At 49.6% G+C, this 56447-nt stretch carries 60 protein-coding genes (2 of these 60 running past the window's edge); 17 read left to right on the top strand and 43 right to left on the bottom strand.

Annotated elements, in window-relative coordinates:
- Positions 1 to 168 carry the 5' end (the start) of a CRISPR-associated endoribonuclease Cas6 gene (cas6, locus tag BQ7489_RS04360; RefSeq protein ID WP_072530088.1) on the bottom strand. The gene continues 498 nt to the left of window position 1, outside the view, so the window shows 168 of its 666 coding nt (coding positions 1-168); the start codon lies at positions 166 to 168; its stop codon lies beyond the left edge, outside the window.
- A gap of 227 nt (positions 169 to 395) precedes the next feature.
- On the opposite strand from cas6, the gene BQ7489_RS04365 reads away from it, so the two are divergent.
- The 4 genes from BQ7489_RS04365 (at position 396) to BQ7489_RS04380 (ending at position 6000) form a co-directional block, all read left to right on the top strand.
- Positions 396 to 1772 (top strand): MATE family efflux transporter, encoded by a 1377-nt coding sequence (locus BQ7489_RS04365; protein ID WP_072530089.1) that lies wholly within the window; start codon positions 396 to 398, stop codon positions 1770 to 1772.
- 66 nt (positions 1773 to 1838) lie between these two features.
- Positions 1839 to 3746, top strand: coding sequence for an NADH-ubiquinone oxidoreductase-F iron-sulfur binding region domain-containing protein (locus BQ7489_RS04370; protein WP_072530090.1), 1908 nt, complete (start codon positions 1839 to 1841; stop codon positions 3744 to 3746).
- Between the two features lie 3 nt (positions 3747 to 3749).
- Positions 3750 to 5519 carry an NADH-dependent [FeFe] hydrogenase, group A6 gene (locus tag BQ7489_RS04375; protein ID WP_072530091.1) on the top strand — a complete coding sequence of 590 codons (1770 nt, stop codon included), beginning with the start codon at positions 3750 to 3752 and terminating at the stop codon, positions 5517 to 5519.
- A 4-nt stretch (positions 5520 to 5523) separates the two neighbouring features.
- Positions 5524 to 6000, top strand: coding sequence for an NADH-quinone oxidoreductase subunit NuoE family protein (locus BQ7489_RS04380; RefSeq protein ID WP_072530092.1), 477 nt, complete (start codon positions 5524 to 5526; stop codon positions 5998 to 6000).
- Positions 6001 to 6083: 83 nt separating this feature from the next.
- On the opposite strand, the gene BQ7489_RS04385 is transcribed toward BQ7489_RS04380, so the two are convergent.
- Positions 6084 to 6500 (bottom strand): NifB/NifX family molybdenum-iron cluster-binding protein, encoded by a 417-nt coding sequence (locus BQ7489_RS04385; protein ID WP_072530093.1) that lies wholly within the window; start codon positions 6498 to 6500, stop codon positions 6084 to 6086.
- A gap of 158 nt (positions 6501 to 6658) precedes the next feature.
- Here BQ7489_RS04385 and BQ7489_RS04390 point away from each other — a divergent pair, with 158 nt between their 5' ends.
- The gene (locus BQ7489_RS04390) at positions 6659 to 7663 is read left to right on the top strand and encodes an aldo/keto reductase (protein ID WP_072530094.1); all 1005 of its coding nucleotides are present in this window, start codon (positions 6659 to 6661) and stop codon (positions 7661 to 7663) included.
- 4 nt (positions 7664 to 7667) lie between these two features.
- Here the strand turns inward: BQ7489_RS04390 and BQ7489_RS04395 are convergent, their stop codons facing one another.
- The 3 genes from BQ7489_RS04395 to BQ7489_RS04405 are packed head-to-tail and all read right to left on the bottom strand — an operon-like array spanning position 7668 to position 11602.
- Positions 7668 to 8768 (bottom strand): SGNH/GDSL hydrolase family protein, encoded by a 1101-nt coding sequence (locus BQ7489_RS04395; protein WP_072530095.1) that lies wholly within the window; start codon positions 8766 to 8768, stop codon positions 7668 to 7670.
- Positions 8769 to 8784: 16 nt separating this feature from the next.
- Positions 8785 to 9963, bottom strand: coding sequence for a C1 family peptidase (locus tag BQ7489_RS04400; RefSeq protein ID WP_072530096.1), 1179 nt, complete (start codon positions 9961 to 9963; stop codon positions 8785 to 8787).
- Between the two features lie 40 nt (positions 9964 to 10003).
- Positions 10004 to 11602, bottom strand: a complete 1599-nt coding sequence (locus BQ7489_RS04405) for a dipeptidase (RefSeq protein WP_072530097.1) — start codon at positions 11600 to 11602, stop codon at positions 10004 to 10006.
- A 209-nt stretch (positions 11603 to 11811) separates the two neighbouring features.
- On the opposite strand from BQ7489_RS04405, the gene ric reads away from it, so the two are divergent.
- Positions 11812 to 12546, top strand: coding sequence for an iron-sulfur cluster repair di-iron protein (gene ric, locus BQ7489_RS04410; RefSeq protein WP_072532024.1), 735 nt, complete (start codon positions 11812 to 11814; stop codon positions 12544 to 12546).
- A 103-nt stretch (positions 12547 to 12649) separates the two neighbouring features.
- On the opposite strand, the gene BQ7489_RS04415 is transcribed toward ric, so the two are convergent.
- Entirely contained in the window at positions 12650 to 14224 is a 1575-nt protein-coding gene (locus BQ7489_RS04415) for an Rne/Rng family ribonuclease (RefSeq protein WP_072530098.1), read from the bottom strand.
- Positions 14225 to 14545: 321 nt separating this feature from the next.
- Positions 14546 to 14821: an HU family DNA-binding protein gene (locus BQ7489_RS04420; RefSeq protein WP_072530099.1), complete on the bottom strand. Its 276-nt coding sequence runs from the start codon at positions 14819 to 14821 to the stop codon at positions 14546 to 14548.
- A gap of 182 nt (positions 14822 to 15003) precedes the next feature.
- Between BQ7489_RS04420 and mutY the strand changes: the two genes are divergently transcribed.
- Genes mutY through BQ7489_RS04440 form a run of 4 tightly spaced genes read left to right on the top strand, consistent with a single transcriptional unit; the run spans position 15004 to position 18528 of the window.
- A complete protein-coding gene (gene mutY, locus BQ7489_RS04425) occupies positions 15004 to 16062 on the top strand; it encodes an A/G-specific adenine glycosylase (protein ID WP_072530100.1) in 1059 nt (352 codons plus the stop codon).
- A gap of 13 nt (positions 16063 to 16075) precedes the next feature.
- Positions 16076 to 16516, top strand: coding sequence for a single-stranded DNA-binding protein (locus BQ7489_RS04430; protein ID WP_072530101.1), 441 nt, complete (start codon positions 16076 to 16078; stop codon positions 16514 to 16516).
- Between the two features lie 31 nt (positions 16517 to 16547).
- Entirely contained in the window at positions 16548 to 17903 is a 1356-nt protein-coding gene (gene gldE / locus BQ7489_RS04435; protein WP_072530102.1) for a gliding motility-associated protein GldE, read from the top strand.
- A gap of 1 nt (position 17904) precedes the next feature.
- The gene (locus tag BQ7489_RS04440) at positions 17905 to 18528 is read left to right on the top strand and encodes a 4'-phosphopantetheinyl transferase family protein (RefSeq protein ID WP_072530103.1); all 624 of its coding nucleotides are present in this window, start codon (positions 17905 to 17907) and stop codon (positions 18526 to 18528) included.
- Here the strand turns inward: BQ7489_RS04440 and BQ7489_RS04445 are convergent.
- The 11 genes from BQ7489_RS04445 to pelA all read right to left on the bottom strand — a co-directional run bounded on the left by BQ7489_RS04445 (position 18525) and on the right by pelA (position 30127).
- On the bottom strand, positions 18525 to 20312 hold the full coding sequence (locus BQ7489_RS04445) for a sensor histidine kinase (protein ID WP_072530104.1): 1788 nt from the start codon (positions 20310 to 20312) through the stop codon (positions 18525 to 18527). The two genes, BQ7489_RS04440 and BQ7489_RS04445, sit on opposite strands and share 4 nt — an antisense overlap.
- Positions 20313 to 20329: 17 nt before the next feature.
- Positions 20330 to 21016, bottom strand: a complete 687-nt coding sequence (locus BQ7489_RS04450) for a response regulator transcription factor (RefSeq protein WP_072530105.1) — start codon at positions 21014 to 21016, stop codon at positions 20330 to 20332.
- 76 nt (positions 21017 to 21092) lie between these two features.
- Positions 21093 to 22148, bottom strand: a complete 1056-nt coding sequence (locus BQ7489_RS04455; protein ID WP_374044795.1) for an asparaginase — start codon at positions 22146 to 22148, stop codon at positions 21093 to 21095.
- A 183-nt stretch (positions 22149 to 22331) separates the two neighbouring features.
- The gene (gene trpA, locus BQ7489_RS04460; protein WP_072530106.1) at positions 22332 to 23108 is read right to left on the bottom strand and encodes a tryptophan synthase subunit alpha; all 777 of its coding nucleotides are present in this window, start codon (positions 23106 to 23108) and stop codon (positions 22332 to 22334) included.
- Positions 23105 to 23722 carry a phosphoribosylanthranilate isomerase gene (locus BQ7489_RS04465; RefSeq protein WP_072530107.1) on the bottom strand — a complete coding sequence of 206 codons (618 nt, stop codon included), beginning with the start codon at positions 23720 to 23722 and terminating at the stop codon, positions 23105 to 23107. The genes trpA and BQ7489_RS04465 overlap by 4 nt, the downstream gene beginning before the upstream one ends.
- Positions 23716 to 24510 carry an indole-3-glycerol phosphate synthase TrpC gene (gene trpC / locus BQ7489_RS04470; RefSeq protein ID WP_072530108.1) on the bottom strand — a complete coding sequence of 265 codons (795 nt, stop codon included), beginning with the start codon at positions 24508 to 24510 and terminating at the stop codon, positions 23716 to 23718. Before trpC ends, BQ7489_RS04465 begins: the two co-directional genes overlap by 7 nt.
- A gap of 28 nt (positions 24511 to 24538) precedes the next feature.
- On the bottom strand, positions 24539 to 25534 hold the full coding sequence (trpD, locus tag BQ7489_RS04475) for an anthranilate phosphoribosyltransferase (protein ID WP_072530109.1): 996 nt from the start codon (positions 25532 to 25534) through the stop codon (positions 24539 to 24541).
- Positions 25535 to 25548: 14 nt separating this feature from the next.
- Positions 25549 to 26112 (bottom strand): anthranilate synthase component II, encoded by a 564-nt coding sequence (locus BQ7489_RS04480; RefSeq protein WP_072530110.1) that lies wholly within the window; start codon positions 26110 to 26112, stop codon positions 25549 to 25551.
- Positions 26113 to 26136: 24 nt separating this feature from the next.
- Positions 26137 to 27537 (bottom strand): anthranilate synthase component I family protein, encoded by a 1401-nt coding sequence (locus BQ7489_RS04485; RefSeq protein ID WP_072532026.1) that lies wholly within the window; start codon positions 27535 to 27537, stop codon positions 26137 to 26139.
- An 8-nt stretch (positions 27538 to 27545) separates the two neighbouring features.
- Entirely contained in the window at positions 27546 to 28727 is a 1182-nt protein-coding gene (trpB, locus tag BQ7489_RS04490; protein WP_072530111.1) for a tryptophan synthase subunit beta, read from the bottom strand.
- A gap of 305 nt (positions 28728 to 29032) precedes the next feature.
- Positions 29033 to 30127: a pectate lyase gene (gene pelA / locus BQ7489_RS04495; RefSeq protein WP_072530112.1), complete on the bottom strand. Its 1095-nt coding sequence runs from the start codon at positions 30125 to 30127 to the stop codon at positions 29033 to 29035.
- Positions 30128 to 30403: 276 nt separating this feature from the next.
- Here pelA and BQ7489_RS04505 point away from each other — a divergent pair, with 276 nt between their 5' ends.
- Positions 30404 to 30967 (top strand): HdeD family acid-resistance protein, encoded by a 564-nt coding sequence (locus BQ7489_RS04505; protein WP_072530114.1) that lies wholly within the window; start codon positions 30404 to 30406, stop codon positions 30965 to 30967.
- Between the two features lie 13 nt (positions 30968 to 30980).
- Here BQ7489_RS04505 and BQ7489_RS04510 read toward each other — a convergent pair whose 3' ends face one another.
- From BQ7489_RS04510 to BQ7489_RS04625, 25 genes are all read right to left on the bottom strand, one after another.
- Positions 30981 to 31835, bottom strand: coding sequence for a helix-turn-helix domain-containing protein (locus tag BQ7489_RS04510; protein ID WP_239496920.1), 855 nt, complete (start codon positions 31833 to 31835; stop codon positions 30981 to 30983).
- 283 nt (positions 31836 to 32118) lie between these two features.
- Positions 32119 to 32976 carry a DNA adenine methylase gene (locus tag BQ7489_RS04515; protein WP_072530115.1) on the bottom strand — a complete coding sequence of 286 codons (858 nt, stop codon included), beginning with the start codon at positions 32974 to 32976 and terminating at the stop codon, positions 32119 to 32121.
- Positions 32977 to 33074: 98 nt separating this feature from the next.
- Positions 33075 to 33713: a thymidylate synthase gene (locus tag BQ7489_RS04520; protein WP_072530116.1), complete on the bottom strand. Its 639-nt coding sequence runs from the start codon at positions 33711 to 33713 to the stop codon at positions 33075 to 33077.
- Positions 33714 to 33783: 70 nt separating this feature from the next.
- On the bottom strand, positions 33784 to 34026 hold the full coding sequence (locus BQ7489_RS04525) for a hypothetical protein (RefSeq protein WP_072530117.1): 243 nt from the start codon (positions 34024 to 34026) through the stop codon (positions 33784 to 33786).
- 198 nt (positions 34027 to 34224) lie between these two features.
- Positions 34225 to 35514, bottom strand: coding sequence for a reverse transcriptase domain-containing protein (locus BQ7489_RS04530; RefSeq protein WP_072530118.1), 1290 nt, complete (start codon positions 35512 to 35514; stop codon positions 34225 to 34227).
- 425 nt (positions 35515 to 35939) lie between these two features.
- On the bottom strand, positions 35940 to 38039 hold the full coding sequence (locus tag BQ7489_RS04535; protein WP_072530119.1) for a hypothetical protein: 2100 nt from the start codon (positions 38037 to 38039) through the stop codon (positions 35940 to 35942).
- Positions 38036 to 38815, bottom strand: coding sequence for a hypothetical protein (locus BQ7489_RS04540; protein WP_072530120.1), 780 nt, complete (start codon positions 38813 to 38815; stop codon positions 38036 to 38038). Before BQ7489_RS04540 ends, BQ7489_RS04535 begins: the two co-directional genes overlap by 4 nt.
- Positions 38812 to 39267, bottom strand: coding sequence for a hypothetical protein (locus tag BQ7489_RS04545; RefSeq protein ID WP_072530121.1), 456 nt, complete (start codon positions 39265 to 39267; stop codon positions 38812 to 38814). The genes BQ7489_RS04540 and BQ7489_RS04545 overlap by 4 nt, the downstream gene beginning before the upstream one ends.
- Positions 39268 to 39269: 2 nt before the next feature.
- On the bottom strand, positions 39270 to 40070 hold the full coding sequence (locus BQ7489_RS04550) for a hypothetical protein (RefSeq protein WP_072530122.1): 801 nt from the start codon (positions 40068 to 40070) through the stop codon (positions 39270 to 39272).
- Positions 40046 to 40348 carry a hypothetical protein gene (locus BQ7489_RS04555; RefSeq protein WP_072530123.1) on the bottom strand — a complete coding sequence of 101 codons (303 nt, stop codon included), beginning with the start codon at positions 40346 to 40348 and terminating at the stop codon, positions 40046 to 40048. The genes BQ7489_RS04550 and BQ7489_RS04555 overlap by 25 nt, the downstream gene beginning before the upstream one ends.
- The gene (locus BQ7489_RS04560; protein ID WP_072530124.1) at positions 40335 to 40631 is read right to left on the bottom strand and encodes a hypothetical protein; all 297 of its coding nucleotides are present in this window, start codon (positions 40629 to 40631) and stop codon (positions 40335 to 40337) included. The genes BQ7489_RS04555 and BQ7489_RS04560 overlap by 14 nt, the downstream gene beginning before the upstream one ends.
- Positions 40632 to 40634: 3 nt before the next feature.
- On the bottom strand, positions 40635 to 40856 hold the full coding sequence (locus BQ7489_RS04565; RefSeq protein WP_072530125.1) for a hypothetical protein: 222 nt from the start codon (positions 40854 to 40856) through the stop codon (positions 40635 to 40637).
- 3 nt (positions 40857 to 40859) lie between these two features.
- On the bottom strand, positions 40860 to 41507 hold the full coding sequence (locus BQ7489_RS04570) for a hypothetical protein (RefSeq protein ID WP_072530126.1): 648 nt from the start codon (positions 41505 to 41507) through the stop codon (positions 40860 to 40862).
- On the bottom strand, positions 41504 to 42013 hold the full coding sequence (locus BQ7489_RS17730; RefSeq protein WP_239496921.1) for a hypothetical protein: 510 nt from the start codon (positions 42011 to 42013) through the stop codon (positions 41504 to 41506). The genes BQ7489_RS04570 and BQ7489_RS17730 overlap by 4 nt, the downstream gene beginning before the upstream one ends.
- The gene (locus BQ7489_RS17735; protein ID WP_239496922.1) at positions 42014 to 42466 is read right to left on the bottom strand and encodes a hypothetical protein; all 453 of its coding nucleotides are present in this window, start codon (positions 42464 to 42466) and stop codon (positions 42014 to 42016) included.
- A gap of 1 nt (position 42467) precedes the next feature.
- On the bottom strand, positions 42468 to 43112 hold the full coding sequence (locus tag BQ7489_RS04580; RefSeq protein WP_072530127.1) for a DUF6046 domain-containing protein: 645 nt from the start codon (positions 43110 to 43112) through the stop codon (positions 42468 to 42470).
- Positions 43113 to 43115: 3 nt separating this feature from the next.
- Positions 43116 to 45755, bottom strand: coding sequence for a phage tail tape measure protein (locus tag BQ7489_RS04585; protein WP_072530128.1), 2640 nt, complete (start codon positions 45753 to 45755; stop codon positions 43116 to 43118).
- Positions 45756 to 45921: 166 nt separating this feature from the next.
- Positions 45922 to 46233: a hypothetical protein gene (locus tag BQ7489_RS04590; protein ID WP_072532028.1), complete on the bottom strand. Its 312-nt coding sequence runs from the start codon at positions 46231 to 46233 to the stop codon at positions 45922 to 45924.
- A 20-nt stretch (positions 46234 to 46253) separates the two neighbouring features.
- On the bottom strand, positions 46254 to 46679 hold the full coding sequence (locus tag BQ7489_RS04595; protein ID WP_072530129.1) for a hypothetical protein: 426 nt from the start codon (positions 46677 to 46679) through the stop codon (positions 46254 to 46256).
- Positions 46679 to 47872: a DUF2586 family protein gene (locus BQ7489_RS04600; RefSeq protein ID WP_072530130.1), complete on the bottom strand. Its 1194-nt coding sequence runs from the start codon at positions 47870 to 47872 to the stop codon at positions 46679 to 46681. The genes BQ7489_RS04595 and BQ7489_RS04600 overlap by 1 nt, the downstream gene beginning before the upstream one ends.
- A 1-nt stretch (position 47873) precedes the next feature.
- Complete coding sequence (locus BQ7489_RS04605; RefSeq protein ID WP_162617775.1) at positions 47874 to 48287, bottom strand: hypothetical protein; 414 nt, start codon at positions 48285 to 48287, stop codon at positions 47874 to 47876.
- Positions 48250 to 48633 (bottom strand): hypothetical protein, encoded by a 384-nt coding sequence (locus tag BQ7489_RS04610; RefSeq protein WP_072530132.1) that lies wholly within the window; start codon positions 48631 to 48633, stop codon positions 48250 to 48252. The genes BQ7489_RS04605 and BQ7489_RS04610 overlap by 38 nt, the downstream gene beginning before the upstream one ends.
- A 22-nt stretch (positions 48634 to 48655) precedes the next feature.
- Positions 48656 to 49072, bottom strand: coding sequence for a structural protein P5 (locus BQ7489_RS04615; RefSeq protein WP_072530133.1), 417 nt, complete (start codon positions 49070 to 49072; stop codon positions 48656 to 48658).
- On the bottom strand, positions 49072 to 50136 hold the full coding sequence (locus tag BQ7489_RS04620) for a phage major capsid protein (protein ID WP_072530134.1): 1065 nt from the start codon (positions 50134 to 50136) through the stop codon (positions 49072 to 49074). Before BQ7489_RS04620 ends, BQ7489_RS04615 begins: the two co-directional genes overlap by 1 nt.
- A gap of 21 nt (positions 50137 to 50157) precedes the next feature.
- The gene (locus BQ7489_RS04625; protein WP_072530135.1) at positions 50158 to 51105 is read right to left on the bottom strand and encodes a hypothetical protein; all 948 of its coding nucleotides are present in this window, start codon (positions 51103 to 51105) and stop codon (positions 50158 to 50160) included.
- Between the two features lie 174 nt (positions 51106 to 51279).
- Between BQ7489_RS04625 and BQ7489_RS04635 the strand changes: the two genes are divergently transcribed.
- The 6 genes from BQ7489_RS04635 to BQ7489_RS04660 all read left to right on the top strand — a co-directional run.
- The gene (locus BQ7489_RS04635) at positions 51280 to 51735 is read left to right on the top strand and encodes a COG3415 family protein (protein WP_072530137.1); all 456 of its coding nucleotides are present in this window, start codon (positions 51280 to 51282) and stop codon (positions 51733 to 51735) included.
- Positions 51736 to 51747: 12 nt separating this feature from the next.
- Positions 51748 to 53286: a hypothetical protein gene (locus tag BQ7489_RS04640; protein WP_072532029.1), complete on the top strand. Its 1539-nt coding sequence runs from the start codon at positions 51748 to 51750 to the stop codon at positions 53284 to 53286.
- The gene (locus tag BQ7489_RS04645) at positions 53286 to 53516 is read left to right on the top strand and encodes a hypothetical protein (protein ID WP_072530138.1); all 231 of its coding nucleotides are present in this window, start codon (positions 53286 to 53288) and stop codon (positions 53514 to 53516) included. The genes BQ7489_RS04640 and BQ7489_RS04645 overlap by 1 nt, the downstream gene beginning before the upstream one ends.
- Positions 53517 to 53520: 4 nt before the next feature.
- Positions 53521 to 53940 carry a phage protein Gp36 family protein gene (locus BQ7489_RS04650; protein WP_072530139.1) on the top strand — a complete coding sequence of 140 codons (420 nt, stop codon included), beginning with the start codon at positions 53521 to 53523 and terminating at the stop codon, positions 53938 to 53940.
- Positions 53941 to 53943: 3 nt separating this feature from the next.
- On the top strand, positions 53944 to 55182 hold the full coding sequence (locus BQ7489_RS04655) for a phage portal protein family protein (protein ID WP_072530140.1): 1239 nt from the start codon (positions 53944 to 53946) through the stop codon (positions 55180 to 55182).
- Positions 55183 to 55344: 162 nt separating this feature from the next.
- A protein-coding gene (locus tag BQ7489_RS04660) for a phage head morphogenesis protein (RefSeq protein ID WP_072530141.1) crosses the window boundary here: on the top strand, positions 55345 to 56447 show its 5' portion. It continues 49 nt past the right edge of the window; only the first 1103 of its 1152 coding nucleotides appear in the window; it begins with the start codon at positions 55345 to 55347; its stop codon lies beyond the right edge, outside the window.

Below are 56447 nucleotides of genomic sequence, written 5' to 3' on the forward strand. Positions count from 1 at the left end.
TCCTTTTTCAATTTGTTTACCATTATGTAGCCATGAAAAAGAATACAAAGACATGATATCATGCAGCTCGTTTTTTCCTAACCATTTATGTATTGTTCCGACTAATTTTTGTTGATAATTAAAAGGTACAATTTGAGTATTTGCTGTGGTTCGTAAATGTATTCTCATTTGTTTCAGTTTTTTTATGTCTAAATTATATAATTTTTTTGATATTCAAGGCTATTTTTTATAAACTTTGTCATTATATCAGGAAAAATAAAATCTTGATATTTATAATAATTAGCGGGATATTGGATAATTTATCTTTGAAATTAAGGTGATTATTTCGGTTCCTTGGGCAGACAGGTTATGTTTTTTTGCTGTAACTTTGCCGCGATTTTGATAAAGGTAAAGAGATGGATAACAACAATGTGAGCAGTAAACGTGCCGGTAGTAATGAGATAGATATGCTGAACGGACCGTTGTTCAGGAAAATCCTGCTGTTTGCCCTGCCGTTGGCGGCCAGCAGTCTGTTGCAGGAACTTTTCAATTCGGTTGATGTGGCGGTAGTGGGTCACTTTGTAGGAAGCGAGGCCCTTGCGGCTGTAGGAAGTAACGCGCCGGTCATAGGGCTGCTTATCAATCTGTTCATGGGTATTTCCATGGGTGCCTGTGCCATTATCTCCAACCACATAGGCCAGCATGACGACAGGAGCATACGTAACGCCATCAACACGGTGCAGCTGGTGTCTGTTATCAGCGGATTCTTCTTGCTGGTGCTGGGGCAGGTGGCGGCCCGTCCGATACTGGACTGGATGGGTACTCCTCCCGATGTGCTGGACGAGGCGGTGGTTTACCTGCGCATCTATTTCCTGGGGATGCCTTTTATCATGGCGTATAATTTCGGGGCCGCCATATTGCGTAGCATGGGCGATACGCGGCGTCCGCTGTATATACTGGTGGCGGCGGGTATAGTCAATACGCTGCTCAACCTGCTGTTTGTAATCTGTTTCCAGATGGGTGTGGCCGGTGTGGCGGTGGCCACGGGAATAGCCAACGCCGTGAGCGCTACCCTGATTATCCGGTTGCTGCGCAAGGAGAAGGAACCGTTCCGGCTGCATTTCGACCGGATGAAGATCCACCGGGTGGAACTGAACCGTATGCTGCGTATCGGGGTGCCGGCCGGCATACAGGGCATGATCTTCTCCATCTCGAATGTGGTGGTGCAGTCGTCTATCAACAGTTACGGGGCCGATGCGATAGCCGGTTCGGCGGCGGCTGTCAACTTTGAATATTACTGTTATTTCATTATCCAGGGCTTCAACGGGGCGGCCATCAGCTTCATTGCCCAGAACTATGGGGCGGGAAAGATGGACCGTGTGCACCGTATATTCTGGATCTGTATGGGGGCCAGCCTGGCTTTCAGCGCGTTTTTCAACTGGCTGTTTGCCCTGGAGGCCGATTTCTTCCTGGGTTTCTTTTCCAGTATGCCGATGGTACACCATTACGGTGCTATCCGTATGCACATTGTGCTGGCCTTGCAGTTCATTGCCTGCAGCTACGAGATTGCGGGTTCTTCCATGCGGGGAATGGGGAAATCGCTTACTCCCGCCTTGCTTACGGTGTTCGGTACCTGCCTGTTGCGTATCGTGTGGGTATACGGGGTATCGTCCGTATGGCGCGGATATGATGTGCTGATGACGGTCTATCCGGTATCATGGATTGTGACGGGTATTCTGGTGGTCACGGCCTACTGGATGGCAGTACGGAAAAAACCGGTACGGATAGGGTGATCGGTATTGCTTTTTCCGAATATTTTTTGTATCTTTAGTGAAAGATACAATTTATCTCTGTTACCTATGAAAAGTATCACTGTCTCCGATCTGGAATTGCTCCGCAGGAAGGCGGGGCAGGAGTTGGACCTGAGAGAAAGAAGCGACACGCTGGCAGGCGGGGCGTGCTGCGGGCTTTCTGTGGGAACTGAAAAGATACAGCTGCTGGTGTGCGGCGGGACGGGCTGCAAGGCTTCGTCGGGCGCACTCATAGCGGAGCGGCTGGAAGAGAAAATCTGCAAGGAGGGTATCTCCGCCCGTGTGGAGGTCATCACCACGGGATGTTTCGGGTTCTGTGAAAAGGGCCCTGTCGTTAAGGTTATTCCCGACAATACGTTTTATGTGCATGTCACTCCCGATGACGCGGACGAGATTATCGGCGTCCATGTGATGGGAGGAAGGCGGGTGGAGAGGCTGCTGTATGTCGACCCGCGTACCGGACATACGGTCAGTGATTCGAAGCACATCGAGTTTTACCGCAAGCAGATGCGCATTGCGCTGCGTAACTGTGGGTTCATTGATCCGGAAAGGATTGAGGAGTACATTGCACGCGACGGTTACAGGCCGCTGGCGCATGCGCTTACGGAAGGTTCGCCGGAGGAGGTCATCGATGTGGTGAAACGCTCCGGGCTGCGGGGACGCGGAGGGGGAGGTTTCCCCACCGGACTGAAGTGGGAGCTGACCGCCAGGCAGCGGGCCGGGCGGAAGTATGTGGTGTGCAATGCCGACGAGGGCGACCCCGGGGCGTTGATGGACCGTTCCATCATGGAGGGCGACCCTCACTCCATTGTGGAGGCCATGGCGCTGTGCGGTTATGCCATAGGGGCCTCGGAAGGGCTGGTGTATATCCGTGCCGAATATCCGCTGGCTATCCGGCGTCTGCGGGTGGCCATAGCGCAGGCCAGGGAGTACGGGCTGCTGGGTGAGCATATTCTGGGTACGGACTTCAGTTTCGACATCAGCATCAGGTACGGGGCGGGAGCCTTCGTGTGCGGTGAAGAGACGGCGCTGATCCATTCCATGGAGGGGAAGCGCGGCGAGCCTACCCTGAAGCCTCCTTATCCGGCGGAGGCGGGCTACAGGGGGATGCCTACGAATGTGAACAACGTGGAGACGCTGGCCAATGTGCCCGCCATCCTGAACAGGGGGGCGGAATGGTTTGCGGGCATCGGTACGGAACGGTCGAAGGGTACGAAGGTGTTCGCGCTGGCCGGGAAGATCAATAACGTGGGACTGATAGAGGTGCCTATGGGGACTACGCTGCGGGAGGTGATATTCGACATCGGCGGCGGAATCAAGAACGGGAAGAAGTTCAAGGCGGTGCAGACGGGAGGCCCCTCGGGAGGCTGCCTTACGGAGAAGCACCTGGATATCCCGATCGATTTCGACAATCTGCTGGCGGCAGGCTCCATGATGGGTTCGGGCGGCATGATCGTGATGGACGAAGACGACTGTATGGTGTCGGTGGCCCGGTTCTACCTCGACTTTACGGTAGAGGAGTCGTGCGGCAAGTGTACGCCGTGCCGTATCGGGAACAAGCGCCTGCTGGAGATATTGAACCGGATTACGGAGGGGAAGGGAAACCTGGACGACCTGAAGATGCTGGAAACGCTGGGGAAGGTCATCAAGGATACGGCCCTGTGCGGACTGGGGCAGACTTCGCCCAACCCGGTGCTTTCTACGCTGGAGAATTTCCGCGACGAATATGTGGCGCACGTTACCCGGAAGGTGTGTCCGGCCAAGCAGTGCAAGGCCCTGCTTACCTATGCCGTAAACCCGATGAAGTGTATGGGCTGCGGACTGTGCGCGAAGAACTGTCCTGCCGGAGCCATTGTGGGCACGGTGAGGAAACCTCATGTGATACATCCGGAAAAGTGCATCCGCTGCGGGATGTGTATTTCACGCTGTAAGTTTGACGCAATTGTAATCTGCTGAGTTATGGAAGAGAAGAAGATGGTAGGCCTGAAGATTGACAGGCACGACATTTCGGTGCCCGAAGGGACTACGGTGCTGGAGGCGGCGAGGCTGCTGGGGATAGACATTCCTACGCTGTGCCATGTGGACCTGAAAGGGACCTGTATAAAGAGTACGCCGGCTTCCTGCCGCATCTGTGTGGTGGAGGTGGAGGGACGGAAGAACCTGGCGCCTGCCTGCTCTACGGAGTGCAGGGAGGGGATGGTGGTGAGGACCAGTACGCTGCGGGTGATGAACGCCCGGAAGGTGGTGACGGAACTGATTCTCTCGGACCACCCGAACGAGTGCCTTACCTGCCCGAAGTCGGGCGACTGCGAGCTGCAGAACCTGGCCCTGCGGTTCAATATACGTGAGATGCCTTTCAACGGAGGGGAGCTTTCGCCCCGCAAGCGGGAGGTTACGGCTTCCATTGTGCGCAACATGGACAAGTGTATCTTCTGCCGCCGGTGTGAGACGGTGTGCAACGAGGTGCAGACGGTAGGGGCGCTGGGAGCGGTGAGAAGGGGGTTCAATACCACGATTGCCCCGGCGTTCGACAGGATGATGTCGGAAAGCGAGTGTACGTACTGCGGGCAGTGCGTGGCGGTCTGTCCGGTAGGGGCGCTTACGGAAAGGGACCATACCAACCGGCTGATGGAGGACCTGAGCGACCCGGACAAGGTTGTGGTGGTGCAGACGGCTCCGGCGGTACGCGCCGCACTGGGGGAGGAGTTCGGCATGCCTGCCGGTACGCTGGTTACGGGTAAGATGGTCACGGCCCTGCGGGAACTGGGCTTCGACTATGTGTTCGATACCGATTTTGCCGCCGACCTGACGGTGATGGAGGAGGGGAGTGAGATTCTGGAGAGGCTGGAAAACCACCTGCACGGCGACGCGACGAGCAAGCTGCCTATCCTTACTTCCTGCTGTCCGGCATGGGTGAATTTCTTCGAGCATTATTTCCCCGATATGCTGGATATCCCGTCGACCGCCCGTTCGCCGCAGCAGATGTTCGGGGCGGTGGCCAAGCATTACTGGGCAGGGAAGATGGGTATTCCCAGGGAGAAGCTGGTGGTGGTTTCCGTCATGCCCTGCCTGGCGAAGAAGTACGAGTGCGACCGTCCGGAGTTCCGGAGTGGGGGGATTCCTGATGTGGACTATTCGCTGTCTACACGTGAGCTGGCCCGGCTCATCAGGCGGTCGAACATTTCGCTGGAGAACATGCCCGACGGGGAATTCGATTCTCCGATGGGGGAATCGACCGGTGCAGGAGTGATATTCGGCACTACCGGAGGGGTGATGGAGGCTGCCCTGCGCTCGGTCTATGAAATCTATACGGGAAAGGTGCTGGAGGAACTGGAGTTCCGGCAGGTAAGGGGGATGGAAGGTATCCGCGAGGCGGAGGTGGATCTGGACGGCTTTAGCCTGAAGGTGGGCATCGCCCACGGACTGGGTAACGCCCGGAAACTGCTTGACGATATCCGTGCCGGAAGGAACCATTACCATGTAATCGAGATCATGGCTTGCCCGGGTGGCTGTGTGGGAGGAGGCGGACAGCCAATCCACCACGGCAATTCGGACATCCTGAGAGCCAGGGCGGAGGCGCTTTACCGGGAAGACCGGCAGAAGCTTTTGCGCAAGTCGCATGAAAACCCGTTCATCACCCGGCTTTACGAGGAGTTTCTGGGAAGGCCTCTGGGCGCAAGGTCGCATGAACTGCTGCATACACATTATTTCAACAGACGGAAGGACTGAAGGTATGGCTGAAACAAGACTAGCCTGCAACATCGTCTCCCAGGTGGAGGCGATCTGCGACAGACATCGTAACGACTCCGGGGAACTGATCAACATCCTGCATGAGGCGCAGGGGTTGCAGGGGTATCTGCCGGAAGAGATGCAACGCGTCATTGCCCGGAAGCTGGACATTCCGGTTTCGAGGGTGTACGGGGTGGTGACTTTCTATACGTTCTTTACCATGACTCCGAAGGGGAAGTACCCTATTTCGGTGTGTATGGGTACGGCCTGTTACGTGAGGGGCGGCGAGAAGCTGCTGGAGGAGCTGAAGAGGAGGCTGGGGATTGATGTGGGGGAGACTACCCCCGACGGGAAATTCTCGCTCGACTGCCTGCGCTGTGTGGGGGCCTGCGGACTGGCTCCGGTGATGATGGTGGGCGAAAAGGTGTACGGACGCCTACAGGCGGCGGATATCAAGGCTATCCTTGACGGACTGGAATGAGGCTGTGTGCCGGCCGTATAAAATTTCAGGCGCTCCGGAGGTATGTTACCGGAACGCCTGGAAGCTGCTATGGCTGTTTTCTGTTATTTGAGCAGCGTGTATTTCTTTACTGCCTGTATGGTCTTTTTGAGGATGCTTTCATTCTCGTGGTGGTGGCAGTCGTGATGGTCGCACACCTGTGCGTTGTCTACCAACTTTCCGTCGAGGTAGGCCTGGGCCACTTCCTTTATTTCACCTTTGCATCCGCGTATTACCGTAATCCCGTTTTCGGACAGCTTGTTTACCGCACCCTGGCCTATGTTTCCTGCCAGCATGACGGTCACTCCCATCTCGCGCAAGGTGGATGCGATGTTCGACTTGCATCCGCAGCCTTCGGGCGATTCGACGGTTCCGGTCGATGCGATCCGGTTGTCTTCATCGGTTTCTACTATCGTGTAGTAGGCACAGTGTCCGAAATGGTCGTCTACCATGCCGTCTCTTGTAGGAATTGCTAGTTTCATGATATTTTGATTTTTTTGTTTGGTTAGGGCGGTAAAGATACGAAAAACAGCAGATAAGTAGGGCGTAAACCGGAAGGAAATGTGCCTTGGAGGGTTGTTTTTTTCAATGAAAATGGGTTCCTTTGTAGAGTTTGTAATCTTTTAATCGGAAAAAAGTTATGATAAATCCTGTATATGCCGCAGCCCCGGACCGTTATGAAAACGGGATGAAATACCGGAGGGCCGGTAAGAGTGGTATTCTGTTGCCGGAGATTTCGCTGGGACTCTGGCATAATTTCGGTGATGTGGATACGCTGGCCGGCAGTGAACGCAAGCTGCATTACGCGCTCGATCACGGCATCACGTATATTGACCTGGCAAACAATTACGGACCTTCCTACGGGTCGGCCGAAGAGACTTTCGGTCAGGTGATGAAACGTTCGCTGGCACCGTACCGCGACGAGCTGTTCATAGCTACCAAGGCGGGGCACGACATGTGGCCCGGACCCTACGGCAACTGGGGGTCGCGCAAGTCGCTGACGGCCAGTCTGGACCAGAGTCTGAAACGGATGAACCTGGATTATGTGGATATCTTCTATTCGCACCGCTATGATCCGGAAACACCGCTGGAGGAGACGTTGCAGACGCTGGTGGATATGGTACGTCAGGGGAAGGCGCTTTATGTGGGAATCTCGAAATACCCGCCCGAGGCCGCCCGTTTTGCCTACCGGTACCTGAAGGAACGGGATGTGCAGTGCCTGCTGTACCAGGGACGGTATAACATGCTGGACCGGGCTCCGGAAGAGGCGGGGATACTGAAGGAGGCCCAGGAGAATGGGGCCGGTTTTGTGGCCTTTTCGCCGCTGGCGCAGGGATTGCTTACCGGACGTTACCTGAACGGTATTCCGGAAGATTCGCGTATAGCGCGCGGAGGTTTCCTGAAAAAAGAGGCGCTTACGGAAGACATGCTCCGCAAGATCAGAGACCTGGACAGTCTGGCTGCACGCCGCGGACAGACGCTGGCCGAGATGGCTCTGGCCTGGCTGCTGAAAGACGGGCTGGTGACTTCGGTTATCGTGGGGGCCAGTTCGGTGGAACAGTTAGCCGATAACCTGAAGGCCTTGCGGAACACCTCGTTCGATGCCGAAGAGCTTCAGGCTATTGACACTGTCATAAAGGGATGAGACGTCAGTCCCATCCTGTAATCCGGCGGAGGTAGGCGGTGAGCTCGGCCGCCATTTTCATCTGCTGCCGGCGGCTCGGGTGATAGGATGCCCCGTAGCCGAGTGATCCGGTCTGCGGTGACATGTCGAAGCGGTATATCTCCGTGTCGCCTTCCTTTCTGCGCTCGTCGGCCACGGTATCCATGGCTTTCTTTACGTCGGCAAGCTGCCGGCCTCTCATCATGGACCCGCTGAGCAACACGATCTTGGCGTGTGGATAATGCTGGCGGAGGCGTTTCAGGAACTGGCGGTATGCGTCGGTAAGCAGGCGCATGTCGTATTTGCCGGCGCCGGTATCGTTGGTACCCAGGTTGATACAGACTACATCGGGGGTGAACCGGCTGTGGTCCCATTCCTCCGAAGGGTCGGTAAACAGGGTCTGTTCATACATGGCGGGCAGGCAGTCGGGGCTTCCGGTTACGGGGCCGTTATAGTTACGGTAGATTCCGATGCCGGAGCGGGCCACCACCAGGTGCTGTGCGTTGAGGGCGCGGGCGGTAAGGGCCGCATAGGTGTAGTAATGGTTCTCGGTCTCGTAAGTGAACGGGTCGCGGGGATTCTCCGACTCCACGCCGTAGCCGCAGGTGATGGAGTTGCCTATGAATTCGATGCGTCGTCCGGGCAACTGGGGGGCGGGGGCGAGCTTGCGTCCCTTGTCGAGGTAGAAGCCCAGGAAGGCCGGTTTGATGCGATACCCTTCCAGTACATACATGATGCGTGCGCTGTGTACCGTATCTGCCAGTCCTTCGGCCAGCGTGACGACGGAATCGTTCTGGTATGCCGTAACACGGATGGCCGGCTGGCGGTCAATCTCGACCATGAACGACCCGCTTCCACGGCGTGTCTTCATCTGCAGGAAGGTGCCTTCGAAATTGGCGGATATGGTTACTCCCGGGTAGGTGAACCGCACGGAATCGGGGTAGGTATGGCTGGTGCGTCCCATATACACGATCTGTTCACTGCTTGCGGGGAAAAAGCTTTTCCCGGTCTGGGCCGCAGCAACGGAAAAATGGCTGCTGCCCAGAAGGGCGGCAGCCATGTATGGTAGAAGCAGTCTGCTTTTCATGAGCGGTCTCTTCAAATCAGTTGATACCCAGTTTTTTCTTCATCTCTTTTGTCAGGGCATCCTTGTGCATCAGCACGTAGATGGTCTTGGCGCGTACGAAGCTTTCCGACATGTTGAGATAACCGCCGAAGGCGTTGCGTTCCGTACCCCAGGAGTTCTTGGTGATGTAGTACTTGGTACCGTTCTGGTCCTTGGCTATTCCGGTGAGGTGCATCAGGTGGTCGTCGGTCGTTGCGCCCGATTCATAGCCGGCCTGACGGATTTCGGGAGTCACGTTGACTTCCGGATATGGCTGCTTGAACTTGTAGATCTCTTCCAGGCGTTCGTTCGGATCCATCTTCTCGAAGCGGGCACGGTCGGTATCCTTGAACTCGTCGATGTTTCCCACTTCCGGGTTGATGGCTACGCCGTTCTTGAAGGAGAATCCTTTTTCACTCACGTCACCGTCCCAGGCTACGGTATAGCCGCTTTCGAGGGCATGGTCGGTAGCCGCCATCATTTCATCGAGCGGAAGGTTGTACATCCGGGCGTGTTCCCAGTTGTCGGGAATCTCGACTTCGAACGGGAGGTAATAAGGCTTGTGGGTGAAGCTGGTAAGCATCACGTAGTCGTCGGGGTTGATGCCCAGGCTTTCGGCAAAGCTCTTCGGGGTATATTCCTTTCCCTTGTAGGTGAACTTTTCGGGGAGCTTGCCCATGTAGATGTCGAACAGGCTGTTGATGAGCTCCTTGTATTCGGGGCTGGCCTGGCGCAACTTCACGGCTTCCTTGCCGATGGCTGTCAGGTATCCGGCCAGTTCCTTGTGGTTATGTGTCTTGGAATCGTAGTTGATGCCGCTGTACACTTCCTCGGGAACGATTCCTACCTGTTCGAAGGCGGTGAACCAGCTCGGTGAGATACTTCCCTGTCCGATGTTACCACGTCCGTGGCGCATGAAATTGTCTTCCAGCTGGTTCAGGTATTTCTGGCGTACGATGTACATCTCAGACAAGTCGTATTCGCCTTTTCCCTGACGGAGCAGTTCGGCTTCAATGAAGGAAGTGGTGGCGAAGCACCAGCAGGTTCCTGTAGAAGCCTGGTTCTTTACCGGTGTCACTTTCTGGTTGACGACGGTAGTGAAACGGTAACCGTCTTGTGCCCATAATGTTGCCGAAGCGAACAGCAGGGCGGCAAATGTAAGAGTTCTTGTTTTCATATTTTATGCGTTTTCAGTTGTTGGTTTCCTATATTGTCCTTTAGAATCCGAAGCGGTAGTCGTTCCAGTATTTGGCTGCCATTTCATCCCAGCGGAGTATGGTGGCTCCGATAAAGTCGGTGGTATAGCCGGTAAGGTAAGCCTTGGCTGCCGTTTCTCCCTCTTCCTTCAGGATGCGCTGGTAGGTAGCTTCCACCGTCGGGAGTTCGGACAGTCCTTTCTTCTCGAAGTGGAGAATGTTCTTTTCCATGATGCCGCGGGCATTTCCCCAGCGTACGGTAGCCAGCTTGTTGGCGCGGCGGTAGTGCCAGAGGGCTGCGTCTTCGCGGTAGCGGTGGTTTCCGCAGATCTTGTAGATGGCCGGCAGGTCGGTTGTACCGCAGAAGATAGGTACACGCGGACTCTGTCCCGGATTGTCCATGCTGAACCAGCATACACCGCCTACAGCGTCGGGGAGCCAGCCGCGGAGCTGGATGACGGTAGCGTAGGCACATTGGGGTACGGCTATGTTACGGTTGGATGTGACTGCGTTTTCGCGGATGCCGTTCAGCATCTTGATTTCGTCCGGGCGCATCCAGGGGTTGGCTGCCGGACTGATGATGGTATCTGTCTTTCCTGTCTTTCTGTCCTTCTCGACAACCTTCAGGTTGCGTATGTTTTCCAGTTCCGTACCTTCATAGGTCTGGCGGAAGAAAGCCAGCACATCGGATACGCTCAGTTTCTTTTCGGGTTTTACGCTGAAGGGAAGCTCTTCGGCGTCCATGCTCAGCTTGAGCGACGGGGCCAGAGTGCTCAGGATAAAGTATTCACGGACGCTGAAAGCCTTCATCTTTCCGGAGTAGTTGGGGCCTCCGTAGGCTTTCCAGAACTTGAACGGTTCCTTTCCGTCCCAGAGTTTCAGTTTCTTTGCCACGCTAAATACGTTTTCCGAAGCCATGTAGTTGTCTTTGTCGTCCAGATTCAGTGTACTGATACGGGGGATGTTGGCCGATACACCCACTTCATCGTCGGGGATACGTACGGCAGCCCAGACACCGCCTACTTTGTCGGGGCCTTCACCGAACACCTCGAAGTGCCATACTTCTTTCGGGTCGGCAATGGTCAGACATTCGCCGGAATCACCGTATCCGTATTCCTTGATGAGCTTTCCCATGAGGGTGATGGCTTCGCGTGCTGTGGTACAGCGCTGCAGGGCCACCCGTGCAAGCTCTTCGATGCGGAACATGCCTTTCTTGTTATAGAGGGTATCGCGTCCGCTGATGGTGGTTTCTCCCATAGCCAGCTGTTTTTCGTTCATGCAGGGATAGGCTGTATCGAGGAATGAATAGGTATGACGTGCCTGTGGAATGGTACCTTTAATCTTCAGGTTGGTCTGGTCGGTTGCCGATTCGGTATGCATACGTCCGTCGTAAATTTCCATGATGGTATCGTTGGGATAGTCATGGGCGGGTTCGATGTTCACCCAGGTACGGTACCAGCTGTCGCAGGTATGGCTGGTGATGACGGAACCGTCGGTTGTGGCATTCCGGCCTACCATGATACTGGTACAGCAGTCCGGATCATAATGGACTGGATTTTGTGCGTTGACAAATTGCGAGAAAGCTAGTCCGATAAGAAGAATTGTGCTATAGACTTTCATGATTTTAACATTAAAATGATAACATGAGGCAAAAGTAATGAAAAAAAGTATAGGATGAACAAAGATATCGGTTAAAATAATGGTTGACTTGTGGTATGATTTATAAAAAAATTCCGGATTGTAACATAGGTGACAGAATTTTCCGTGTAGAATAGGGATATTTGCAGCGTGAAACAAGGAAAAAGGATAAACATTCTATCAAAATGCATATGGAAAAAGAAAAGATGTATGAAAGAGAAGTAGGAAAAATTGTTGCCGGCAACTATGCTGCGGCCCGTGTCTTCGCACAATACGGAATTGATTTCTGTTGTCACGGTGACACACCTCTGGAAGCTGCATGTGCCGGGAACGGAGTATCGGTAGAAGAAGTGGCTGCAGCCCTGGAAGCAGCCGGGGATGCCCGTCCGGTGGCCGGTGAGTTCGCATCGTGGCCGCTTGATCTGCTGATAGACTACATATTGAAGATTCATCACAGAGGAATCCGCAGGGAAGGTCCGGGTATACTGGAACTGCTGGAAAAGGTGGAGTCGGTGCATGGCGGCAGGCATCCGGAATTGCACGAGGTGAAAGAGCTGTTTGTGGAATCGTTGCAGGAACTTGAGCAGCACCTGCAGAAAGAAGAGAATGTGCTCTTCCCTTATCTGCTGGAACTGTTTGAGGCTTCGGAAGCCGGCCGTCCTATCGGACAGATGCATTGCGGTACGGTATCGAATCCCATCCGTGTGATGCGTATGGAGCATGAAGGGGAAGGTGACCGTTATCACCGGGTAGCCGGTTTGACAGACAATTTTACGGCTCCGGCCGACGGATGCGCAAGCTACCGACTTGTCATGCAGCAGCTGAAGGAATTTGTAGACGCACTCTATGAGCATATCCATCTGGAGAATAACATTCTGTTCCCGAAGGCTGTGGAGCTGGAACGGAAATGGGTAAGAGTCTGCTGATGCGGAAGCGGAGAACCTTGAAGTCCGGTAACAGGACAGAAAGATATAATTCATAAAAAACGCCCCGATTCATGTCGGGGCGTTTTTTTATGGGTTTTCAATGTCATTTGATTTCGAATTCCTCAGTCATGTCTATCTCTTCACCTTTCTCGTTATAGAATTTATATTCCAGGAAGGCGAGGTTCTGGTTGGGAATCACTTTGATGCCGAATCCATACTTCATCTGCCATTTGCGTTTCAAGGATACGATGCCTTGATTGACATAGGCCGCTACATAAGGATGGATGTGCAACGTAAATTTCTTTACCTTCAGCTTGTTGACCAGGTAGTCAATTTTACTTTCCAGAGTATCTGTAAACAGGATGGAAGGTTTGATCTTGCCTTTACCGAAGCAGGTAGGACAGTCTTCGTCGGTCTTCACGTCCATAGCCGGACGTACCCGCTGGCGGGTTATCTGCATCAGGCCGAATTTGCTCAGCGGGAGGATGTTATGTTTCGCCCGGTCCTTCTGCATGTTCTGGCACATGCGTTCATAGAGTTTCTGGCGGTTTTCGGCAAGGTTCATGTCGATGAAGTCGACCACGATGATACCTCCCATATCTCTTAACCGAAGCTGGCGTGCCAACTCATCGGCAGCGCCCAGATTGACGTCGAGTGCATTGGCTTCCTGACCATTGGCCGATTTGGAACGGTTGCCGCTGTTCACGTCGACTACGTGCAGGGCTTCGGTATGCTCGATGATCAGATAGGCTCCGCTCTTGTAGGAGACGGTCTTTCCGAATGACGACTTGATCTGTTTGGTAATGGCAAAGTTGTCGAAGATGGGAAGCTGACCTTTGTAGAGTTTGACAATATTCGTCCGTTCGGGGGCGATCAACGCTACATAATCTTTTACTTCGTTGTAAACGGCTTCGTCGTTTACATAAATATTTTCATACGAGGGGTTGAACAGGTCGCGCAGCATGGCTACGGTACGGCTTGTCTCTTCGTATACCAGTGAAGGCAGTTTGGTGGCCTTCTGTACTTTTGTGATGGTTTCTTCCCAATGTTTCAGCAACACTTTCAGCTCGGCGTCCAGCTCGGCCACACGTTTCCCTTCGGCTACGGTACGTACGATGACCCCGAAGTTCTTGGGCTTGATGCTTTGGAGCAGCTGTTTGAGGCGGGCGCGCTCTTCGCCCGACTTGATTTTCTGAGACACGGAAACCTTGTCGTTGAAAGGGATGAGTACAAGATAGCGTCCGGCGAACGAGAGTTCGCAAGTGAGACGCGGTCCCTTGGTCGAAATAGGTTCCTTGACAATCTGCACGATGACTTCCTGTCCCTGCTGCAGAACGGATGTTATGGCTCCGTCCTTGTCGATGTCGGGCAGCATGGAAGCTTTCGCCATCGGGTACAGTTTCTTTTTGTCGCTGACAACTTGTTTCAGATACTTCTGGTAAGAGTGGAATTGAGGTCCCAGGTCCAAGTAATGAAGGAAAGCGTCTTTTTCGAAGCCCACATCAACGAAACAGGCATTCAGTCCCGGCATCAGTTTACGGACTTTTCCCAGGTACATGTTGCCTACCGAGAAGGAAAGATTCCGCTCCTCTTTCTGGAATTCAACCAGGTTCTTGTCTTCAAGAAGGGCTATGGAGATCTCTTTGGGCTGTACGTCTACAACTAATTCGCTTGTCACTTGTTACTTAGGTTTAATGTTAATGAAAATAATCATCACGGAGGGCATGAGTTGCAACCATGTCTGGAATGACAGTGCCGCCTTGTTTCCTCTGTGGTGAATTCAAGACTATACACAAAGAACAAACTTGAAAGACTATCGAAAAGCTCTTTGCAAGTTTGTTCTTTATTGAAGTCGGACAGACTAACAATTATTTTTTGCTTTTATGTCTGTTCTTTCTCAGTCTTTTTTTACGTTTGTGAGTAGACATTTTATGTCTTTTTCTTTTCTTTCCGCTTGGCATAGCTTCAAAAATTTTATTAGGTTAATACTAAATGTTAATTATTTTTTTACTGAAAGAGTAAATGTCTTAGCTGGTTTGAATGCCGGAATATTGTGTTCCGGGATAATGATGGTAGTATTTTTTGAGATGTTCCGTGCCGTTTTCTGAGCTCTTTTCTTGACGATGAAACTACCGAAGCCGCGGAGGTATACATTCTCATCTTTAGACAAAGACCCTTTGACTGAATCCATGAATGCTTCCAGGGTCGTTAATACTGTCTGTTTGTCAATACCTGTGTTTTTAGCAATTTCGTTTACGATATCTGCTTTAGTCATTGCTCCTAATAATTATTGTTATACGTTATCTTAATTTTTTGGACTGCAAATATATAGCTTTTCTTGCTCTTTAAGAAATTTCTCACAGACAAATTTTATAAAAAAGTATGAAGCTCATCGATAAAAGCCCTATTTTTGCAGGCGGTTACAGCAGTTTTACATTTTAAAATAATAGGAATCGGATGGCATCTTTCGGAGTACGTATAATGGAATGGTATAAGGAAAACGGGCGCGATCTGCCCTGGAGAAATACAAAAGATCCTTATAGGATCTGGGTCTCGGAAATCATCCTGCAGCAGACCCGGGTAGCTCAGGGATATGATTATTACTGCAGGTTCATCCGGCGTTTTCCCGACGTGAATTCCCTGGCCGAGGCCGGTGAAGACGAGGTGATGAAGTACTGGCAGGGACTGGGGTATTATTCGCGCGCCCGGAACCTGCATGCCGCCGCCCGTGAAATAGCCGGAAAGGGGTATTTCCCCGATACGTACGAAGAAGTGCGCAGGCTGAAAGGGGTGGGCGACTATACGGCCGCCGCCATCTGTTCATTCGCCTTCGGACTGCCTTGTGCGGTGGTAGACGGAAACGTGTACCGGGTACTTTCCCGCTGGATGGGGATAGACATGCCGGTAGATTCGGTGAAAGGGAAGAACTACTTCCGGGAACTTGCCGAAGAACTGCTGGTAAAGGAAGATCCGGCCTTGTACAACCAGGCGATCATGGATTTCGGGGCGCTGCAATGTACGCCCTCGTCGCCGTCCTGCATGTTCTGCCCTTTGTCGGACTCATGTGTGGCCCTTCAGAAGGGATGGGTGGACCGCCTCCCCGTGAAACAGCATAAAACGAAAGTTTCGGAACGTTTTTTCACTTATCTGTTCATTATTTCGGGCGACTTTACGTTTATACATAAGAGGACCGGAGATGATATCTGGAAAAACCTTTATGAAATGCCGCTGATGGAAACCGCTGCACTGCCCGAAGAAGAAAACCTGTCGGGGTCCGAGGAATGGAAAAGACTTTTTGAAGGGTGTACGGTATTGCGGACCGGCCTGGTGGAGAAGAATGTGAAGCACGTCCTGTCACACCGGGTGATACATGCCTCCTGCTATGAAGTGGAAATACGTGAGGGGGATATGATATGCGGTCCGTACCGGAAAGTGCTGACAGCAGATTTACATAAATTTCCGGTATCGCGTTTGGTTTCTCGTTTTTTTTCTTTAATTTTGAAACCCAATAAATAGAATTAGAAAGATTATGTCATTAAACAAAGTTCAGTTGATCGGAAATGTGGGTAAAGACCCGGATGTGAGATATTTGGACAGTGGAGTGGCTGTAGCCACTTTCCCGCTGGCGACGACAGACCGCGGATATACGCTGGCTAACGGCACGCAGGTACCCGAACGTACCGAGTGGCACAACATCGTATTGTGGCGCGGACTGGCCGAGACAGCCGAAAAATATGTTCATAAAGGCGACAAGCTCTATATTGAAGGCAAAATCCGTTCACGGTCTTATGACGACCAGAACGGTATCAAGCGTTATGTGGTTGAGATCTTTGCAGACAATATGGAAATGTTGACCCCACGCCAGGCACAGCAGGCACCCGCTTCCCAGCCTCAGCCTTCTGTACAGCCCCAGCCGCAACCTTCAGTGCAGACGCCGGCATCTGACGCTTCGGATGACCTGCCTTTCTGAGTAATTTGATGTTTAACTAAATTTTATTTCCTTGGACCCTGACTCGTATTTATCTTTTTGGCAGAATCTGTGTGACGGAGTAACCGTCACTCCTCCTACCGCAGGAGCTGTCGTAGCTATTATTCTGGCGGCTGTTTTACTGTATGCTTCCGGTTTTGTTTCGGCATCCGAAATAGCGTTCTTTTCCTTGTCGCCATCCGACCTGAGCAAGATTGACGGAGAGGAACATCCGTCGGATTCGCGTATCAAGGCATTGCTCGGTGATTCGGAATATTTACTGGCAACCATCCTTATATCCAATAATTTTGTTAATGTAACCATTATCATGCTGTGCAATTATTTCTTTGCCAGTGTGATTGACTTCGGGAATGCCCAGGTACTGGAATTCCTGCTGATAACGGTTGTGCTGACTTTCCTGCTGCTGCTTTTCGGTGAGATCATGCCGAAAATCTATTCGGCGCAGCACACGCTTTCTTTCTGCCGCAAGGCAGCTCCGGTCATCTACTTTCTCCGCTGGGTATTCAAGCCGGTATCGGCGCTGCTTGTACACTCCACTTTTCTGATCAACCGTCTGGCCCAGAAGCAGAAAGCCCCGAACATTTCGGTGGATGAGCTTTCACAGGCGTTGGAGCTGACCGACAAGAATGAAATTTCGGAAGAAAGCAATATGCTGGAAGGGATAATCCGTTTTGGGGAAGAGACGGCGAAAGAGGTTATGACTTCCCGCCTGGATATGGTGGACCTGGATATTGACACATCGTTCAGTGACGTATTGAAATGTGTGGTAGACAATGCATATTCGCGGATTCCGGTCTACAAGGAGTCGCGTGACAACATAAAGGGCATCCTGTACATAAAGGATCTGCTTCCTTATGTGGATAAGGGCGCTGACTTCAAGTGGCAGAACCTGATACGTCCCGCTTATTTTGTTCCGGAGACGAAAATGATCGATGACCTGCTCCGTGATTTCCAGAAAAACAAGATACACATTGCCATTGTGGTCGATGAGTTCGGCGGCACATCGGGTCTTGTCACCATGGAAGACATCATAGAAGAGATTGTGGGTGAGATAAACGATGAGTATGATGATGAGGAACGTACCTACGTGAAACTTTCGGAAGGTGTCTATATCTTTGAGGGAAAGACCTTGCTCTCGGATTTCTACAAGGTACTGGATATCGATGCCGATGAATTTGAGCGTGTAGCGGGTGATGCGGATACATTGGCCGGCCTGCTGCTGGAGCTTAAAGGAGAATTCCCGGTGCTGCATGAAGTCATCAATTACAATAATTACCGTTTTGAGGTATTGGAGATGGATGCCCGCCGTATTGTAAAGGTGAAGGTGGTAGTGAATCCTGTCAAGCCGGAGGTAAAGAAAGAGAAATGATATGCCTTTGTTGAAGAAGTGGGAGTGTGACGGCGGGACATTTGCCGTATGGCAGGTGCTGGAACAGGCCGGTGAATTGCGTTCCATGCTGCTTTCTTCCCTTCCGTACGACAGTGAATTGGCCTGTTTGAGGGCTGATTCGCGGAAGATGGAGTATCTGGCCGTAAGGGTGTTATTGAAGCATCTGTGTGGTGGGGAGGAAAAGCGGATAGGACATTATCCGTCGGGCCGTCCTTATCTGGATGACCGTTCTTTTTCCGTTTCCATATCGCATACCAGAGGTTATGTGGCCGTAGGGATACATCCGACCGACCGGGTGGGGATAGACATCGAGTATTTTTCAGATCGGGTGAACAAGATTATGCCGCGTTTTATACGTGATGACGAACCGGCACCTACCGTTTGCCAGAGACTGCTGCACTGGTCGGCTAAAGAAACGATGTACAAGCTGATGGATGAGCCGGAAGTCGATTTTAAGGAACATCTGCGTATTCTGCCTTTCCCGCTCCACGATGAGGGGATGATGAGGGCCTCTGAATTCCGTACTCCATGGCATTACGCTTTCGGAATACACTATTGGGTCCATCCGGATTTCGTATGTACGTGGAGTGTCTTGCCCCGTTAACTGTTTTCCTTGTTCTTCTGTAATGTAAAGACAAATTCCAGTCCGCCTTTCGGATTATTTTTCGCGAAGATGGTTCCTCCATGGAAGAGGACGGCATTCTTGACGATAGCCAGTCCCAGTCCGGTTCCTCCGAGTTTGCGTGAGCGTCCTTTGTCTACCCTGTAGAAACGTTCGAACAGGCGGTTCAGATGTTCTTCCGCAACTCCTACACCGGTATCGGAGAAACTGAAATAATAACATTTTTCATCTTCCCGGAAACAGTCGATTGTGATTTGTACTCCTATGCCGGCATAAGCGATGGCATTGTCGGTCAGGTTGCGGAATATGGAATATAGCAGTGAGCTGTTTCCCAGAATGGTCAGGTTTTGCGGTAATTTGTTGACTACCGTCATCTGTTTCTCTTCCAGTCCCATTGCCACTTCGTTCAGCATGTTGGCTACAATCTGGCTGATGTTTACCTTTTCTTTTTCTACCAGGTTAGGTGCTTCATCCATCCGGGTGAGGACTGAAATGTCTCTGAGCAGGAATGTCAGTCGGTTACTTTGTGCATAACTGCGTTCCAGGAAGCTTCTCATGGTCGCTTCGGGAAGATTCTTGTTGTTCAGTATCGTTTCGAGGTATCCCTGTATGCTGCTTACCGGAGTTTTCAGTTCGTGTGCGATATTCTGCGTGAGCTGCCGTTTGAGACGGGCCTGTTCTTCTTCCTGTGTCACGTCGATAATGGAGATTTCGAACGAATGGTCCTGGAAGATAATACATTCTACCGAGAAGGAGCGGCCGTTCTTGTCGATGTGGAGAGCCAGTCTTTTCTCTTCTTTTCCGCTGTTCTGGTTCTTGTCCAGAAAATTCTTGATAGGGGTAAATTCCGCTATGTCGAATACCTCTTCGGTAGACCCGAGATTATGGTCGGAGATGGTATTGGCATATTGGGTAAAGAGGTCGTTTACCAGAATCTCATTCCTTTCTCTGGTAAATTCTCCCAGTCCTTCGTGGGAAGTCTGCAGGTGTGATATCAGTTTTTCACGTTCTATATAGAGAGCTTCTTTGGCTTTATGCAGACGTTTGTAGATGGTTATGATGTGCTGGCAGATTTCTCCCAGTTCATTTTTGGGAAATCTTTCCAGAATATCCATGTCGATCGGTTCGTTATGGTCGGCCTTGTAGGCAAAACGTTGGAGCTGTGTGATGGATTTTCCAAGTTTACGGGTATAGCGGTAAAAGATGGAAATGATCAGCAGGTTGACTACCAGGGTGAACCAAAGGTATCTGGAGTCCACTTTCAGGTGTTCGCTCATACTCAGGTTATAGGGGAGTGCCGAGCGTATGACCAGTTGTTTCTTGGGAAAATATTGGGCCGAATAGAAGAAATCTTCACCTTCTACCGTTTCCGAATGGCGGTTTATTGCGTATCCGCTTCCGTATGACAAGGCTTCCTGCACTTCCTTGCGGGAAATATGGTTCGGAAAGTTGCTCACATCCCTTTCCGTATTGTCGTAGATCACCCTACCGTCGGGCTCTATCAGAGTGACACGCAGGTTGGGTATCATGTGCATAGCTACGAAATTCTGCATTGAATCAATGTTTTCCGTTCCTGTAATCGACAGGAAATCATACAGCAGGACATTGTAGTTCTGGAGTTGGGTATTCAGCAGGTCGCACTTGTATTCCTTCTCTCGTTGGTACTGGAAAGTCATGAAACATACGGTTACAGCTATGAACAGGAGCATGACCGTAAGGAACAGCCGGCGGCTGAAAGGTAACAGGCGGTACGTTAGCTTTGTCATGATGGGGAAAGTCTGGTTTATTCACATTCGAAACAGTAGCCGTATCCCAGACGGGTTACGATATATTTCCCGTATTCACCGATTTTCTTGCGCAGGCGGGTGATGTTTACATCGATGGTACGGTCAAGCACATATACCTCATCATTCCATACCTTAGCCAGGATATCTTCGCGTGAGAACACACGGCTCTGGTTCTGTACCAGCAGCAGCAGGATTTCAAATTCTTTCTTGGTAAGCGATACTTCGTTTCCGTCTATGGTCACTTTTTTCTGCGGAACATTGATGACCAGCCCTTTGTATTGGAGCTGTTCTTCTTCCTTGATATGCACGGAAGCCGTCCGGCGCAGTACGGCCTTTACACGCATGATGACTTCACGGAGGGAGAACGGTTTTGAAATATAGTCGTCGGCTCCCAGGTTGAAACCGGTGATGGTATCGTTTTCGGTATCTTTGGCCGTAATGAAAATGATAGGGATATCGGCCGTATCTTTGTTGTTTTTCATCATACGTGCCATTTTAAATCCGGAAATTTCTCCCATCATGACATCCAGCAGCAACAGGCTATATTGTGTAAGGTCCATTTTGAGGGCTTCTTCGGCCGAGTTGGCGGTATCCACTCTGTAACCTTCCATTTCAAGGTTGAACTTTAGAATTTCGCAGAGGTCGTCTTCGTCGTCTACAACAAGAATACGGTAATCGTTCATAATTATTCTGTTTTTTGTTTTCTGCAAAAATCGTGGATCTTTATTTCGCCGCTATGAAATATGTATTACAAAAGGGTTACAATGCGGGGCGTGTGAATTCTCCGCAGAGACAATGGCCCATTTCATAGCGTACTTCCTGTGGGCTGAGTCCGTGTCCGAGCAGGAACATCAGCTTGGTCAGCACACATTCTACCGTTGCGTCGTATCCGCTGATTACACCGGCATCGAGCAGGTGAAGTCCGGTTTCGTAACGTGCCATTTCCACCATACCTGTCTGACATTGTGTTATGTTGACTATGACGATGCCGCGGTCGGTCGCTTCTTTCAGCAGGCGGATAAACCATTCCTTCTGTGGGGCGTTCCCCGATCCGAAGGTCTTCAGTACTACAGCCTTCAGTCCGGGAGTATGCAGGATGGTATTGACCAGTTTCTCCTGGATTCCGGGGAAGATGGTAAGCACCAGTACATTGGTGTCGAATACGTAATGCGGATGCAGAGGCAGGTTATTTTTTGCCTTCAGAATCCGGTCGTATTCATATTTGATGTGGATACCTGCTGTAGCCAAAGACGGGTAGTTGTATGAGCGGAACGCATTGAAGTTTTCAGCATTTATTTTAGTGGTACGGTTACCTCTCAGCAGTTGGTTCTCGAAAAAGATGCAGACTTCGGGCACTACGGCTGTGCCGTCGGGATGTTTGGCGGCGGCAATTTCAATGGAAGTTATCAGGTTTTCTTTTCCGTCGGTACGGAGAACCCCGATGGGTAGCTGGCTTCCGGTAAGGATGACGGGCTTGCTCAGGTTTTCGAGCATGAAGCTCAGTGCCGATGCCGTATAAGCCATGGTGTCGGTACCGTGAAGGATTACGAAACCGTCGAAATTGTCATAATTGTAATGGATGATCTTTACAAGTTTTGCCCACAATGGAGGTTCCATGTCGGACGAGTCGATGGGAGGGGTGAACTGATAGGAAGCGATGCGGTAATTGAAGCGTTTCAGCTCAGGAACGTTTTCTTCGAGCTGGTCAAAATTAAAGGCTTCCAAAGCCCCGGTTTCGGGGTTTTCGATCATTCCGATAGTTCCTCCGGTGTATATTAACAAAACGGAAGGGAAGTCAGGTTCAATTATATTCATAATGCATTGTTTGCTGACAAAGTTAGTCTAAATTATTGGTTATATGAAATATTTGTCAGAAAAAGACTCTTCGGTTCATTGAAAAACAAAAAAAGAAGGCATTGTTTTGTTTCCTTTGAATAAATATGAGATTCAAATACGACAAAACATGCCTTCTGATGTTTATATATTGATTGATGCTGTTTACGAATTCAGGGCTTCTTTCAGTCGGTCGACAGCTTTTGCCGCATCTCCTTTTTCCTCCTCCAGCAAGGTTACGAATTTGCTTCCGATAATACATCCGGCTGCGTGTGAAGCTGCAGCCTCATAGGTCTGTTTGTTTGAGATGCCGAAACCGATCATACGCGGATTTTTCAGGTTCATGGCCTCTATCCGGCGGAAATAAGCCTGTTTCTGTTCATTGAAGTCTTTCTGTGCTCCGGTCGTGGCGGCTGAAGAAACCATATAGATAAACCCGTCGGTATGTCCGTCGATGTTTCGGATACGGTCTTCACTGGTTTCGGGTGTGATCATCATGATGACACGTAGCCCGTATTTGTCGGATATGGGTTTATATTCTTCCATGTAGTCCTTGTATGGAAGGTCGGGGATGATCATGCCGTCGATTCCACATTCCTGGCAGCTTTTGCAGAAGTTGTCGAAACCGTATTGCATGATCGGGTTAAGGTATCCCATCAGAATCAGGGGGATGGTTGTCGTCTGCCGGATATCCTTGAGCTGGCCGAACAGTTTACGCAAGGTCATACCGTTTTTCAGTGCATGGACGGATGCGTCCTGGATGACCGGTCCGTCGGCCATCGGATCACTGAAAGGTATACCTATTTCAATCATGTCGATACCTTTTTCTTCCAGTGTCCGGATAGTCTGGGCAGTGCCCTCGAAAGTAGGGGTGCCTGCACAGAAGTAAAGTGAAAGTATATTGTTTTTTTTCCGGTTGAATAATTCATTGATACGGTTCATAGTGCTGATGTTTTGAAGTTCTTGATAAATGTTTTCAATGTCTTTATGTCTTTGAGTGCTGGAGACGTTTCGAATCCGCTGTTCAGATCGATACCCGCCCATCGGGGATGATTGAACTGTTTCAGGTCGTCCAGGCTGTCGGGATTGAGTCCACCGCTTAGGATGAACGGGATTCCTCCTTGGTATTCTGCCAGCAGATCCCAGTTGAATTTCTTTCCGGATCCCCCATAGCTGCTGCACGGGGTGTCAAACAGGAAATAGTCGCAACAGGTAGTGTAAGGACCGGTCTTCTGCAGGTCATTTACATTTTCCAGTGAAAAAGACTTGATGATTTTGTATCCTTTTTCCTGCAACCTTCTGCACATTTGGGGAGTTTCATTTCCATGCAGCTGGATGATGTCCAGTTTCATGTTATCTCCTTGGCGGAGGATATATTCATAGGGTGAATTGACAAACACCCCTACGCGTTTCACCGATTCCGGGAGATAGGCAGGCGGAGAGGATACGAAACGGGGGGAGCGTTCATAAAAGATGAATCCCATCCAGTCGGCTCCCGATGCTTCTACAGCTCGGATATTGTCCGGATCTTTCATACCACAGACTTTGACTAGCATGATTCTATTCCTTTTATAAAATTCCGTAATGTTTCTCCGGGATCGTGGGTCTTCATGAAGGATTCTCCTATCAGGAATCCCCGGAAACCGGCTTTTCTGAGTTGTACGATGGTTTCCGGACTGGAAATTCCGCTTTCCGAAACCAGCAGCATGTCTTTGGGTAGCTTTTCTGCCAGGCGGAACGAATTTTCCACATCGGTGTGGAAGGTTCCCAGGTTACGGTTGTTTACGCCTACCATGTCTACAAATTCATTTACATGCCCTAATTCACTTTCCTGATGGATTTCCAGCAGTACTTCCAGGTTCAGTTCGTGCGCCTTCTGTGCCAGTGTACGACATTCACCGGTTTCCAGACAGGCGGCAATCAGTAACACGGCATCGGCACCGGTTGCCTTGGCCTGCAGGAGCTGGTAGTCGCAGAAGATGAAATCTTTTCTCAGAATCGGAATGTCGACTGTAGGACGGGCTGTCTTGATATCTTTCAGGGAGCCGCCGAAGAACTGGCTGTCGGTCAGTATGGAAAGGGCCGAAGCTCCGGCCGTCTGGTAGCTGTGAGGTATGACGGCAGGATCACCTTCCTGCTTGATCCAGCCTTTTGAAGGCGAGCGGCGTTTGAATTCGGCGATGATGCCGGAAGGTGAAGAGGCCAGACTTGATTTCATGCTGCGCAGTTTCTGACAGTCGGAACAGTGGGCTTCAAGGAAGTCGTATGATACGACTTCCTGCTGCCGGGCTATTTCCGTACGTTTATGCTCCATGATTTCAGTTAATATATCTTTCTTGTCCATGATTCTTTTGTTTTTGTGTAAATAAAGGTTAGCTGTTCAATTCAACGAATTTCTTGAATGCTTTCCATGCTTTTCCGCTTTCCAGTGATTCTTTGGATATCCCGATACATTCATCAATGGTTTTCCCCGGTTCCATTGCCTGGATGGCGAAAGAAGCGTTTATGAGCACACATTCGGTCTGTGACCGGGTTGCCCGGTTCTGCAGGACGGCATCGAAAATCTGTGCCGCTTCTTGTGGGGTATCGCCTCCATACAGTTCATGGCTTTTGGCCATTGAAAAGCCCAGGTCGGTAGGGGTATAGATGGTTTCATACAGATTGGTCATGACCTTGAATTCACTGGTCATTGAAATTTCGTCATAACCGTCCAGACTGTTTACTACCGCAAATCCGATACCCAGCTGCCGTAATGTGTTTGAGTACAGGCGGATTTGGGCCAGATCGGCAACTCCTAATAACTGGTAGGCGGGCAGACACGGGTTGATCAGCGGGCCGAGCAGGTTGAACAGGGTACGTACCTGTATGGCCTTACGTACCGGTGCCACGTATTTCATGGCAGGATTGAAAAGAGGGGCATGCAGGTAGGCCATGTTACATTCTTCGATGGAGCGGACCAGTTTCTTTTCATCGTTGGTGAACTTTACTCCGTGTTGTTCCATCACGTTGCTGGCACCGCTGACAGAAGTCGCACCGTAATTTCCGTGTTTGGCTACGTGATAACCGGCGCCGGCTACTATGAAACAGGCGCAAGTTGAAATGTTGAAGGTGTTTTTTCCGTCGCCTCCGGTTCCTACGATGTCAATCGGCTTATAGGCGTCAAGGTTGACGGGAATACGGGTTTCGAGCAGTGCTTTCCTGAATCCGATGATTTCATCCACTTTTGCCGAACGCATCTGGTAGACGGTCAGTAAGGCAGCTATCTGTACTTCGTTATAATTGCCTGAAGTTATGTTCTGCATCAAGCTATATGCTTCGTCCTGTGTCAGCTCTTCATGGTTGAAGAGTCTTGTAAGTATCTCTTTCATAATGATAGTTCCTGTTAATGGTTTAACCAGTTTTTGATGATTTGTCTGCCGTCGGGGGTGAGGACAGATTCCGGATGGAACTGGATACCCCGTATGTCGTATTCTTTATGACGCAGTGCCATGATATAGCCTTGTTTGCTGGTTGCAGTAATTTCGAGGCAGTCGGGCAGTCCGTCGGTGTCGACAACCCATGAGTGGTAATGCCCGACCAGAATTTCACGGGGCAGATTCTCGAAGAGATAATCGTCGGCGACTATCTTTATTGTACTTTGTATTCCATGCAACACATGGTCGAGGTTGGTCAGCTTTCCGCCGAACACTTGTCCGATAGCCTGCTCTCCGAGGCATACTCCCAATATCGGTTTTTTACCTGCATAGGTACGGATAACGTCAAGCAGCAGACCGGCTTCTTCCGGGATACCCGGTCCCGGTGACAATAGGATCTTGTCGAATTTTTCAAGTTCGTCCAGTTTGAATTTGTCGTTGCGCAGAACGGTAACCTCACATCCCAGTTCCTTGACCAGATGCCTGAGGTTGTATGTAAATGAATCGTAATTATCGATGATGACAATTTTCATGATTGTATTTGTATTATGATCGGTTTAGATTGTTTCTGCCAGTAAAATGGCTTTTTTTAGTGCTCCCAGTTTGTTGTTTACTTCCTGCAGCTCATTTTCTTCGTTGCTCAGGGCTGTAATACCGCCTCCGGCCTGGAACCAGAGTTCGTTGTTACGGCTGACGAAAGTACGGATGGTGATTGCCTGGTTCAGGTTGCCGTTCAGTCCGATGAAACCGATACAGCCTCCATATGCTCCACGGCAATGCGGTTCTATTTCGCTGATCAGCTGCATAGCGCGTATCTTTGGGGCTCCGCTCAATGTTCCTGCCGGGAATGTGTCGATAAAAGTCTTGATGGGGTTGGCTCCGTTGTCCAATGTTCCGCTGACACGGCTTACCAGATGGATTACATGGCTGTAATATTGCGGTTCCTTATAGAATTCTACGTGAGTGTTGTGGCAGTTGCGGCTCAAGTCGTTCCGGGCCAGGTCAACAAGCATTACATGTTCTGCATTCTCTTTCGGGTCGGCCAGTAATGTTTCAGTCAGTTTCTTGTCTGTCTCCTTGTCACCGCTGCGGCGGGTTGTCCCTGCAATTGGGTCTATGGTTGCACATCCATCCTCAATCTTACAGTGGGTTTCGGGTGATGACCCGAAAATGCGGAAACCGCCGAAATCGAAATAGAACAGGTATGGAGACGGGTTGATGCTTCTCAATGCACGGTACAGTGTAAAGTCGTCGCCTTGGAATTTCTGGATGAAACGCCGTGACAGGACTATCTGGAATACGTCTCCGCGCAAGCAGTGGGCGATACCTTTCCTGATGTTGGCCTTGTGTTCGTCATCAGTCAGCGGACTGGTGGTGTTTCCTACGGCATGGAACCGGTAAGTAGCATAGTTACGGTTGTTTATCGCCTTCTCTATTTCATTGATATGGCTCGGCTCCTGATCGTTCTGCATTTCAATAAGCACCATTTCATTCTTGAAATCGTTGAAAACGATCAGGTATTTATATAAGATATAAAGGATATCCGGTGCATCGTTACGGAATTCTCGGCTGTCCTTGATCGGTATATTTTCAAAGTAGTGTACTGCATTGAATGTCGTATATCCGTAAAGTCCGCAGTATCTGGCGTATTCTCCTTCCACATGAAAGCAGGCCAGGAATTTGTTGATGGCGTCTTCTACGCGGAATGTTTCTGTAAGGGGTTCCTTTTCATGGGTGCCGTCGGGATAAGTATAGGTAACAATACCATGGCTGACGCTTATGTTGGCAATCGGGTTCAGTCCGATGAAAGAACGGTTGTTTTCACTTCCGTGATAGTCGGAACTTTCCATTAATGCACTTTGTACAAACAGGTCGCGTACCTTCAGGTATGTACTTACCGGAGTATGCAGGTCGCCCAAAATCAGTTTCTGGGCAGTTGTATATGAATATGTTTTCATGTGGGTAATCATTTATAATAGTTAAGATAAGTTTCGATATCCTTGTCTCCACGTCCGGATACCGTAAGTACGACAATGTCTGTCGGTTTGAACTTTACTTTATCGAGTGCTGCCAGGGCATGGGCCGATTCCAGTGCCGGAATGATTCCTTCAAGCCGGGTCAGTTCGTATGCCGCCTTTACTGCTTCATCGTCGTTGATGGCAAAGACTGAGGCTCTGTGCTGTTTGGCCAGGTTGGCGTGCATCGGTCCGATACCCGGATAGTCGAGCCCTGCCGAAATGGAATATGGCTCGGTGATCTGTCCGTCTTCATCCTGAATGATCAAAGTCTTTGATCCGTGTATGATACCCAATCTTCCTAATTGGATGGTTGCAGCCGACATACCTGTTTCAATACCTTTTCCACCGGCTTCGGCCAGCACTATCTTTACACGTTCATCATCAATGTAATGATAGATTGTTCCGGCAGCATTGCTGCCTCCTCCTACACAGGCGAACAGGTAGTCGGGATAATCTCTTCCTTCATGTTCTACCAGCTGTTTCTTGATTTCTTCGCTGATGACAGACTGAAGACGGGCAACCATATCCGGATAAGGATGTGGACCTACGGTTGATCCGATGACATAGTAAGTATTTTCCGGATGGCAGCACCAGTCGCGGATAGCTTCGTTCGTAGCGTCTTTCAGCGTCATATTACCCGAAGTTACGGCTTCTACCTTAGCTCCTAGCATTTTCATCTTTTCTACATTTACGTGCTGGCGGGCTACATCGGTTTTACCCATGTATACTACACATTCCATATTCATCAAGGCGCAGACGGTAGCTGTAGCTACACCGTGTTGTCCTGCTCCGGTCTCGGCAATGATCCGTGTCTTTCCCATCCTGCGTGCCAGCAGTATCTGTCCGATAGCATTGTTGATCTTATGTGCTCCGGTATGGTTCAGGTCTTCTCTCTTGAGATAGATTCTGCATCCGTATTTTTCGGAAAGCCGCTGGGCCAGATAGAGTGGAGAAGGACGTCCCACGTAGTCTTTCAGCAATTGGGCGAATTCTTTCTTGAAATCGTCACTTTCCAGTACTTTAAGGTATGCGTCTTGCAGATCTTTTACACACTGATGAAGGATTTCCGGAATATATGCTCCGCCGAAATCTCCGTAATAGCCGTCTTGGTTTACCTGATACGTTTTCATAAGTCTTAATTTGTATTTTGAATTGATTATTTCATTAATAATGGTAAAAAAATAAAGGCTGTCGTAAGTACGACAGCCTTTTAATATCTTAATTGTATATACATGACTGATTGCCTTACGACTTTGGAAGTAGTAAGTGGCGCCACCAGAACAATGTATTTACAAATGAATTTGTCATATTAATAGTACTTTGTTGATTGTTTGATGCAAATATACGTGGATTTTTTATAAATTCAAATATTATGGCATTTTTTTTATGATTTTATTGTCATGGTATTTTTGAGTTTCCCGAAATTTTTCCGGTATTACATATATTTCTTCTTCCATATTTCATATGGTTTCTCCAGTGATTCAGGGGCATAGCTGTACCATGCATATCCGTTACGGCGTTCGTGTCCTATTTCTGCCAAGGTCTTGCATGGTATGCCGTCACGGTCACAGAAGAACGGCTCTTCTGTCTTCAGGTCGTAGAACCTTGCCCAGATAGGGGCGGCCTGATTGTCGTTAACCACTTTGGTATCCCGTGTCCCGTTTTTGTCGGTATACCTTTCCAGACGTATTCCATGGATCTGGTGTTTGTCGAACCATTCCATAGCTCCGTTTATGGAGGCTTTTATCCGTTCATTCGGGTTGGGTATTTCCATCAGCAGCTTAACGAGTGATGCACTTTCCGCCGAACAGAAAGAAGCAAGTTCAAAAGAACGTGCGGGGGTCGGCTGTAATGTTTCCGGGTCATGCTGTTGACACCATATGGTAGGTTTCCCGTTTACAATAATCTGTGTATTGAGTATACATTCGATTCCTTTATCGAAAGCTTTTGACAGACGTGCCTTCATGTCGTCATCAATCAGTATGTCGAAAGGAGCCACTTCATCACGCAGGTCTCGGATAATGCGTAAGGTCTGTACCATGGCATTGTCATTATACGTGATATTTTTCTGATATCCCCGGTTTTCGGGCCAGAACTGTGGCCATCCTCCGTTGTCATATTGTCCGCTCAGCATAAATTCCACACCTTTCAGGAATGCTTCCTTGTATTGTTCGTCTCCGGTGGCACGGAACATCTTTGCCAGATAAGTCATTTCGGTAATTGTGGCGTCATTATCTGTTGTCGAGTCATTCCTGTTGTTCTTGTCACCCAATATGATATCCAGTTCTCCGCCCAATGCACGGTGGATCGGAATGTTTTTAGGCCATCCTCCCGTTACGCGCTGGTAGGCCAATACATTGTCGGCTATTCGTTTTGCCTCGTCGGTAGTGTAAAAAGAGTCGGGACTTTCCTTGACAATCCTTTTCCATTCTTTGGAAGTATATTCATAATCTTTCGGTGAGATGATTCCTTGTGCTAAACCTGCGGTTACTGTCATGGATAAAGCCATGCATACAAAAATGTTTTTCATAAAGTATAATATTTAAAAAAATGCGTCTTCAAGCTGTGTGTTATATAAAAGGTTTCATAAAGGTACAGGATTGTACGGAGTGTCAGGTTGTAAAATTAATCTTTTTACTGGTATTTTTTGTCGTTTTTTACAGATGGAATGGAAAATGTTTCATTTACATTGACTCAGAATATATGGATTGGTCTATTCTAGACTTTATATTCATAAAATAGGCTATATTTATATCACATATGGAATATTTTACTAAATTTGAACATATAAACTATTTTTGAATTTATGAGATCATTAAGTTATCCGGTCTTAAGCAGTATTTGTGCTTTGATCATAGGAATTCTGTTGGTTGCCTTTCCGGAACTGGCTGTTGTGTACCTGGTTGTAACGATAGGAGTATTGTTCCTTTTGCCTGGTCTTTATGGACTCTTTTCTTATTTTTTCCAGCGCAGGAAACATTCGATGGAGAAAAAGTCCTATTTTCCGGTTTTGGCCTTGGGCAGTACGTTGCTGGGGATCTGGTTGATTGTCATGCCGGCGTTTTTTGTCAGCATACTGATGTATCTGCTGGGGGCTTTGCTTCTGTTGGGGGGACTGAATCTGCTGGCTGGCTGTTGGGCGCAGCGGGAAAAAGGAAGGGTGCCCGTTCTGTTTTATGTAATAGCCGCATTGGTGATTGTGGCAGGGCTTGTGGTTCTGTTCAATCCTTTTGAGGCAGCTACAGTTCCGTTTATTATGTTGGGTATTTCATCTATTGTGTATTCCATAACCGACTTGGTCAGGTTGTGGCGCTATTACCGTCTGGTGAACAAGGATATTACAGATGTGAAGATAATAGAAGAGGAATAGTTGGATTTTCCAACTATTCCATATTTCTGTATTGCTTCGGTGACATTCCTGTATACCGTTTGAAGTATTTCCCGAAAAAGGAGATGTCGGAAAAATTTAGTGAATAGGCTATCTCCTGTATTGTCAGTTCGGTGGAACGTAACTTGGCTTGGGCATCTTTTATGACGAATGTGGATATGATGTCGGTAAGCGTCTTTCCGGTCGTTTTCTTGATGGTTGTGCTCAGGTGTTGGGGAGACAGATGCATCTTTTCGGCATAGAAAGTGATATTCCGTTCCGTTTTGTAGTGGTCGACGATAATCCGGACCAATTCCTTTACTATTTCTTCGTTCCGGTTATATTTGGGTCGTTTTTTTTCGGCATCTTGTCTGTAGATTGTGCCCAGACCCATCACAAGCTGTGTGTATACCAGTTCCAGCTGTTCATCTTTCAAGAATGTGTCTGGCAGTTTGGTTGCGCGGATCAGCAGTTTGAAATAGTCTCTGATGATGGAAGCTACGTTCTCACTCAGCGTTACAACAGGGCTTTCGTATATTGAGTGTGTATATTCCAATGTCTTGTTAAAGAGTGCTGGGGTCTGGAGTAGTTTATGGCTGAATCCTACATAGACGAATCGGCAGTCATTGCTTTGTTCCGTTATCTGGAAAAACTGATGAGGCAGGATAATGGCTATGGAATTCCGTTTCATCTTGTAGCTGGTGAGATGTATGGTAACGGTACTCGTTCCTCTTGTGCATAGCAAAAGCAGAGCTCCGTTCATTTCAACCGGTGACTTGAACAGGTATTTGAAGTTCCCGATTATGTCTATGCCTGTAATTATGTTTTTGTCTTCAGAAAATTCTTGGATGGAATTTATCTTCTTCATCATAATTAGTATGTGATTTAGTTGCCTACAAATATACTTATTAGGATTGATATAAACAAATTCGGACAAATATAATCCGCAAATCGAAAGGTCTACTGTTTCAAAACGAAGCGTTCTATTTTTCGCTGGGGTTTCAAAACGAAGCGTTCAATTTTCATCAAAACACAAGCGTCACTCAAACAACCTTTAAATGGCATTTGAATGACGCTTTTGTTTGATCCCCAGTCTAAAATAACACCTTAAACCCATTGCCAATTCAGCAAAAATTCGTATCTTTACATAGTGGTTAAGATGCCATTTTGCGTACTGTTTCATCTGCTTTCTTGAACAGCATGATGTCTGTGTAGGAGGAGTTGTAATTCATGTGCGCGTTAAATTCTATCTTCTCGCTGCCTGCAAAGGGGTTGCCTATGGTGTTATTCCTGCCCATCCATTCACATAGATCTATGATGGATGACTTGTTGGAGGTGAAATAAATATAGTTCGTACCTACGAGCGTCTGCAACACATCCAAATAATCAGTAAGCCCCCAGTCCATTGTATAGGTGCCAACCTCAGTGGAAAGATATGGCGGGTCTATCAGGAATACAACATTCGGGATATCCTTATATTTGTTGAACAGCCCCCTATAATCACAGGAAACAACCTCCAGTCCGTCCAGATAGTCAAAGCAAAGGTCGTAGCTGCATTTGCGCACGGTATTATAAAACGTTTCCTTTCGCAGCCTGTCCAAATTGGTGGCATACTTCATGGAAAAGAGCAGGGAGGTAGAAAGCGTGATGTAATCCACATAACCGTTATCTACCTCTTCACGCTCGATAAGACGCAGGATAGATTCTTTCAACTCTTTAGGCAATGCCTTCTTCCGGGGTACAATTTGGGTTATCTCTCGAATCCTATCCAACAAAGCATTGGTCTGCGGTATATTCTCCAATCTGCGTCTGTAGTTGTCGAAATCATTATAGACAACGGTAGAGCCCGGCTTCTGACACTTCGTGATATGGGCTAATAAACCGGATCCGCCAAACAAATCGACGAATACGGCATCATCCGGGTAATGTTTCAATACCTTGATAAATTCTTTGGCAAACATGCGTTTTTGCCCCACAAACGGAAGTGGGGCTGATAAATACTGCTTTCTCATTTGTTCCTGGTTTTAAAACGGATTGCAAAATTCCCCATTTTATCCCAGTCGTCTAAAGAAAACAATCAAACCATGCTGCACAGGGTTTGCAACGTTTCTTATACATTCAGGTCGAACCGAACCCCTTCATCACCGGCAAGCAAGGCACCGGTACGCTCCAGGTTGTTCTCATAGATATGGACATTGCCAAGGTTAAGGGTAATCGATTTCAGAGGCAGGTCTATTTGCCGGGCCATCAGATAGAGATGGTAAATATCGGCCGGGAGGCCTAAATTGGCATCGCTGCTACGCTGATAAGCCGACAATACCAGTTCGCCGTCTTCTATCTGGAACTGTACAAGGCTCAGACATGGGGCTTGGTTGGTTTCCGCTCCTGTAGAACCAAGGAAGAGGACATAATTCTTGCTGGTCCGCTTTTCCCGGTTTATCTTTTCGATGAGAGGAGGCAGTTTCTCAAAGTAGGTCGGATAACTGTTCACAAGAGTCTGACCGCAATAATCCCACCAGGTGATGCCGGCTTCACGGTAACGCTCCACGTTACGTTCTCCCTGCATGAAGAGTTGAAGTTCCTGTCGCAGCTTCTTTCGGGCGATGCCGTGCGTCTCGAAGATGTCGAGCAGGTCGGCAGGTGTCAGAGTAAGACATTCATTCAACAGATACCGAATAACTCCCTTTTTGTTTCGTTGTTCCTTTCCTGCATTCAGGATCTTGCAAAGAATTTGATGATATTTGTTCATGGGTTTAAAGATTTGATTCACCATAAAGATACCTTCAAAATCTATCTACAGGAGCAACAATACCCTTATATCACACTGAACGCCCCTTGCAGTCAGTTCTGAGGTGACGGAGTACATCATACACCTTTCGTTCACTTATTGCATACTTTTCAGAGAGAACGGCAACAGCGTATGTCGTCTTGTTTCCATCCTCTACCATTTTCGTGAAATCATGGAAAAGGTCCACATATCGGTAATCTTCAACCCGTATGCCCGACTCAGAAAGCCGGCGCAACAGCTCTTTATTGAAAGAAAGTATCTCGTATATTGTCATAATCTCCAAAAATTAAAGTATATTTGCAGTGCCAATCATATTTTATACGCGCAAAATGCGCAAACCCGCAGTGGAAAAGGGCTTTGGCCCTCAGCTCTGCGGGTTTGCGCATTTGCGTATAAGTATATGATTGGCGTCGATACTTACTCAATGGCTGAGGGCCTTTTTCACACCTTGCCCTCAAAGGCTTGTTACTTCTTAAGAGAATACATACTTCGTCTTATTGCCTCCGAATGTTTCCCGTTTGATTACCGTTTCAAATGGCAGCTCATTCATTTCTTTGATTTGGTCGAGAATATTCTTCATCTCTTCCGAAGCTGTAATAAACTTGCCTTTCTGGCCATCCATCTCGTATTGGACCACGTAGCGGCCTTCACCCTGTTTTGTTTTGATGTCGGTCTCAAAATCCACAATAGTAACTTTACAGTTTTGCAAATTGCCCAAAGGCGTAAGGTTGCCTTCGAAGCGTTTCTTTCCGTCAGCCGGTTTGTAAGTGACGCCTAAATCTTTAAATGACTTCATATTTGTTAGTTTAAAAAATAAGTGTTTCCCGTTGCAGTGTTTCACCCATCCCCAAAACGACGCAAGCACAACGTATTTCCGTTTCTTGCTTTTCACCTTCTGTAGCCGCCGGGCAACTTTCTGCTTGATATGTTTCCGTACCAGGACATAATCATGCCAGGTAACGTACCCCAAGAAATCAATGCCGCGTGCTTCTACCGGGAATATCTGCCAGTTCTGTTTGATGGTAAGGTGAAGTTCTTCCTCCACCACTTTGCGCAACTTTGCAAAAATGTCATGCAGATACGCTTTATCAGGGCCGAGAACGACAATATCATCACAATACCGGAAGTAATACTTGACGCCCAATTCCGCTTTCATGTAGTGATCCAACAGACAGAGGTAAAAGTTACCGAGCAACTGGCTGGAATGGTAGCCAATGGCCAGGCCGGGACCATAACTTCTGATTATACGGATAAGGGTCTGCATTAGCGTTTCATCCTTTATCTTGCGACGTAGCCGTCCGATAAGGACTTCCTGGTCGACTGAATGGTAGAACTTCTTCAGGTCAAGTTTCAGGCAGTATTCAGTATTCGAACGATCCTTTAATGCTTTTCGAAGCCTGTTCAAACCGTCGTGGATACCACGTTTCGGCAAGCTGGCATACGTGTCGCGAATCATCATACCGCCTAAAACATCCCTGTATAGAACTGCCATTATCGCGTGAAGGGCGATGCGGTCTTTGAACGGCAGGGACTGGATTTCGCGCACCTTCCCGTTTTCCACCACTTCAAATTCCCGGAAACATTCCGGTGCATACTTGCCGGACTTTATTTCATCGGCAAGGTCTGCCAGGATCTTATCCCGGTTCTTTTTGAAATAGCGGACAGTGCGGCTGCGCTTCTTGCCCCGCATGACCATAGAGAAAGCCTCCAAAAGGTTGCTTTCCTCTATAATCTTTTCTATCAAATGTCCGTACCGCTTCATTTTATTGTCGCTTTCAGAAATCTATGTGCTTCGAGAATCAACCTACCACACAACATAACCCAATTTGTTTTTTGCCAAGAGGCAAGGTGCATTCCTCTATGGGTTGGACTGGGGAACACGTCCCGGCCAAGAGCCATAATATAATATTTTCTTTCCTGAATATGAGACGCGAACCGTAGTTCGAATTCGTGTTCGAGGCATCGTTATTCGCATTCGCATACGCCACGCCGCCATTCGTATTCGAGTCGTTATAGGAGCGCGCCAAAACAAGGGCCGGAGGAATTCTACCTGTATCTTAACATCGCATTTTTACATTTACATCGCAAATGTACTTCGATTTTCCGTGAATCCTTAATATCCAAAAGGTTTTAATGGATAACGACTTAAAAATATTATAAATCGACCGGCTTACGCCGGTATTAGTATCAAAGCACTGACAGTGCTTTGAACGCACTTACGCTCGCCGCTTCGCGGATAACGCCCCTGAAAGCGAGACGCGAACCGCAGTTCGAATCCGTGTTCGAGGCACCGTAATACGCATACGCATACGCCACGCCGCCATTCGTACTCGAGTCGTAATAGGAGCGCGCCAAAACAAGGGGGCCGCCCGAACTCTGCCAATAGTAATCCGAATAATGTGTCGTTTCGCTGCCACCCACTTTCGTAGGCACCATGTCGAAGAAAGGCCCGTTTTCCGCAGCTACATTCGTTATCCAACCGTCTTCTGTTCCGGCGTTCACATTGCGGGTTGCCCCGTCCGGGTCAGTGATTTTCCAAACGCGATTGTTAATTTCAACGCCTTTCACCCATTCGTAAATACCCCCGAATACACCTTCAAGCCCCAAGCCGCAAACATACTTGCTTGTTTCATTCTTTGTATCCGCAATTCCTGTCGCATTGCTGGTTCCCGTCATCGTTGCTGACGAGCCACTAACAGCACCGCCCACACCAAGAACAGCCTGTAAATTTCTGTTTCCATAACGCGCATAAAGCATAAAGGCAATCACACAGTGCTGCTGGAAGTCGATACGCTGATAACCTTTACCACGAGCCGTTGCGTACCCATCAAAATCATTAGTGGATTTACTAACTGTAGGACGAACCCCGCTTCGGCTATACAGCTTATTCGAAGTCATATAACCTTTATACGCACCGACTAAAGAGCGTGGCACATGCTTGAATGTTCCGTCCACGTTGTATTCGGCAAAGCGGTAACGGAATTTGTTGCTGTCCACCTGCTCCCATTTGTAATAGAACTCCGGAAAATCCACCATCACATCGCCCTCTGTGCCGTCCAACTTGGCTGCTGAGCCATCGGCGTAGAAATTGCTGTTGTCATCACGAAGATACGAAATTGTAACCTCACCGTCTTTCGTTTTCTTGCAGAGGCAACGGCGGAACTTCGACAGGATGGTTTTCAGAACCCCGCTGTTGATTTCACCGGTGATATTCTGCGGGTCGCTTTTGGATTTGTCAAATACAATACCGGCATCCTTGATTTTTGCATACACGAAAGACACGTTACGGCTCGCGGGGTTTGCGGGAAATGATTGGTCTGCCGGTTTGGTGTATCCTGCAAAAGCATCGACGGATACCGTATATCCGGTTCCCGACGGCACTTTTATAACTACACTGGATCCCTTGCCGCTTCCAATCACTTCGCCGCCTGACGTTTTCTTTATGGTCACAGTACGACCGGAACAGTCCGCACTGTCGTCCGTGCTTACATTGACCGTCACCTTCTCCGCAGAGTAAACCAGGTTTATCTGTCTTTCGTTACCCCCGACAGCCACGTACTGTTGTTCTTCCGGAGAGGCATAACCGGAGGCGGCTTCCGGTGAAACGGTATATTCCACCTGCATGGGGATGGCAATCTCCAGCGCTTCACCGTTCCAGACCAGTTCGGAGTGCTGGCCGGAGTAGGAAACAGTCACCTTCTTGCCGTTCAGGTCGGCGTCGTTCAAACCCTGGTTACTTGTGAGGGTTATGATGGCTTTCTCCTGAAAAGCGGATGTTCCACCGGAACCGGCAACACGCCAGTCGGCTTTATTCCCTTCCGTGATATTGTATAGCTGATAAAAGACATAGTCTTTCTCTTTTGTCTCATACACGCGGCACTGCTGGCCGATTGCGAATTTACGGGTTGCTTCCCCTGACTGGTAGGTCAGTGTATCTTCCCCGGGTGTTGACGGCAGATCCGGAGTTTCTGCGAATTTACCGTCGAGCGATGATACAAGGTTTGTCACCTGCTCCACTTTTTCATCAAGGGTGCCAAGCGACAAATAAAACTCCTCCTTAGTTCCCTTGTAGCCGCCAAGCTGCGCCGCATCCCATGCGCTCAGGCCGTATTCGTCCAGGTCGGCATAACAGTGCTTGCCGTCGGACAGTTTGGTTATAATCTTGCCGTCGCTCCTGCGTTCGAAAAGCCAGACGTTTTCAACGATGACGGTTTTATCGGCTGCCCACTGAGCCGTACTCTTCACGATTTGCTGGTACACGTATGCACCGGTTGTTGATTCACTCATTTTAAATAGCCCTCCTTAATTATAATTGTTGCTTTAGAAAAATCAGTCTGTCCGGTAAGGTAAACCGCTCCTCCGTAACTGCCACCACCTCCGGAACCTTCACCGCTGCGTTTCCATACGGCTTTGCCTTCCGTGTTGTCGTGGCACTTCCAGAACGTCTTATTCCCGTATTCGTCCACTGTCCAAACCTCGACTCCTACAAAGTAGCTGTCATCATTTACCGTCGGGATATGGTCAAGGTAGGATGGCATCTTCTTTTCGAGCGTGACGATGCGTTCTGCGGCTTTCCTGTCAGCCTCCTTCAACAGTTCGATGGCATCGGACAGGGATTTGTCAGCCTTCTTCAGGGACTCCAGCCGGTTTAGTATATCCGTCAGCCAAACAGCCTCGATTTTATCAAAGAATGTGGATGATCCGTCGGCTGTAATCTCAATAAAGCCTGTATCGGACGGTTTCGCCTGGACCACCTTCGCAAAATACCGGACGGCAATGTCACGGACTTTGTCGTCTGCGTATTCACGTTGGACGTGTTCCTCGTCCTTGACTAAATAGACGGGGAATACTTCCACACTCGTAGCCGCCAATGGCAGCACCATGCCGTCAATGTTGACCAGCCCGGCATCGATGCCGGTTTCCGATACCGCGCAGCCGCAGATTACACAGTTGCCGTACTGTGAGAAGAAGTCGTCAGCTATGCGAAGGCCTTCGCTCTGCAACTCCAACAAATCATTTCCCGACCATTTCCTTACGCCGGGGTATTGTACATGCCGTTTCATTTCTTTGTTACTATTTTATAGGTTCTGTCTGCAATTTTATAACGCTCGATTTCCGCCCGTACAAGGCTCAGGTCTATACCTTCCGGCACATAAACGATAAAGTCCACATCTTTGAAGCTTTGTCCACCCTCACCCTCCAGGGCTATTTCCTGCATCGGTTCAAAAAGCACCCAGTGAGCCGGCTCCGAGTTTAGTCCGATGGCGAGGAACTGGTCCTCGTAACTCTTGATCAGGATACCGCCGCCGAATGTCTTGTTCAGGTGCCCCTCTAATGAGCGGTGCTGGCTCGTTACATGCACCTTATACCGGTAGTAATCGCGCCAGTCGGAGAAGGACTGCCATACACCGTCCAAGTCCACAAGCGACCATAGCCACGCAAGACGGTTCGGTTGCCTGCGGTGCGGGGCGACATACTGCCGGATGAGTTCTTTGAAGTTCAGGATAATGTTCATGGCTATATATCATTTATTGAAACCATCTCCAGCCGGCTGTCCCCGGCATAGTTGAAATAACCGGCATACAGGTAGGCCATCGTGTCAATCGGGATGAAATCCTCATCCTCCGTACCCTTGCGGGAGAGGGAAAGCATCTTGGCCGTGACAACGCCTGCAACCGTCGTAACCGCCTCCAGCATCTTATGGGAGTAAATGACACCGCCAAAACGCTGGGATGTCTTAAACTCCTCCAGTGAAGCCAATACGGCTTCGCGTACCGTATCTACCGGGTTGGCCGGATTATAATAGACTTTGATGTCATACTTCACTTCATCGGCATCCGTCGATATGATTTCCGACTTTGTGCCGGCAAACTTGACCGCATCGATATAGTTCTTGAAGTTCAACAGTTGATTGCTCGTAAGCGGCACAATCTTCCCCTCTTCGTCCTCGGTGGCCACGCGAAACATGATTGTGTTATCCTCTGCCACGTTCACGGAGGCTATCTTTACCACACGCGCGGATTCATCCACCTTCTCATACTCCAACAGGCCGGTTACCGTGTCGAACACCAGTTCATGGTCCATCTGGAACTCGTAGCATTTATCGTTATACCAGGTCAGCGTACCCGCCACCTCCTTTTCCGCGTCCGCATCCATTTCCCGTTTGAATGCGTCCAATACCAGTTCAAAACTGTAGATACAGTATGCCACAAAGTGTACCCAAAGCCGCCACTCGGATGCGGCCGATGTGGACAGGCTGAATGTCGCTTGCAGCCTTCCCGTAATGCTTTCCTCTATCTGTTGTATTGTTCTTGCCATTGCGTTTCCATGTAAGTGGTGATATCCCTGTCTATTTTCTTGACTACCGTCTTTTTTACAAGGCGGCTGTCATCGTCAATGCTTATCCGCTGTCCTACCTTCAACTTAATGTCCGGGTAGAAAGCGCCGAGAGAGCGTCCGGCTTCAACCACGGCCGAAGGTTCATTTTTCATCTCCGGGTTGTTCGCCATGATTTCACCCATTGCCTCTGCCGTCCCATAATGTTGCAGGGCAATGTCCAGCAGTTGCTGTTCATCCTGTACCTCAATCACCTTCATACGTCGCCTCCACATTTAAATCGTTTGAATAGGCCGCAAAAGCAACCTTCCGTACTTTCATACCGTCGGCCGTAAATTCCTTGCGTGTGGCACGGAGCAGGCCTTCCGGATCGTTATCCATCATGTAATTTACCGCCCCGACACCGGCTTCCGGTTTTTGCCGGATATGACCTTTGTCACTGTACAGCAAATCCCGCTGGTGCTGGTAGGTGCTTTCCGTTACCAGCAAATCACCGGTTGTCAAATCAAGGTCACCGTCTGGCTGTTGCTTATAGTCTTTCATACGCTATGATATTTTGTTTCCAAATGTGCCTGTTACGGGGCCCATCGATGTAGCCAGGCCGGTTGTATAGGTGATTGTGGCACTCTTGATGGCATTCATGACGGCATCAGCCAATTTGTCCGCTACCTTGTCGATAGCCCCTTCCCGGTCATCGTCCTGCTGGTTCATCACTTGGGTAAAGGCTTCCTTTATCTCTGATTTGATTGTCGATTTTATTAATGCCATACGCTATCCCTCCATATAATTAGGCAAATCCGCCTTGATTTGTTGAAATGTTGTTATATTGATGGGAACTCCGGACGGACCGACAGCCGTCGGAACTGTCAAGGCACAAATCCCGTCCAGTATCTGTTCCAAAGTCCTTTTCAGGCCGCTGCTGCCGCGGGTGATCGTAACGCCGGCTGTTGATGCCTTGACGATGGTACTGTCAGCTGTGACGGTTAGTTTGTCGGCTTCGTGCAGAGCTTTCACCTTGTCATTTGTCACTTCCAACTTTCCCGCATCCACATGAATGGTTATCTTTTTCCCTTTCTTGATATCGATGTTTTCGGTATCAACCTTTACCTCCAGATCATTGTCGGTAAATATCATCTTGTCTATCTCAGTGAATTGGCACACGAATAGTTCGTTACTTTTCCCGATACGGCAGACCAGTACTGTACTTTGCAGGCGTGGGATAAAGGCAAAGCCTTGCAGTTCCGCCTTGACCAGGCCACGGAGGCGGACATCGAAATAATCCACCTGGTCGTCGCGTTTGACGGTACAGGTAAACTCATCCTCGTTTACTTCGGTAACGGTTCCCAGGAATACCTGGTCGCCACTTTCGCCGAACCGCTCATGGAACTTCCGGCGTAATTCTTCCATTTCCTTGCTCATGCCTTGATACCTATTTCTACGGTGCGACGGCCGCCACCTGTCCCGAAAGCCGTTTCCACGCTTTCGATAAAGTAGTCGCCGCTCCGTTCGTTATACACTTTGTCCTCGATGCTCGCAACGCCTCCCGGTAGGGCAAAAGGAAGCAGGAAGGTTTTTATCTTGCCCCGGTAGCCGTCAAACGAATACCGTTTCAGCTCTTCCCGGGCAAGCGTTTTCAGTTCCGCTGCGTCTTTCACATCGTAATAGTAAAAGGTACGTGTTTCTCCGCCGCCCTCGCCCAGCTCGCCTTCTATCTTCGTACCGTCCTTATAATAGCAGACAGCCTTAACTTTCAATTTTATGTCTTCTGCCAGCTGGTATTTCAGTTCATCGTCGCTGATCACGTTCTCACGGAGGACGTATTTCACTGTTTCGCCTTTCACGTCGTTTGCCTTGCCGACATTCAGTTTGCCGTCAATATCAAAGTAGGCGACCAGCCCGTATTCCTTTTTCAGCCGACCGAGCACCTAGCTTCCTGGCTTGTTGTTGATGACGAAGTTCTTCAGCGTCAGGTCAACGACTTCACCCATTTGAACACCCGTTAAAACACTGTTCAAACACTCTTTTAACGTTGTTTCCTTCTTGCTGAAAACACAGTTCAAGAAACGCAGCTTATAATATTCATCCTCACATTCGATTTCCAGGGGAACTTTATAGTTCAGGCGCTTTACGTAACCGACAAACTCGGTGTTCAGGGTACCGTCATAGCCCAACTTGATTTCCACCTTGTCGCCTACCTTGATAGCCTGGGCCGTCTCGATATGCGTAGGCGGTTCCCCGGCATGTTTCAGCACGGCTGTTACCGGAACTTTGACGGTAGCGGTGGCGGCCAAATCGTACAGGCTTCGTTTGATCTTCACGTCGTGAACCGACTTGAAAGAAACGGCCCCTATTTTTATATCACAGCATAAAACAAACATATCACTCCAGAATTAATTCAAAACTCCTATCCGTAACCAGCTCCATTGTAAACACCTGCGCCGTCTCACATCCTTTCATCTCGGCAAAATCGATGCTTTTGATTACAACCTTGTCCTCTTCATCCAGGAAGATGTCCGTAAGGGCGCATTTGAGCGTGACCGACTCGTTGATGTTATACAGCTCCGCAAGGTCGCCCAACTGGCTGTCCGGAAAATCCACATCCATGCAGACACCGGCAATGCGTATGTCGTAATCGTCCACTGAGATAAGTTCCTTCACCGTACCTTTACGGCCGACCATCGCCGTTTCAACAATCGTCTTCTTGCCCCGGATAGAGATGACGGCATTCGGTATCTCGTATTCCGCCCCCTTATGTTCCAGAACCACCGGCATGAAATACCACCGGCCTTGCGCGTCCTTCTTCCGGAGCGTAGAACCGAAGTCGGAGTTCGTTTTCTCCGAAGCCGTTTCGCCGGGGTATTCATACCCGTCTCCTTTATATTTTGCTGGGGCGTCAGGAATGAACCCGCCGGGGTACGGAAAACCTTTATACCCGATTACGTTAAGCAGCATGTCGCCCAAACTGAACTGGCTTACCCGTTTGAACGTCTGCGCCACCTCTTTGACTGTATATTTTGATGCCATAACTTATCCCTCTCCCAATTCCTCTAATACGTTCATGATCTCCCGGCGTATCGTGTCAATTCCTTTCTGGTCGGTATTAGCCACGTGTATCACAATTTCATCACACACTTTGGCTACTTGGACGCTACGCCCGCTATCGTTATACGTCCGGCTGTTATCGGTCGTAAACTGGTTATTGGTTTCTCGGATATTCTCCACATTGTAGGCGTCGGAACGTCCAGGTGTCGGTATGTCCATCGCCTGCACGTTCGGAGCGGAAGCCAGCATGCCCGGAACGGCAACCGCCGCGGCAATCTTCCGGACGTTCTGCATGATGTCAGCCAAGTAGTTTGTTTCCCCTGCGTCATACGTCTGGGTACTGTCATCCACTTTCGTAGAGGCAGAAGAAATGGTCATAGGTATGGGTTTTCCCATAGACCCTGATACTGGGACAGCTGTGACATTCGCCGGTTCAAGTTTGCGGGTAATAGCGGTATATTCCGCAGATGCATTCAGATTTTTAATATTGTCATCCAAGCGGAGTGTTTTACTTTTTTTCTTTTTTCCGGTTGTATCCAACTTTGCCATCAAGGAGTCAAAATCTGTTTTTTTAATCTTTTCCGGCATAATTTTAACAACGTCTGGCATTTCGGGGGTTAGCTGGCTGGCGGCATCCGCATCGTTTGTTTCCTGTGAAGCCGCCCAACTGCCCTTGCCCGCTTGCTTGCCTTTTTCCCAGGCCGCGGAATAGTTGCCCTTTTGCAGGGTGTTATATACCGCTGATACGGGATTGGCGCCCAAAACGCCTTCCCCTATATCTTTAAATCCCTCTTTAGCAAGTCCAGCAGCCTCCTTGAAGTTGCCTTTTAACATACTGACGATTGCCGAACAGACACCGCCAATACCGGATAATACCTGTTTGAACGGTTTTACGATACTGTCAAGCAGCGTCCGTCCAAATTCCTTTATAACTTCCCAAGTACCGAGAATAACCACACGAAACCCTTCAAACTTCTGCCAGCAATAGGTAACGGCTGTTATCACCGCACCGATGGCAACAGCTACCCATCCGATAGGGGAAGCCGCAAACGCCGCGTTGAGTGCCCATTGTGCGGCAGTCAAACCACCGGTGACGGCTGTCTGCGCAATATCCATCACTTTTTTGATGCCACCAATGACAACCGCCTTTTGGGTCCAGGCATAGTTCAACGCCATCGCTGCGGTCAGTATGCCCAATGTGGTGGTAAACCCGACAACAATCGGATTCCCTTCCTGGATTAGCGAATACCACCCGCTGAAAAAACCGATAACGACCTCCAGTACCGAAGACACCCCGGCAAGAACCGCTCCGGCCACGGTCAGCCCTGCGCTAATGACAGGAAGGGTCAGTTCTCCAACCTCGGTACCGATATTCTTGAACTGGTTCCACACTTCGGTCGCCTTTTGCATACTGTTTGCCGAATACCCTAAAGCCGTATCGGTTTCACCCGCGGAATTGGCGACATCGTTCATGGATTCCTTCAGCTTGCCAATATCAGAGGTAAGGACGGCGAAAGCGCTTTTCGCCTCTTTATCCACCAGACCGGCCTTTTCAAGGAAAGATGATTTCTGTTCGTCATTCATCCTGCCCAAAACGCCTTCCAAGTCGGTGAATATATCCACAACGCTACGGATCTTGCCGGTATCATCGAATACATCCACTCCGGCCTTTGCCAGTTTGTCACGGACATCGACACGTCCCAATACGGAGAAGGCATTTTCCATCAGCGTGGCGGCACGTTCGGCGCTTTGTCCCTTACCAGTCATGTAGGCAAAGGTCCCGGCTACCTCCTTATAGGCAATGCCGAGGTTATCGGCTCCGGCTATAAGGTTCGGCATATAACGCGCAAAGTCGGCAAACTCTCCGGCACCAACACGTTTTGCCGCAAAGAAGGTATCCAATACTTCCTGTGCCGTCGTATTCTCTTTACCCACGATGGAAAGCGTCTGGGCTAACGCCGCCGATACAGTATCGAGGTCGGTAAATCCCGCCTTGCTGCCTTTGAGGGCGGCGTCCAATATGGAAAGGGATAGGTCAACATCGTTCACCTGCGAGTTGATAGCCTCGAAGCCTACCGGGGTGACCTGTACGTCCGTTTTGTTTTCTGCCGCTATCTGTTTCAAACGCTTTTTCAGGTCATCCAGCCCCGCTTCGTCCAACTGGGCGGTGATGTTCACCTGGGCCATGTTCTCATCGAAGCTCATGCCGGCCATGCCCGCTGCACCAACAGCAGTGATACCGGTGACAAGCGGGTTTTTCAAAAGTCCTGCACCGGGAATGGCATCGAATGCCTCCGACGCCCATTTCTTGAATTTGCCGCCACCGGCTGCTGTCTCCAGTTCCTCGATTTCATCCGTGAGCCGGGCAATCTCGCGGTTATATTCCCGGATAGCCGGAATATTGTCAGCCGGAATCCATTCCCTTTCGGCTTGCAGGGCATCAATCTTCATTTTCAGCGAACCGAGTGTCCTTCCCGTGTCACGGCAAACGCTGTCCGCAGACCGCACCTTATCCTGTACGCCTGAAAGGGCGGCCACGGTTCTGTCCGAGGTCGCCGTAATGCTTCCCAGTCTTGCACTGATCTGGTCACGCAGGGAAAAGATGTATTCTATTTTGTTTGCCATAATTTGCCTATGCTGTTAATGAAGTCAATTTTTACCCATTCGGCCATCCTGATCTGAAGGGCCCATTCCTCATCGCTGAGCGTCGAAGGATCGAGGTGTAGCCAGTGGCGGATCAAGGCATCCGAAAGGAACAGCCAGCCGGGTTTCTCCGCCACGGCAGTTCCTTTTATAACTTTTTTAGCTCCGCCTCCTTTACTTCAACCAGTTCGCCCAGCTTCGTGGATACGCCCAGGAACAGGGCATCATCCGTCTTGATTTCTTCATCCCCCGCCAGCCAGCAGTTGCCGAGTAGGATTTCGTTGTATTTCATCGGGTCATTCTTCCCGACAACGGCAGCCGCGCTGAGAGCCTGTCGGCTCGGGCGTTTCAAATAAGCCACCTTGTCGCTGACGGTGACACAAAATACGTCGCCCCATTTCTTTTTCCAGGATTCAATCTGTTCGGGGGTGATTGTCTTGTTATTGTCTTTTTCGTTCATAGTTCCATACATTATTATAGTTATACCACATTGTATTCCACGTCGCAGGCGATAAAAGGCAGCGCGTGTTCCGAATAAAGGTCACCCTCTTTGATGCTGTTCGGCGCTTCCGTGATGGATGCGTTAACGACTTTGTCCGTCTGAACCACACCGGTCTCCGAGATATAGGAAACAATGATGTCAAACTCCAAATCGGTAACATCATCATACCCCTTGGCCTTTGCGGCCGTCTGCATGGCAATCAGTTCGGACTGGAGCACGGTAATCGTGCCCTCATATTCCTTCTTGCCCATCTGTATGCCGCGCGCCTTCTTTCCGGAGGCAAACAGGAGTTCCTTTGCACGTTTGGACTTGTATTCGATGCCACGGATACCTTCAACCGGCTTGCCCAAAAGGACGACTGTCACGGTTGTCCAATCATATTCTTTAGAATTGAATGTTGCCATTATTCACTTTTGTTATAAGGATTATTAAACGATAAGTCCACATTGATTTCCTTCAGCAGGGCCGTAGGAACAATCTTTGCCTGTATTTTCAGGACATTGGTTGATATCAAATCCTGTTTCGGATCCACATAGGCGTTGAAACCGGAAATTTCACCTTCCATATTCACATTGACATTACGGATAAGCAACTGTTCGTAATATTTGCAGATCGGCGTCGGCAACTGCCCGGTTTCCGGGTCAACTGCGATACTGTCCATGATTTCATCGATATATGTCTTATAACATATCACCAATGCCTTCTGGATGACACGGGTCAAGGAAAGGCGGTTGTAATCATCCGTTGTCGCTACCGCAGTCGCGTCATAATTCAGGTAATACCCGTTCTTTCCGATAAACGTGCGGTAGAAGATATAGCCGGCATCGTGCAGGGCATTCCAGAGGCTGTAATCCTCTTCCGGCTTTTTGCCGTCCGTCAGCCAGCCTTCCGCAGCAATGCTCCCATCACGAACACGGGCAAGTGAGATATTGACCGGGCAAGTCGCCAGACGGCCTAATACCTGACCAATCGCAGCCGAATAATATTTGCCTTCTCCCACTTTGCCGTCAGAGGCAAGCACCACCGATACGCAGTTCTCGCTGCCTTCTCGCGGCTGGTACAGACTGTCCGTTGAACCGTTCCAGGCAAGGGCAGGAAGCAGAACCACAAACGGGGCAATCTTATCCAGGTAATTGCTTGCAACATTCTGTGCTGCCTTTACCGCTTCCACGACATCCTGGTCGATACATTTTTCTACTGTAGCATTGTAGTCAGTCCCGGGATTTACGTTGATCCCGACAAGCCGGATACGTCCTGCGGCTGAATCAATCAGTTTCTTCAAGGGAGAACCGTCCCCCATCGAACAGATATCCGTCAGTTTCTTGGCTTCATCCACCACCAACAAGTGAAGTTCTGCGCCATCTCCGGCAGCCGTATAGAATGCCATGATATCCTTGTACAGGAGTGGGTTGTTCTCTTTTGTGATGCCGTACTTTTTCAGGTCAGCAGTACCGGCAAGGACATAAACCTTATCAAGGGCCAACGTATCATTAACAGCCTTGCCGGACAGGATCAGCCCCGAAATACCATCGTCAGACAAGGTAACAGTACCGATATTGCCGTTGCCTAACGTTATATTCACATTTGGTAAACTCATATTAATCGCGTTTTAATAGTTTTCGAACACCTTTCAAACCAAGCAGCAGCGCCAGGATTGAAATTGATATTTTCCCGATCCGCATCCACGTTTCCTGCCACCAGGTAAGACGGTTCACTTCCACCTCGACCTTTACCTCCTGCGGCACATAGATGATTGAATCCTTGCCGGGCACATAAACCGTATCGGGGACGGCTTTCGCCTTGTAGTCCAGTTTCCCGTCCTTGAAGGACAGGTCGGTTTCCATTGTCTTTCCTTTCAGTTCCTCCACCTCCTGCATAAGGACGCGGCCTGTGCTGTCGCATTCAAACAGGGCGGTCAGCAGTGCGGAGTCAGGCGAAAGATAGACAGGCACAAGGCGCTCCCTCATCACCGGTTCAGGCACCGGTTGGCTCACGTGCGTGCCCTTCGACATCTTCGGCCCTGCGCAATTCATACAGCACAGGGCAAGCATCAGCATGATCGGCAAAAGGGCAGCGGTTCGCCTTTTCGACAGCCCGGCGAAGCCGTGCCAGTTCTTTACGTATCGCATTGATTTCCTTCTTTAGAGGTTCAACGACCTGTTCCATCAGAATGGACATCGCTTCTTTGACATTTGCCAGTTCGTCGCCGCGCGTATCCGCCTTGGAGGCTTCTACCTGCGCCCGAAGGCCATCGACTTCAGCGTCGTACTTCTTGCGCAGAAGTTTAGCCGTAAGCCACGAGCTTAACGGTGCGGTAATGATTGCAGCTACTAAGGAAATAATCTCTAAAGGTTCCATTCTGATTTTACAAGTGTTCTTATTATTCGTTCAACAATTCCCAGCCGGCTTCCACGTCGGCCATGACAGCCGGGATACCGTTTTCAACCACACTTATAGCAGCGGCCAGCGCACACATTGTACCCTTATCCTCCACGTCCGGAACATAAGTTGTCGGAACCTGCATTTCCCGACATACGCGGGTGATATAACCCGAGGTATTGTTTTCGGTTCGTGGAGCCCACCGGCTAATAAAATCGGCAATGCTCTGCAAGCCATATTTCCGGCGGTAGTTCTGCAACAGTTTGATCAGGGCACGGTAGCCATGCGCCATATCCTTGAACTCTTCGAAGGAATTATCCTTCTTTGCTCCGGCCGGGACTTCCCCTTTCCAATCGGTAGCATCCGAATTTCGGATGTTACCGGGATTACAGTTTCTGATTCCTCGCGGTGCCATCATCAGGATGCTTTATATTCCGACATGATAGCGCCCATCGCCTCTTTCTTCTTCGGGAGCACGATGAAATAGTGACGGAAATTCACAAGGCTACGCTGGTTCAGCGGGTCTGTCTTGGCCTCGGAATAGTACATCTTTGTACTTCCGGACGCCTTGAATACACGCTTGGTGTAGAACGCCACGGATGCCTGGTACTCATTGGCCGATGCAGCCGTACCGAAAGCGACCTTTGTTCCGGCCACCTTGTACACCGGATTGTCTGAATACTCGTACACCTCAAAGCCGTACAGGTTGGCAATCTTTCCGGTCGTATAGTTATAATACTGGTCCTTGAACTTCTGGTCGGTCAGCAGCAGGTCATTCACGTGATCCGAGCATAATACCAGGCGACGGCCCTGTACAGGAACTTTCATTTTGTCAAATTTATCTTTCAGGGCGATAATATCCGACATCTGGAGGCGACGTCTGCCCGTTGTGCCGCCGCCGACAACTTCCCCCGTGGTTTTAAGTACCGGAGTCTTTTCCGCATTGGAGTCAGGTGCCAACGCATGGATGGCCTTGGCATACTTCTTTTCCTTGATGGCATCGGCATGACGTTCCTTTAGGCTTGCCATCTTGTCGTAGGAAGAAGCGTACAGTTCATCATCCGTTACCGGAGTCGGCTTGGTCTGGAATTTGTCCAGTGAGAACACCGCATCGTTGTCGGTGATTTCCTGTATTGTCAGAGGGTAAGTCTTATTGTTGACCAACACGTCCGGGTCACCACCGACATCAATCATGTGGATTACATCATTCTCCGCATACTGCGAGTAATCGGGCAGCCCATCAAGGAAGGTTGCAACGTCTCCGGCGCGAAGAGTCTTGATAAGTTCACCGGTCCACACTTCCGTCAATACTCCCTCACAGAGTGAGCCGGAAGGCATGAACTTTCCTGCCGCCAATGATACGCCTACGGCGGTTGCGGCCCCTGCCGTAGCCGACACGCCCATAAAGGCGGCCAACATGATGCCCATCACCGCATTGAACAGCAGGGCGGTCATCGCTTTCAATCCGAATTTTGTTTTCATTCGTTCTTTCGTTTTTTGTGATTAATAATTAGGACAGTCCACGCCATATTCAGCCTTATACAGCTTCATATAGGTTTCTTTGTCATTTGCTCTAAGTTCCATCATCTTATCGGTCGGTACGTCCGACAGTTTTTTGTACTCCGATGTAGCGGAACTTCCGCCTGCCGGATGGATGATGTCCGTCGGTTTCTGTGCGGGGTTCATGGCCTCGAAAGTCAGCTTCAGGCTTTCCAACCCGATCTTTTTGCCGAGGGCGACAAAATGGTCTTTCTTCTCGGCCGTGATGCGGCGTTCGGTAATGGCAGCTTCAACGGCGGAGGTAATACCGGCCAGCTGCATTTCTTCCTTTTCCTTTCGCAGTTGCTCGTTGGCTGCCTTATAGCCCAACAGTACCTCAATCGTGGAAAGGATTTCTTTTTCCGTTGCCGTTTCCGGCAAGCCCAGTTTCAGGGCAATTGCTTTAAAATCCATCTGTTCGTCTGATTTTTGAGTGTTATTATTAAGCAGCGGGAGGTTTTCGGACTCCTCACCGGCTGCCAGTTTCAATTCTTTTCCGTCAACATTCAATATAAGCGGCAGTGCATTGTCATTGCCGCCGATATCCACCATACTGACTTCGGTCAGCCTGCTGCGGGTGACGGTCGCACGGTATTGTCCGGGCTTTACAAGCTCCGGAGCGTCGCTGTATTCCAGCACGTCCACATTGGCAGAAGCCATACGCAATGTGCCCTTTTCCCACTGCGCCTTTGCCTGCCGGCTTTCCTCACGTACTTCGTCAAAATAGGGTTCTCCCGTCACCCGCCCTTCCTCTTTCTTCACATCCTTGATGCAGCCGATGATAACGCCACGCCAATGCATCCAGAGCAGTACGGGGTTTTTCTCATACTGGGAAATATCCATGCCTGCCGTGCTGATCCATGTGCCGTAGCAGTTGACCGACTCATCGCTTATCACTATTCTTTTTGCCATTCGTCTGTTCGTTGATATGCGCAAACATACACCATTGGTGAGGGGCTTGAAAAAATCTCCCCAACCTTTGGGAGCTTTTCCCCAACCTTTGAACACTTCTTCCCAAGCCTTGCGCGGTTTGTTGCCGCCTGCTGTCTTTCTTTACATTTTTGCTGAAAAACAAACCATTTTATCATGGCATTATCAAAAAAAGAACTGGAAAAGACAAAAGAGCTGGCCAGGCTTTATTACCTGAATGGGGACACGCAGAAGCTGGTAGCCGAGAAGGTGGGCGTTTCGCGCGTCAGCGTAAACAAATGGGTCAGCGAGGGCGGTTGGGACGCATTGCGGACCGCCAAATCCATTACCCGGAAGGAGCTGGTGGCCAAAATCATGAAGAAGGCCGACGAACGGCTGGAAAGCGGGGAAATGACCGCTGACGAAATGGCTAAACTGGCAGCCAGTATCGAAAAGATAGACAAACGCACTAACGCGACGACCATTATCGAAGTGCTCACCTCGTACAACAACTGGCTGGTGGCACGCACCCAGTTTGACAAGGAACTGACGGTCGATTTCCTTAAAATGACCAACCGTTACCAGGACACCTTCATCGCCGAACAGGTTTCGGCAGAAAATCCGGGGTTATAATATATAATGTATATGGCGACACAATTAAACCAAAAAGAGGCTCTGAAACGTTGGAAACAACTTTGTGAGACAATCCAGAACTTCTCCACCGTCAACACGGCAGAGACGAAAGCCTCCCAGCAGGAACGCATCTGCCGTGCCCGAAAGGATTATGCCTATTTCGTGGAATATTACTTTCCGCACTACTGTACAGACAGCGAGACAGGCAAGGCTATCCCATCGGCAAAACACCATATCGAAGCGGCAAGGAAAATTCTCCGGAAACGCTCGCTAAAGGCTGCATTCAAATGGGCACGCGGGCAAGCCAAATCCACACACATGGACGTGATGATACCCATGTGGCTCATGGCGCAGAAGCGGCGGGAGATAAACGTCATGGTTTTGGTCGGCAAATCAGAAGACTCAGCCAAAACTTTGCTTGGCGATATCCAGGCCGAGCTGCAATACAACAAACGCTATACGCACGACTTCGGAACAAAATACAATGCCGGTAACTGGCAGGACGGCGAGTTTGTCACCTCCGATGGCGTGGCCTTCTTTGCCCGTGGCCGTGGCCAGTCGCCGCGTGGTCTTCGTTACCGGAACCGCCGTCCGGACTACATCGTCATCGATGACCTCGACGACGACGAGCTGTGCGAGAATGACAGCCGTGTCCGGAAGATTACGGAATGGGTCAAAGAGGCTCTTTTCGGGGCATTCGGCGCCGAGGGCGGCCGTTTCATCATGGTCGGTAACCTGATCAGCAAATGCAGCGTATTGGCAAACATTGCGGCATCGAAAGGCGTGGAGGTAAGCCAGGTGAATGTTCTGGACAAAAACGGCAAATCCGCTTGGCCGGAATACTGGACACCGGAACGTATTCAGGAAAAGCGGGAGTTCATGGGTTACCGTGCCTTTGAAAAGGAATACATGAACAACCCCATCAAGGAGGGTTCCGTGTTTAGAAAAGACTGGATCCGGTGGAAAAAGATATTGCCGCTCGACAAGTACGACGAAATAGTGGCCTATTGTGACCCCTCGTTCAAAGGCTCGACACAAAACGACTATAAGGCTATCAAGGTATGGGGAAAGGTCGGGACGGAACTGCACCACCTCTACGCCTTCGTCCGGCAATGCTCTGTTTCGGAAATGGTCCGCTGGTTCTATGACCTGCACGAACGGCTGCCCGAGAGTGTCATCTGCCGGTATTTCATTGAGGCGAACTTCTTGCAGGACATCCTGCTGGATGAGTTCGCCACCGAAGGGAAACTCAGAGGTTACCAGCTTCCCATACAGGCTGACAAACGCAAGAAACCGGACAAATTCCAGCGTATCGAGGCGGTTTCCCCGCTGTGGGAACGGGGCTTCGTCTTTTACAACGAGGACTTGCAGAACGACCCGGATATGCTGGCAGGCATTGAACAGACCCTTTCCATCGAAAAAGGGAGCCGGACACATGATGACGGCCCGGATGCGGACGAAGGGGCTATCTATGTATTACAAAAGCATACGCGAATGCAGGAGTTTAAACCGAGTATCGGCACACGCCGGTCTCCTAAAAATATGTGGTAATGATACAGTTTATTAAAGACATGATTCTGAATTACAGAATACGACGCGCCATCCGTTTGGCGGGTGAGCTATCCGAAGTGAGCAAACGGAAATACCTGGTCCTTCTCGTGGCCGGAGTACCGAAAGTATTTTCCAAGCAGGAACTGAAAAAGATGATCGCACAGCGCAAGTTCCGGAAGGGGACGACTATTCAAGACCTTGAAAAACGTGCAATCCTTATAACCGGATAAGCCTATGTTTCTGACGGAAGAAGATTATATCATGGCAAGCGACACCGCGCTGAAGGTGTTGCAGCAAAGTTCCAAGGAGAATCGGGAGCGTGCCGAACGGATGGCCATAGAGGAAGTATCCGGCTATCTGCGCAGCCGGTATGATGCAGCAAAGGTATTTGCAGCCACCGGTGATGACCGCAACGACCTGATTGTGATGCGGACCTGCGATATCGCACTTTACCACCTGTCGTCATGGCTTCCTAACCGTATGGGGCACGAGATACGCAAGGAGCGTTACGAACTCGCCCTGAAATGGTTGGAAGGGGTACAGGCCGGGAAGATTACGCCGGACTTGCCGACCGTGACCGGGGAAGACGGGGAAGAGGACATAAACAACCCTATGAAGTGGGGTTCGGAGAAAAAGAACATTTATATATGGTAGGCTATGGCAAAAAGAAACAGATACAGCAATGACCTAAGGGTCGGAAATTTCAACCTGGCATCTGCCCGCGACCGCAAGCGGATCCAGTCGATGACCGTCGAACTGAAGCTCCAGGCCGATGCGCTCACGCAAAAGGACATGCGCTCGTGGCGGCAGGCATGGCAGACCGCCATCGACGTTGAGAACCCACGAAGGGGAAGGCTTTATGACATCTACCGTGACGTTGAAGTGGATCTTCACCTGGGCGGCTGCGTGGACCAGCGCAAAGGCTTCGTCGAAAAGAAAAGTTTCAAATTGGTGGACCGGGAGGGCAAGCAAAACGATACGGCCACGCAAATACTGGAAGCTGCCTGGTTCAAAGACATGGTCGGATACATACTGGACTCCCGCTATTGGGGGCATTCCCTCATACAGCTGGGTGATATCATCACGGTAGAGGGCGAAATGCGCTATACCGGCGTCGAGGTGGTCAACCGGAAACACGTGATTCAGGAGTATGGCGTAATCATACGGGAACAGGGCGATGAATGGAAATCCGGCATACCCTACCGGGATGGGCCGATGGCAGACTGGGTGATTGAAGCCGGGAAACCGCATGACCTCGGCCTGTACCTCAAAGCCGCCACGCAGACCATCCCGAAAAAGAACATGCTCGCCTATTGGGACCAGTTCGGGGAAATCTTCGGGATGCCGATACGTATTGCCAAAACATCATCCCGTGACCCGAAAGACCGGGCGCAAATTGAAAACATGCTTTCCAATATGGGGGCAGCCCCGTGGGGCATGTTCCCGACAGACACGGATATAGAAATCAAGGAGACGACACGGGGCGACGCTTTTAATATTTATGACAAACGTATCGACCGTGCCAACTCAGAGCTGTCGAAAGGCATCCTGAACCAGACAATGACCATCGACAACGGCAGCAGTCTGTCCCAGTCGGAAGTCCATCTGGAAGTATTCGAGAATGTGGTGGAAAAGGATGCCGACCTCGTAAGGGATATTGTAAACGACCAGCTTCTGCCGCGTATGATAAAGCACGGCTTTCCGGTAAAAGGGCTGCACTTCGAGTGGGACGACAGCGTGGACTACACCCCGGAACAGCAGTTTGAATATGAGAAAATGATTGCAGACCGCTACGAGGTGGACCCGAAATATTTCATCGACAAATACGGTGTTCCCATTATCGGCGAGAAGAAACAGCCGGAACAGGCAGCCTTGGCACGCCCTTTTTTCGACTGAGCCCGGATGATTATGCCGGGCTGCACAACCGTATCGGGGAACTGTACCACACAGGCTCCCTGCAACTCTCTGCCGAAGATTACCCGGATACTTCCGGTGTGGAGTCGGCCTTTGAAAAGGCTATGAAATGGCTGCATAAAAAAACGCATCTTCGGGGCAGGCATGCTCAGCGAAAAGCCGGTGCGCCATCTGATAGAGGAAACGGCCTCTTACCTGTCGAAGGGCATTGAACGGGGAATCATGGAGGAACAGCCGTCAGAGGCGATGGTCTCCAGCCTCCGTGAAAGCGCCGGTGTCTTCTCCGGCTTCAAGACGTTTCACGAAATGAAGGAAGCGGCAGGTTTGTTGCTGGATGAGAACGGCGGTCTAAAACCGTTTGAACAGTTTTCAAACGATGTTCAAAAGATTAATGATGCTTACAACAAGCATTATTTGAAGACGGAATACAATTTCGCAGTACAGAGCGCACAGATGGCCGCAAAGTGGGAAGAGCAGCAAGACGATGGCGAGGGTCGATATCTGCTCCAGTACCGCACTGCCGGGGACAAAAAGGTACGTCCGTCACACCGGGAAATGGAGGGCATCACCCTGCCTGCATCAGATCCTTTTTGGGATAAGTATTACCCGCCGAATTCATGGAATTGCAGATGCCAGGCCGTTAAGGTCCGTGTATCCAAATATCCGGCAACGGACAGTAGTGAGGCCATGAAAGCAGGAGATAAGGCGACAGAAGGCAAATACGCGGAAATGTTCCGGTTCAACCCCGGTAAGCAGCGTGCGGCCTATCCTGCTTACAACTCGTACACCATTAGCAAGTGCAAGACCTGCAAGAAACGGCAGGAACTGGCGAAAGTGCCGAGCAACGAACTTTGTGCGGCATGCCCGGTTATTCATGAATGCGCAGGGGATATTGCCAAATCGCAGGCGGCCATCGAACGGAAGCACTACCTCAGGGAAATGCAACCGCTGTTGAAGAAAAAGATCACGCTGGAGATTGACGGGGTGAAAAAAAGTATCGGGTTCCGCAAGAATGGGAATGAACACCTATATAGTGATACATTCGGGAGATCTTCTGTTTTGAAGAAAGAACATTTATCCGGACTGGATAAGGTTCTTGCAGAATCTGTATATGTCAAATGTGTAGGAATAGATCCTTCCCACCCCAAAAAGGATATAAAACGTTTCTATTATTTTAAAGGAGAGATTGACGGGAAAACTGTATATCTAAATGTGGGTGAAACTGATTTTGTCACAAAGAAAGGAAA

Origin of the sequence: Bacteroides ilei (assembly GCF_900128495.1) — a bacterium.
GTDB classification, from domain to species: Bacteria; Bacteroidota; Bacteroidia; order Bacteroidales; family Bacteroidaceae; genus Phocaeicola; species Phocaeicola ilei.

Bases quoted from the DNA above. Each gene is read 5' to 3' on its own strand.
- BQ7489_RS04390 (WP_072530094.1), top strand. From the start codon at position 6,659: ATGATAAATCCTGTATATGCCGCAGCCCCGGACCGTTATGAAAACGGG.
- BQ7489_RS04540 (WP_072530120.1), bottom strand. From the start codon at position 38,815: ATGAAACGGCATGTACAATACCCCGGCGTAAGGAAATGGTCGGGAAAT.
- BQ7489_RS04400 (WP_072530096.1), bottom strand. From the start codon at position 9,963: ATGAAAACAAGAACTCTTACATTTGCCGCCCTGCTGTTCGCTTCGGCA.
- BQ7489_RS04640 (WP_072532029.1), top strand. From the start codon at position 51,748: ATGGCGACACAATTAAACCAAAAAGAGGCTCTGAAACGTTGGAAACAA.
- BQ7489_RS04605 (WP_162617775.1), bottom strand. From the start codon at position 48,287: ATGTCGAAGGGCACGCACGTGAGCCAACCGGTGCCTGAACCGGTGATG.
- BQ7489_RS04625 (WP_072530135.1), bottom strand. From the start codon at position 51,105: ATGGCAAAAAGAATAGTGATAAGCGATGAGTCGGTCAACTGCTACGGC.
- BQ7489_RS04395 (WP_072530095.1), bottom strand. From the start codon at position 8,768: ATGAAAAGCAGACTGCTTCTACCATACATGGCTGCCGCCCTTCTGGGC.
- BQ7489_RS04655 (WP_072530140.1), top strand. From the start codon at position 53,944: ATGGCAAAAAGAAACAGATACAGCAATGACCTAAGGGTCGGAAATTTC.
- BQ7489_RS04555 (WP_072530123.1), bottom strand. From the start codon at position 40,348: ATGAAGGTGATTGAGGTACAGGATGAACAGCAACTGCTGGACATTGCC.
- BQ7489_RS04560 (WP_072530124.1), bottom strand. From the start codon at position 40,631: ATGAAAGACTATAAGCAACAGCCAGACGGTGACCTTGATTTGACAACC.
- BQ7489_RS04520 (WP_072530116.1), bottom strand. From the start codon at position 33,713: ATGAACAAATATCATCAAATTCTTTGCAAGATCCTGAATGCAGGAAAG.
- BQ7489_RS04610 (WP_072530132.1), bottom strand. From the start codon at position 48,633: ATGGAACCTTTAGAGATTATTTCCTTAGTAGCTGCAATCATTACCGCA.
- mutY (WP_072530100.1), top strand. From the start codon at position 15,004: ATGGCATCTTTCGGAGTACGTATAATGGAATGGTATAAGGAAAACGGG.
- BQ7489_RS04650 (WP_072530139.1), top strand. From the start codon at position 53,521: ATGTTTCTGACGGAAGAAGATTATATCATGGCAAGCGACACCGCGCTG.
- BQ7489_RS04485 (WP_072532026.1), bottom strand. From the start codon at position 27,537: ATGAAAACATATTCATATACAACTGCCCAGAAACTGATTTTGGGCGAC.
- BQ7489_RS04405 (WP_072530097.1), bottom strand. From the start codon at position 11,602: ATGAAAGTCTATAGCACAATTCTTCTTATCGGACTAGCTTTCTCGCAA.
- trpA (WP_072530106.1), bottom strand. From the start codon at position 23,108: ATGAACCGTATCAATGAATTATTCAACCGGAAAAAAAACAATATACTT.
- BQ7489_RS04615 (WP_072530133.1), bottom strand. From the start codon at position 49,072: ATGATGGCACCGCGAGGAATCAGAAACTGTAATCCCGGTAACATCCGA.
- trpC (WP_072530108.1), bottom strand. From the start codon at position 24,510: ATGGACAAGAAAGATATATTAACTGAAATCATGGAGCATAAACGTACG.
- BQ7489_RS17735 (WP_239496922.1), bottom strand. From the start codon at position 42,466: ATGTTTGTTTTATGCTGTGATATAAAAATAGGGGCCGTTTCTTTCAAG.
- BQ7489_RS04380 (WP_072530092.1), top strand. From the start codon at position 5,524: ATGGCTGAAACAAGACTAGCCTGCAACATCGTCTCCCAGGTGGAGGCG.
- BQ7489_RS04645 (WP_072530138.1), top strand. From the start codon at position 53,286: ATGATACAGTTTATTAAAGACATGATTCTGAATTACAGAATACGACGC.
- BQ7489_RS04440 (WP_072530103.1), top strand. From the start codon at position 17,905: ATGCCTTTGTTGAAGAAGTGGGAGTGTGACGGCGGGACATTTGCCGTA.
- BQ7489_RS04595 (WP_072530129.1), bottom strand. From the start codon at position 46,679: ATGGCAACATTCAATTCTAAAGAATATGATTGGACAACCGTGACAGTC.
- BQ7489_RS04590 (WP_072532028.1), bottom strand. From the start codon at position 46,233: ATGAACGAAAAAGACAATAACAAGACAATCACCCCCGAACAGATTGAA.
- BQ7489_RS04545 (WP_072530121.1), bottom strand. From the start codon at position 39,267: ATGAACATTATCCTGAACTTCAAAGAACTCATCCGGCAGTATGTCGCC.
- BQ7489_RS04430 (WP_072530101.1), top strand. From the start codon at position 16,076: ATGTCATTAAACAAAGTTCAGTTGATCGGAAATGTGGGTAAAGACCCG.
- BQ7489_RS04375 (WP_072530091.1), top strand. From the start codon at position 3,750: ATGGAAGAGAAGAAGATGGTAGGCCTGAAGATTGACAGGCACGACATT.
- BQ7489_RS04565 (WP_072530125.1), bottom strand. From the start codon at position 40,856: ATGGCATTAATAAAATCGACAATCAAATCAGAGATAAAGGAAGCCTTT.
- trpD (WP_072530109.1), bottom strand. From the start codon at position 25,534: ATGAAAGAGATACTTACAAGACTCTTCAACCATGAAGAGCTGACACAG.
- BQ7489_RS04450 (WP_072530105.1), bottom strand. From the start codon at position 21,016: ATGAACGATTACCGTATTCTTGTTGTAGACGACGAAGACGACCTCTGC.
- BQ7489_RS04585 (WP_072530128.1), bottom strand. From the start codon at position 45,755: ATGGCAAACAAAATAGAATACATCTTTTCCCTGCGTGACCAGATCAGT.
- BQ7489_RS04370 (WP_072530090.1), top strand. From the start codon at position 1,839: ATGAAAAGTATCACTGTCTCCGATCTGGAATTGCTCCGCAGGAAGGCG.
- BQ7489_RS04635 (WP_072530137.1), top strand. From the start codon at position 51,280: ATGGCATTATCAAAAAAAGAACTGGAAAAGACAAAAGAGCTGGCCAGG.
- BQ7489_RS04445 (WP_072530104.1), bottom strand. From the start codon at position 20,312: ATGACAAAGCTAACGTACCGCCTGTTACCTTTCAGCCGCCGGCTGTTC.
- BQ7489_RS04385 (WP_072530093.1), bottom strand. From the start codon at position 6,500: ATGAAACTAGCAATTCCTACAAGAGACGGCATGGTAGACGACCATTTC.
- ric (WP_072532024.1), top strand. From the start codon at position 11,812: ATGGAAAAAGAAAAGATGTATGAAAGAGAAGTAGGAAAAATTGTTGCC.
- BQ7489_RS04480 (WP_072530110.1), bottom strand. From the start codon at position 26,112: ATGAAAATTGTCATCATCGATAATTACGATTCATTTACATACAACCTC.
- BQ7489_RS04580 (WP_072530127.1), bottom strand. From the start codon at position 43,112: ATGGCATCAAAATATACAGTCAAAGAGGTGGCGCAGACGTTCAAACGG.
- BQ7489_RS04510 (WP_239496920.1), bottom strand. From the start codon at position 31,835: ATGATGAAGAAGATAAATTCCATCCAAGAATTTTCTGAAGACAAAAAC.
- BQ7489_RS04530 (WP_072530118.1), bottom strand. From the start codon at position 35,514: ATGAAGCGGTACGGACATTTGATAGAAAAGATTATAGAGGAAAGCAAC.
- BQ7489_RS04620 (WP_072530134.1), bottom strand. From the start codon at position 50,136: ATGAAAACAAAATTCGGATTGAAAGCGATGACCGCCCTGCTGTTCAAT.
- BQ7489_RS04525 (WP_072530117.1), bottom strand. From the start codon at position 34,026: ATGACAATATACGAGATACTTTCTTTCAATAAAGAGCTGTTGCGCCGG.
- BQ7489_RS04420 (WP_072530099.1), bottom strand. From the start codon at position 14,821: ATGACTAAAGCAGATATCGTAAACGAAATTGCTAAAAACACAGGTATT.
- BQ7489_RS04455 (WP_374044795.1), bottom strand. From the start codon at position 22,148: ATGAATATAATTGAACCTGACTTCCCTTCCGTTTTGTTAATATACACC.
- BQ7489_RS04465 (WP_072530107.1), bottom strand. From the start codon at position 23,722: ATGCTAGTCAAAGTCTGTGGTATGAAAGATCCGGACAATATCCGAGCT.
- pelA (WP_072530112.1), bottom strand. From the start codon at position 30,127: ATGAAAAACATTTTTGTATGCATGGCTTTATCCATGACAGTAACCGCA.
- BQ7489_RS04570 (WP_072530126.1), bottom strand. From the start codon at position 41,507: ATGAGCAAGGAAATGGAAGAATTACGCCGGAAGTTCCATGAGCGGTTC.
- BQ7489_RS04535 (WP_072530119.1), bottom strand. From the start codon at position 38,039: ATGAGTGAATCAACAACCGGTGCATACGTGTACCAGCAAATCGTGAAG.
- BQ7489_RS04505 (WP_072530114.1), top strand. From the start codon at position 30,404: ATGAGATCATTAAGTTATCCGGTCTTAAGCAGTATTTGTGCTTTGATC.
- BQ7489_RS04600 (WP_072530130.1), bottom strand. From the start codon at position 47,872: ATGAGTTTACCAAATGTGAATATAACGTTAGGCAACGGCAATATCGGT.
- BQ7489_RS04550 (WP_072530122.1), bottom strand. From the start codon at position 40,070: ATGGCAAGAACAATACAACAGATAGAGGAAAGCATTACGGGAAGGCTG.
- trpB (WP_072530111.1), bottom strand. From the start codon at position 28,727: ATGAAAACGTATCAGGTAAACCAAGACGGCTATTACGGAGATTTCGGC.
- BQ7489_RS04365 (WP_072530089.1), top strand. From the start codon at position 396: ATGGATAACAACAATGTGAGCAGTAAACGTGCCGGTAGTAATGAGATA.
- BQ7489_RS04515 (WP_072530115.1), bottom strand. From the start codon at position 32,976: ATGAGAAAGCAGTATTTATCAGCCCCACTTCCGTTTGTGGGGCAAAAA.